Below are 57,671 nucleotides of genomic sequence, written 5' to 3'. Positions count from 1 at the left end.
CTGTCGTCGACGCTGACGGCCCGGAAGTCCTGGTTCGCGCTCGCGGACTGCGTGGTCTGTCTGGGCGCGGGGATCACCGCGCGGGACGGCGTGGCCGTCGAGACCGTCGTCGACAACCGGTGCCTGGGGGAGTACGGCACGGCCGCGCTCACCGTGGACGGCGTGCGGCAGCCCGGCACGCCCGGCCGCCGCACCGCCTTCCGCCGCGCCCGTTGGGCCCATCTCGCGGGGCACGGCGGCTACGTCTTCCCCGGCGGCGCCCGCCTGCACACGCTGCGCGAGGCCCGTACCGGCTCCTGGCACGACATCAACACCACCTCGTCGTCGCAGCCGTTCACCCGGCGGTATGTCACGTTGTGGTGCGATCACGGGATCGATCCGGTCGAGGCCCGTTATGCGTATCTGCTGATGCCGGGGGCCCTCGCGCGGGCCGTCGCGGCGCGGGCCGCCGACCCGCACTGGCTGACGGTGCTTGCCAACGACGCGGGCCGCCAGGCGATCGCCGTCCACCCGCTCGGCGTAACGGCCGCGAACTTCTGGCGGGCGGGGCGTGCGGGGCCGCTGTGCAGCAGTGGTCCGGTGAGCGTGCTGGTACGTGAGGGACCGGGCGGGCGGACCGCCCGGCTGTGTGTCGCGGCCCCCGTGCGGACCGGTGATCCGGTGGAGATCACCTGGTCGAGACCGGTGCGCGCGGTGCTCGACCGGGATCCGGCGATCGAGGTGCGGCAGAGCGGGCGGGGCCTGCGGCTGCGGGTCCGGCCCGGTACGGTCTGCGCCACCCACCGCTGCACCGTGCGGCTGCGCTGACCTGCGCCGGGGCCCGTTCGGCCCGGTTCGCGGGCCACCGGTCACCACAACATCATCCGGCGCCCGTTTGTCGGGCCCATACAGAGCAAGGGCGTCCCGGCCACCCGAACGGGGGTCGGGACGCGGGCCGCGTACAGGACGGTTCTGTACTGCCTGCCCACCAAAACGCATGTGACGTTGTACGAAACCGACATCGGTGTGCGGCGCCCCGCACACGTACCGTCGATACATGACCACTGTCGAAGATCTGCCCGCCGGCGCCAACGACGCCCGCGGGCGCGTCGCCGAGCTGCACGCCATCCGCGAGCAGGTCCGGCGCGGACCCAGTGAGCGGGCGACCGAGGCCCAGCGTGCCAAGGGCAAGCTGACGGCGCGCGAGCGGATCGAGCTGCTGCTGGACGAGGATTCGTTCAACGAGGTCGAGCCGCTGCGCCGGCACCGGGCGACGGGCTTCGGTCTGGAGGCGAAGAAGCCGTACACCGACGGTGTGATCACCGGGTGGGGCACGGTCCACGGCCGCACGGTGTTCGTCTACGCGCACGACTTCCGGATCTTCGGCGGTGCGCTCGGCGAGGCGCACGCCACGAAGATCCACAAGATCATGGACATGGCCATCCAGGCCGGTGCCCCGCTGGTGTCGCTCAACGACGGCGCGGGTGCCCGCATCCAGGAGGGTGTCTCGGCGCTGGCCGGCTACGGCGGCATCTTCCAGCGCAACACCAAGGCCTCCGGGGTCATCCCGCAGATCTCGGTCATGCTCGGCCCGTGCGCGGGCGGCGCGGCCTATTCGCCGGCGCTGACGGACTTCGTGTTCATGGTCCGCGAGACCTCCCAGATGTTCATCACCGGCCCGGACGTGGTGCGTGCGGTGACCGGTGAGGAGATCACCCAGAACGGCCTGGGCGGCGCCGATGTGCACGCCGAGACCTCCGGTGTCTGCCACTTCGCCTACGACGACGAGCAGACCTGCCTGGAGGAGGTCCGCTACCTGCTGTCGCTGCTGCCGGCGAACAACCGGGAGAACCCGCCGGCGGTGCCGTGCGAGGACCCCGCCGACCGCTCCGGTGACGCGCTGCTGGACCTGGTGCCGGCCGACGGCAACCGCCCCTACGACATGCGCAAGGTCATCGAGGAGATCGTCGACGACGGCGAGTTCCTGGAGGTCCACGAGCGCTGGGCGACCAACATCATCTGCGCGCTGAGCCGCTTCGACGGCAAGGTGGTCGGCATCATCGCCAACCAGCCGCAGTCGCTGGCCGGTGTGCTGGACATCGAGGCGTCCGAGAAGGCCGCCCGCTTCGTCCAGATGTGCGACGCCTTCAACATCCCGATCGTCACCCTGCTCGACGTGCCCGGCTTCCTGCCCGGCGTCGACCAGGAGCACGGCGGCATCATCCGGCACGGCGCCAAGCTGCTGTACGCGTACTGCAACGCCACCGTCCCGCGCATCTCCATCGTGCTGCGCAAGGCCTACGGCGGCGCCTACATCGTCATGGACTCCCAGTCGATCGGCGCCGACCTGACCTACGCCTGGCCGACCAACGAGATCGCGGTGATGGGCGCGGAGGGCGCGGCCAACGTCATCTTCCGCAAGCAGATCGCCGAGGCCGACGACTCCGAGGCCATGCGCACCCGCATGGTCAAGGAGTACAAGTCCGAGCTGATGCACCCGTACTACGCGGCCGAGCGCGGTCTGGTCGACGACGTCATCGACCCCGCCGACACCCGTCAGACCCTCATCCGGGCCCTGGACATGCTGCGCACCAAGCACGCCGACCTCCCGGCCCGCAAGCACGGCAACCCGCCCCAGTAATCCATCTGGCACCCGCGATTCACCGACGACGCGACGACGGAGAAGAAGACACCGTGAACCCTGCCCACCGCACCGCCCCGATCCGCGTGGAGAAGGGCCAGGCCAGCGAGGAAGAGCTCGCCGCCCTGACCGCCGTCCTGCTGGCCCGCGCCGCGCACCGCCCGGCCGCCGCCGCGACCGGCCCGCGCGCCACCGCCGCCCGCTGGCGCCGCCTGGAGCGCCAGACCGGCTTCCACGGCGCGACCAGCTGGCAGCGCTGACCGCGCACCTACGCATACGGAAGGGCCCGGCTGCGGGGCCCTTCCCGTTTTTCCGTTCCCGTTTCAACTTACTTGTGAACAAAGCGAGTTGACGTCACATCGGTACCGCTGCGTCCGGGTATTCCGATTCGGCAGCAGGCGTCCGAATCAAGGCGTAGGTTCGCCCCAATCCTGCGGAGCAGAGCTGGTCAAGGGGAGATTCCCGTGCTGGCATGCGCTCGTCATCCCCACTCCTGGTGTTCCCGCGCCGCGGGCCTAGGACGACCGGAAGGAAAGAGCCCATGCTCAGCACGCTCAGTGCTGGTGCCGCAGTGGCATCGTTGCTCCTCGCCGGATCGGCATCCCCCACCACACCAGCTCGGTTCGGCGACGACCCGCCGACCGGCAAGATCACGATAACCGTCGCCACGGTCAACGGATCGGGCTGCAGACCCGGCAGCGCCGCGGTGGCCATCGCCCCCGACAACACCGCCTTCACCGTCACCTACAGCGAGTACCTCGCCCAGGCGGGCGGCAGCAGCAAGCCCACCGACGCCCGCAAGAACTGCCAGATCGCCCTGAACGTCCACGTCCCGCAGGGCTTCACCTACGCCATCGCCCGAGCCGACTACCGCGGCTACGCCTCGCTGGCCCCCGGCGCCAAGGGCCTGGAGCAGGCGAACTACTACTTCCAGGGCCAGCAGCAGACGGCCCGCAAGAGCCACAGCTTCACCGGCCCCTACGACACCAACTGGCAGACCTCGGACGAGACCGACATCGACGCCCTCGTCTACGCGCCCTGCGGCGAGGAACGCTACTTCAACATCAACACCGAGCTGAGGGTGGACGGCAAGTCGGCCGACCCCAAGGCCACCAGCTTCATGGCCATGGACTCCACCGACGGCAGCATCAACACCGTGTACCACTTCGCCTGGAAGCAGTGCCCGGCTCGTAAGTAGCCGCCCGCGGCCGGCGCCCGCACAACGGCCCGCAGAGCTGCCGAAGGCCCCCGCATCACGCGATGTGGGGGCCTTCCGGCGGGTGCGGCGTACGGGCACGGGGAGCCGGTACGCGGCGGCGCTAGCGCAGGCGCGCCATGAGGGCGTGCTCGACGAGCGTGATGAGCGCGCTCTTGGCCTCGCTGCGGTGCCGGGCGTCGGTCGTGATGATCGGGGCGTCCGGGCCGATCTGGAGGGCCTCACGGACCTCGTCGGGCGTGTACGGCTGGTGGCCGTCGAAGCCGTTGAGGGCGATGACGAACGGCAGGCCGCTGTTCTCGAAGTAGTCGACGGCCGGGAAGCAGTCCGCCAGGCGGCGGGTGTCGACCAGGACGACGGCGCCGATGGCACCGCGGACCAGGTCGTCCCACATGAACCAGAAGCGGTCCTGGCCCGGCGTACCGAAGAGGTACAGGATCAGGTCCTGGTCCAGCGTGATCCGGCCGAAGTCCATCGCCACGGTCGTGGTCGTCTTGTCCGGCGCGTGCGTGAGGTCGTCGATCCCCGCGGAGGCGGAGGTCATCACGGCTTCGGTACGCAGCGGATTGATCTCTGAGACGGCCCCGACGAACGTGGTCTTGCCCACGCCGAAGCCGCCCGCCACCACGATCTTCGCGGAGGTGGTGGAGCGGGCTGCACCGCTAGAGCTTGCGAAGTCCACTGAGCACCCTTTCGAGCAGTGTCACATCTGGCTGTCCGCCGGCGGTCTCGTCCCCGCCGGGCTGATGGATGGCGACGAGCCCGGCCTCCGCCAGGTCGGCGACGAGGATTCGGGCGACGCCGAGGGGGATGGAGAGGAGGGCCGAGATCTCGGCCACCGATTTGATCTCGCGGCAGAGGTGGCAGATGCGCTGGTGCTCCGGCAGCTGGCCCTGCAGCTTGGCCGGGTCGGCGGTCGTGCTGACCAGTGCCTCGATGGCGAGCTGGTAGCGCGGCCGGGTCCGGCCACCGGTCATGGCGTACGGGCGCACGAGCGGATTGTTCGCCCCGGTGGGGGCGGGCTCGGGCTTCCGCGGCGGCTGCACCGGCTGGATGCGCGGTGCCTGCGGCTGGTCGTACACCGACGGCTCGTACGGCTGGGAGTCGTACGGCCCCGGCTGCGGCGGCTGGGGCCGCTGCGGCCGGCGGCTGGGCGCAGACGGGAAGTTGAAGCGGTTGTGATGGGTCTCGCCCACAGGTCCGGGCTGCTGCCCGGAACCGTACGGGTATCCGCTGGGGGGCGTTGCCACGTCTCCTCCTCCAACTTGCCTGTCTGACGCCGGTCGCGCCACCGAACCATAAGACGCGGCGGCGGGAAACGCACTGCCTGTTTGCTAGTTGAGAAGACTGCCCTGGAGTTCGGCGCGCAGGTCGGGCGTCAGCACCGTGCCCGCGCGGTCGACCAGCAGGGCCATCTCGTAGCCGACCAGGCCGATGTCGCACTCGGGGTGCGCGAGCACGGCCAGCGACGATCCGTCGGAGACGGACATGATGAAGAGGAAACCGCGTTCCATCTCCACCACGGTCTGGTTCACGCTCCCGCCCTCGAAGATGCGGGACGCGCCGGAGGTCAGCGAGGTCAGCCCGGAGGCCACCGCCGCCAACTGGTCGGCGCGGTCACGGGGGAAGCCTTCGGACATCGCGAGAAGGAGTCCGTCCGCGGAGACCACGACCGTGTGGGACACCCCGGGGGTGTTGTCCACGAAGTTGGTGATCAACCAGTTCAGATTCTGCGCCGCCTGGCTCATCGGGCTCACACTAACGCTCCTGATCGTAGGTGCTGCCGGGGCCGAAGCCCTGTTGGTCATTCTGGGGGACCCCGGAGGGGTCCGTGCCGACGCTGCGTCCCTGCTGGACGCCGCGGCGCAGGTTGCTCAACCTGCCGCGGACGTCCTCCGGGGCGCGGGAGACCTGGGGGCCGCCCTGCGGGGTCTGCTCCGCGGAACCCTCGACCAGGTTGGCCTTGGGCACCCGGCGGGGAAGACCGGAGGCTGTGACTCCGCCCGCCTTCGGCTCGCGCAGCCGCTCCGCCCGCTCCCAGCGCTCGTCGTTGGAGCTGCGCCAGTCGGAGCCGTCCTGGCCGGTCTCCGGCGCGCTCCGCGGCTGCTGAACCGGCTGTGCCTGCTGGTCGCGGCCTCCGCGGCGCGGAAGGCCGGCGTCCGTCAGCGGGTGCGGGTCGCTCGGTGTGGGGCCCGGACGCTCGAATGGTACGCGCTCGGACGCGTCAGCGGGAGCGGCAGTTGCATTCCGGTCAGATTCCGCTTCGGTCCCGAAGTAGCCCTCGAATGCGTGGCGTTCGGACCATTCGTCCGGCTGTGCCGGTTCGTGCGAGACGTATGGCTGCTGGCCGGTGGTCTCCGGGAAGCCCGGATCGCCGAAGGCCTGGCCGCCGTGCGAGCGGTCGTCGTAGAGCGGTTGATCAGCTTCCGGATAGCCCGGGGCGGGGTGGCCCTGGTAGCCGGTGGCGGACGTCGCCGGGTCGCGGAAGAGCGGACTGCTCGCCTCCGGCCCCTCGGCCGGACGCTCGCCTCCGGTGGCCTGCGCCTCCAGCGCGGCCCGGCGCTCCTCGCGCATCAGCGAGCGGCCGACCATGTCCAGCTCCGCGGCGTCCGTGCGGGCGTAGCGGCTGTCGTCGAAGCCCAGCTCGGCGGCGGTGCGCTGGTGGCCCTCGTAGGCGCCCTGCTGGTGCTCGGGGACGATCCGGGACACCGTGAAGTCGTCCTCGAACTGCTCGTCGCCGCCACCGCCGTGGGTGATCGCCTCGGGCAGCATGACCAGGGACGTGGTGCCCGCCTGCTCGCCGGAGGGGCGCAGCTGCACCCGGATCCCGTGCCGGTCGGCCAGCCGGCCGACCACGAACAGGCCCATGCGCTGGGAGATCGCGGCGTCCACGCTCGGCGGGTTCGCCAGCTTGTGGTTGATGTCCGCGAAGTCCTCGGGGGTCAGCCCGATGCCCTTGTCGTGGATCTCGATCATCACCCGGCCGTCGGGCAGCCGGGTCGCGGTCACCCGCACCTTGGTCTGCGGCGAGGAGAAGGTGGTGGCGTTCTCCAGCAGCTCGGAGAGCAGGTGCACGAGGTCGGTCACGGCGGTGCCGTGGATCTCGCTCTCCGGCACTCCGGTGAGGTCTATTCGCTCGTACGACTCGACCTCACTGATCGCCGCCCGCAGGACGTCGACCAGCGGCACCGGCTGGTTCCACCGGCGGCCCGGCTCCTCGCCGGCGAGGATGAGGAGGTTCTCGCCGTTGCGGCGCATGCGGGTGGCCAGGTGGTCGAGCCGGAAGAGGCTCTCCAGCTGGTCCGGGTCCGCCTCGTTGTTCTCCAGGTCGGTGATCAGCTCCAGTTGACGCTCGATCAGGCCCTGATTACGGCTGGAGAGGTTGGTGAAGATCGCGTTGACGTTGCCCCGCAGCAGCGCCTGCTCGGCGGCCAGCCGGACGGCCTCGCGGTGCACCTGGTCGAAGGCCCGGGCGACCTCGCCGATCTCGTCGGTGGTGGCGATCGGGATCGGGGTGACGCGGGTGTCCACCCGGCCCGGGGCGGTCCGGGAGAGCTGGTCGACCAGCATCGGCAGCCGCTGCTCGGCCACCCCGAAGGCGGCGTTGCGCAGCTGGCGCATGTTGCGGCTCATCCGGCGGGCCATCAGACCGGCCACCACGAACGCGATGATCAGTGCGGCGAGCACGATCGCGGAGTCGACGAAGGTGGCCTGCTTGGCGTCCGCGGAGATCTGCGCGGCCTCGTTCACGGCCTTGTCGGCCAGGTCCTTCTCGATGGACCGGTACATGTTGAACTTGCCGGTTGCGGCCGCGAAGTAGCTGTCGGAGGTGACGCCCTTCAGGCTCAGCGTCTCCGGCGCCGCGCCGGTCCCGATCCAGGCGGACATCTGGTCGATCGTCGGCGGGGTGCGGAACGGCCGGTTCGCGGCCTGCGCCTGCTGCTTTGCCTGTGCGATCTTCTGCTGTGCGGCCTGCTTGAGCGCGGCGGCGTCCTTCTTCAGCCGCTCGACGTCCTCGGGGGTGCCGCCGGAGGTGTACTCGCCGATGGCGATGCCCTCCAGGTAGCGGTACGACGCGAAGGCGGTCAGCTGGAGCTTGTGCTCCTTGCCGCCCTGCGGGGTCGCCGGGTCGACCAGCAGGTGGGTGCCGATCGAGCGCTCCAGCGACTCGGCCGCCTTGGCCAGCGCCACGGCGTAGACGGTGCGGCCGTAAGAGGTGATGTTGCCGGTGCCCAGGCCGAGTTCGTTGGCGAACTCCATCAGCGGGTGCTGGACCTCGACGTAGCCCTCCTCGGTCTGCACGCCGTGCAGCTTGGAGGTGTACGCGGCCTGGCGCAGCTGCTGAAGCTTGGGCTCGACCTTCTCGAACGAGGCGAGCCGGCGCTGCAGGCCCGGCTTGTCCGGCATGGCCTTGGCGGCCTTGTGGAAGGCGTCGGCGGCGGCGTCGGTGTTGTCCCGGGCCTGCTGGACGACCGGGTCGTCCTTCTTGCCCTCCAGCAGCGGCGCCGCGGTGCGGTCGCGTTCGTCGATCAGGGCGGTGCTGTAGGACAGCGCGGCACGCACGAGCTTCGCGGTGTTCTCCGCGTCCTGCGCCTCCTGCCAGGTGGCGAACGAGGTGTTCACCCGCAGGCCACCGAGGACCAGCGCGAGCAGCACGGGGATCAGCAGGATGGCGTTCAGCCGGGTGGCCACCCGCCAGTTGCGCGGGGAGTACTTGCTGCCGCTGACCGGAGGCTTCGCGACCGTGTCTTCGGGCGCGTCGGAAGCCGGTACGCCACCTCTCGGTGGCGGGGTGAAGTTGCCCCGCCGCGGTTCCTGCGGCTCGGGGCTCGACGTGCTTCGCCTCACTCGACCAACAACCTCTCGGCGGCCGGCACTACCTGCTGTGCCGTTTCTTCTGGGCTTTCCTACTCCGGAGTTCAGCGAATTTCAGCACGTCAGGGCGGTGCGTTCCAAACACTGAGCAAAGCCGGAGCAGCCCCGGAAGGCCCTCAGATAAAAGGGGCGTTAAGGGTGAGGTGCGGCAAAACGAAGGCGATTCGTGAGCGCAGCGAAGCCGGGCATGCGCGTGCGGTGTCGAAACCGCGGGGATTCACTGTCGAAACGTTATGAAGCGAATTTGTGGGCGTGTCGAAGGACACAGATCCCTTCGCGGATGGCGGGGCGCGGCCCTGGGCAGGGCGGCGCCCCCCAAAAGATTCAACTGCCGGGTTTCCCCCTACAGATGACGAACCGGAGCGGTGACCGGTTCCTACTGCAGCCGGGCCATCAGGGCGTGCTCGACGAGCGTGATGAGCGCGCTCTTGGCCTCGCTGCGGTGCCGGGCGTCGGTCGTGATGATCGGGGTGCCGGGACCGATCTGCAGCGCCTCACGCACTTCGTCGGGCGTGTAGGGCTGGTGCCCCTCGAAGCCGTTGAGGGCGATGACGAACGGCAGGCCGCTGTTCTCGAAGTAGTCGACGGCCGGGAAGCAGTCCGCCAGGCGGCGGGTGTCGACCAGGACGACGGCGCCGATGGCACCGCGGACCAGGTCGTCCCACATGAACCAGAAGCGGTCCTGGCCCGGCGTACCGAAGAGGTACAGGATCAGGTCCTGGTCCAGCGTGATCCGGCCGAAGTCCATCGCCACGGTCGTCGTGGTCTTGTCCTGCACGTGGCTGAGGTCGTCGATCCCCGCCGACGCGGAGGTCATCACGGCCTCCGTGCGCAGCGGGTTGATCTCCGAGACGGCCCCGACGAACGTGGTCTTGCCCACGCCGAAGCCGCCCGCCACCACGATCTTCGCAGACGTGGTGGCGCGGGCCGGGCTCCCGTCGAAGCCGCTGTCAGAGCTTGCGAAGTCCACTGAGCACCCTCTCCAGCAAGGTCACGTCCGGCGTACCGCCGGCCTCGCCGCTGCCACCGGGCTGGTGGATCGCCACCATCCCGGCCTCTGCCAGGTCCGCGACGAGGATCCGCGCCACGCCCAGCGGTATCTGCAGCAGCGCGGAGACCTCGGCGACCGACTTCACCTCACGGCACAGGTGGCAGATCCGCTGGTGCTCGGGCAGCAGCCCGGGCAGCTGGGCGGGGTCGGCGGTCGTGCTGACCAGTGCCTCTATGGCGAGCTGGTAGCGCGGCCGGGTCCGGCCTCCGGTCATGGCGTACGGGCGCACCAGCGGCTGGTCACCTTCGCTCCCGTACGGCGCTTGGCTGTAGGCGCCGTACGGGCCGGAAGTGGCAGGTGGCGGGGTCATGGGGTCCTCCGGACGGGACAGCGCGCGCTGTCGTCGGGTTGGGCCGGTGGGGGGTGCGGCACGAATGGATGGTGTGGTGCTGGACGGGGTGGCGCTGCGGACGCCGTCAGTTCAGCAGGCTGCCCTGGAGTTCGGCGCGCAGGTCGGGCGTCAGCACCGTGCCCGCGCGGTCGACCAGCAGGGCCATCTCGTAGCCGACCAGGCCGATGTCGCACTCGGGGTGCGCGAGCACGGCCAGCGACGATCCGTCGGAGACGGACATGATGAAGAGGAAACCTCGCTCCATCTCCACCACGGTCTGGTTCACGCTCCCGCCCTCGAAGATGCGGGACGCGCCGGAGGTCAGCGAGGTCAGCCCGGAGGCCACCGCCGCCAACTGGTCGGCGCGGTCACGGGGGAAGCCCTCGGACATGGCGAGGAGCAGTCCGTCCGCGGAGACCACCACCGTGTGCGACACCCCGGGGGTGTTGTCCACGAAGTTGGTGATCAACCAGTTCAGGTTCTGCGCCGCCTGGCTCATCGGACTCAACTAACGCTCCTGCTGGTGAGTGGGATCGACAATGCCGTGGTTGCCGGTGGACGACGTCCCGGCCTGCCGGCCCTGCTGGATACCGCGACGGAGATTGGTCAGCCGGCCGCGCACATCGCTGGGCGCGCGGGAGACCTGCGGACCGCTCTGGGGGGCCTGCTGCTGTTGCGCGGTGCCCGCGACGAGGTTGGCGCGCGGCACCCGGCGGGGCAGTCCGGAGGTGGTGACGCCGCCCGAGGCCGGCTGGCGGATCTGCTCCGCCTGCCGCCAGGTCTCGTCGTTCGGCGAGCTGCGCCACTGGGCGGCGGCGTCGGCCCGCTCCGGGTTGCGTACGCCGTTGTCCTGCGGGCCGTCGGACGCAGCCGGGGACGCCGCGGACCCGCGGCGCGGCAGCCGCGGCGCCTCCGGCTCCTCGGCGCCCTGCGGCGGCACACCGGCGGCGGCGGACGCCGGGTGGCTGAACCAGTCGGACTCGATCGTGTCGAAGATCGGCGTACGGCCGTCACCGGGACCGGCATCGGCGCCGCCGAGCACGTCCGGCTCCGGCGCCCGGCCGTTCTGCGCCCCGGCCACCGGGAACTGGCCGGTGCCCTGCGGGTCGTCGGCATACCCGGCCCGGTCCGCGTCCGGCTGCTGCAGCTGACCGACGTCGAGCTGCCCGGTCTCGTACGGGTCGGCCTCGGCGGCGGGCTGCGCGTAGTGGTCCGTCGGGTACTGGCCGGTGTCGTAACGGTCCGCCGGGTACTGGCCCGTGTCGTACCGGTCCGGTTCGCGCTCCGGGGCCTTGGCGGCGGGCGGCGGGGCGTTGAAGTCGGGACGGGCGAAGGCGGTGGTGTCGGCGGGGTCGTCCGCCGGTGCGGGCCGCTCGAAGCTGCCGGTGGTCTCCGGCTCCTCGTGGCCGCGCGGCCGGTCCTGCGCCTCGCGGGGCGCCAGCGGCCAGTCGTCGTCGCCGCGCTCGCGGCGGGCACCCCAGCTCGTACCGCCCTGCTGCTGCCGACCGCCGAACGCGTCCTGGCCACCGCGGCCGCCGGCCGGGGCACCGCCCGGCAGTTCGGCGGCCGGACCGCGGGACGGCAGTTCCGCCCGCTCCTCGCGGCGCGGCGCACCGGTGGGCGGGGCGACGGTCGGCGCGGGGCCGCCCGTGGGGCCGTTCTCCACACCGCGGGTGGGCAGCGCGGGGCGCGCACCGCCGGACCGCGGGGCGGGCGGACGGGCGTCGCCACCCGGGGCCGGGGCGCCGGATGCGCCGCCGGCGGGCGCGGGACGCCCGGGCGGGGAGCCGAAGGCGTTCGGGGCGCCACCGGGACCGCCGCGGCCGGGCAGCGCGGGACGGCCGCCGGCACCCGGGCCGGAGTTGACCTGGCCGCGCGGCTGGAGCCCGGCGAGCCGGCTGGACGGCGCACCGCCGCCCTCGCCGGGGCCGCCCTTGGCGGTGCTCGGTGCCGGCTTCTTGCCGCCCTGGGCCACGTCGACCGGCAGCATGACCAGTGCGGTGGTGCCGCCGGAGTCGGACGGCCGGAGCTGGATGCGGATGCCGTGCCGCAGGGACAGCCGGCCGACCACGAACAGACCCATCCGGCGGGAGACCGAGACGTCCACGGTCGGCGGGCTCGCCAGCCGCTCGTTGATCGCCGAGAGGTCTTCGGGGGACAGGCCGATACCGGTGTCGTGGATCTCGACCAGCACCCGGCCGTCGGGCAGCGCGTGACCGGTGACCTTGACCTTGGTCTGCGGGGAGGAGAACGAGGTGGCGTTCTCCAGCAGCTCGGCGAGCAGGTGCACGAGGTCGTTGACGACCCGGCCGGCGACCTCGGTCTGCGGGACCGCGTTGAGCTCGATGCGCTCGTACTGCTCCACCTCGGAGGCGGCGGCACGGAGCACGTCGACCAGCGGCACCGGGCGGGTCCACCGGCGGCCCGGCTCCTCACCCGCGAGGACCAGGAGGTTCTCGCCGTTACGGCGCATACGGGTCGCGAGGTGGTCGAGCTTGAAGAGCGAGGAGAGCTGGTCCGGGTCGGCCTCGCGGGACTCCAGTTCGGAGATCAGCGAGAGCTGACGCTGGATCAGACCCTGGGAGCGGCGCGAGAGGTTGGTGAACATCGCGTTGACGTTGCCCCGCAGCAGCGCCTGCTCGGAGGCGAGGCGGACCGCCTCGCGGTGCACGTCGTCGAAGGCCGCGGCCACCCGGCCGATCTCGTCCCGGCTGTGCACACCGACCGACTCGACGGAGGTGTCCACGTCCTGCGGGTCGGACTCGGACAGCTGCTTGACCAGCTCGGGCAGCCGGTCCTGGGCGACCTTCTGCGCGGTGTCCTGCAGCCGGCGCAGCGAGCGGACCATGGAGCGGGCCACGACGAACGCGCCGACCAGCGAGACGCCGAGGACGAGCAGGATCACCGCACCGTTGAGGAGCGCGTCCCGGGTGGCCTCGTTGCGCAGCTCGCGGGACTTCTGCTCCATCTCGGACAGCAGCGTGGTCTCGATCCGCGACATCTCGTCGATCTTGACGGTGTCGGAGTCGTACCAGTCGAGGTAGCGGTAGTCCTGGCTGCGGATGCCGGAGCCGCTGGCGAAGGCGCGGTGGGAGAAGGCGGCCGCGGCCTTGATCTCGTCGTTGTTGCCGTCCAGACCGCGGGTGAGCGCGCCGGCGTTGTTGGCGTAGATCTGCGAGAACCGGTCCCGGGCCGCCTTCTCGCTGATCTCGGCGTTGCGGCCGGCCTGCCGGTCGTTGGCGGACAACTCCGGGCCGCCCTTGTGGGCGAGACCGGCACTGATCAGGGCGCGCTGGATCGACGCGTACTCCTTGGCCGACGAGAACGCCGCCAGCGCACGGGTACTGCGGATCATCTCCGGGTTGCTGGTCGCCTGCGCCATGTCCTGGGAGAGCGACAGCAGCGAGTTGATCAGCTGGTTGTAGCTGGTGACGGTCCGCGCGGTGTTGCCGTCGTCCTGGTAGGCGTTGGCGCGGATCTCGTTGAGGGTGTTGAGCTGGCGGCCGATCTCCAGGATGGTCGCCCGGACGCCGGCCATCGTGGCGTCGTCGCCCTGGATGTCGCCGGTGGCCTGGTTGAACGAGAGCTTGGCGCGGTCGGTCGCCTCACGGGGCGCGACGACGTTCGCGTCGTCCTTGGCGTTGCCGCTGCCGGCCAGCGGACCGGCCGACTTGTCCCGCTCGACCTGCAGCGCGTCGGCGAGCTCGGTCGCCTGCCGGGTCATCTCGGTGAGCAGCTGCATCTTGTCGAGCTGGTCGATGTTGTCCAGCTGCGTGGCGATACGCATGCCGCCGAGCGTGGTGGCGGCGACGACGGGCAGCGCGAGCAGGGAGACCAGTCGGGTGCTGATACGCCAGTTGCGCATCGCCATGCGCGAACCGGGCCCGTTCGCGGTCTGCGCACCCTTGGGCGCACCGGAGTCCGCGGCGTCACCGCCCGGCGCCTGGCCGCCGCGGTCGGTCGGCGCGAGGCCGCCCGCCGGGTTGCTGCGGTCGCGCTGGGGCGAGGAGGCGCGGTCGGTCCCGCCGCGCAGCTCCGGGTCCGCCGCAGCGCTGCCATCCCTCTTGAAACGTCCCTGCACTAGCGTCGCAACCTCTGGACCAGGCGTCCCACCTCGGCGGGACGGTGTCGAGTCGTACGGGAGACCGTGAATCCCCCATGGCGGTCGTGAATGACCGGCGGGCTGCCCCCTCTGGCCGAGAGAGCGGCACCACCGCGCGGCGCCACCTTGCGCCCTGCGCGCCGGCTGAAACGTGCGGCGGTCCGTGGAATTCCAGCACAGTGCCGGATCTCCAACAAGAGCGGAGCGGGCGGCTGTGACATGGATGACGCAATGTATGGACCACGTCACGACTTGTAGAGGAACCGGCTGGAGATAACGGACTTTTACCCGCGAGTCGCATGCCCCCGAAGGCTGTCCCAGGTGCGGTGATCGGGAGCGGAACGTTCGCTTCAATCCGCCATTGTCCGATTCGCCCAAGGATGTTGATCAAGAGAAATGCGGCTTTTGTCGCACGGCTCGTGAGCAAACTCACAGGAAGATCGTTGAGTTCCCCATCACTTCGCGGGGAATAGCGCGCATAGCCTGACGCTTTACACAGTTGCCGGAACTGACAAGACAGGTTTCCGCAACGGCTTTTCCACCGGCCGATCACCAGCATTCGACCCACACGAGGCATACCGAAGTGAAGACGACGATGATGTTCCGCAACATAGCCAACCCGCGGCGCACCACCCTGGCCCACCTCAAGGACGCCGACGAACTCGGCACCACCCTCCCCGAGGCACCGGAGCACACCGTCGATCTCCCGGCTCAGACCGCCAACCCCCGGCGCACCGTCCTGATGGACGTCCCCGAGCAGACCGTCACGGCCTGATCACGCGGCCGAGGGGCAGCAGCCGCGTACCGCCCGGGCACCAACAGGTGAGCGCGCGCCCAAAAAGGGGCGATAGCCTGGAGTGTCAACTCCGGTCAATGATCACTGAGGGGCAGCGGCACCCGTGCGCATCGCCAGATTCTCCATCGACGGCAACGTCGGCTTCGGCGTCCTCGAAGGCGACGAACTCGACGTCATCAAGGGTCATCCCTTCGCGGAATTCGAGCGCTCGGGCCAGAAGGTTCCCCTCGACAAGGTCCGGCTGCTGCCCCCCGTCCTGCCCAACAAGGTCGTCTGCGTGGGCCGCAACTACGCCGAACACGCCGCCGAGCTGGGCAATGCCGTCCCCGACGTGCCGGTCACCTTCTTCAAGCCGTCCACCTCGGTGATCGGCCCTGGCGACCCCATCGCCTACCCCTCCTTCTCCCAGGAGGTGCACCACGAGGCGGAGCTCGCCGTCGTCATCGGACGGATGTGCCGCGAGGTGCCCCGCGAACGCGCCAAGGACGTCATCCTCGGCTACACCTGCGCCAACGACGTCACCGCGCGCGACGTCCAGCAGCGCGAGACGCAGTGGGCCCGGGCCAAGGGCTTCGACGGCTCCTGCCCGCTCGGCCCCTGGGTCGAGACCGGCCTGGACCCCGCCGACGTCGCCGCCGGCCTCGCGATCCAGTGCACGGTCAACGGCGAACAGCGCCAGCTCGGCCGCACCAGCGACATGGTCCGCCCGATCGAGGACCTGATCGTCCACATCACCGAGGCGATGACCCTGCTCCCCGGCGACGTCATCCTCACGGGCACCCCGGCCGGGGTCGGCCCCCTCAACGTCGGCGACGAGGTCGCCGTCACCATCGAAGGCATCGGCACTCTCACCAACAAGGTGATCAAGCGTGGCTAACGCGACCCCCGTCCGCGTCCGTTTCTGTCCCTCCCCGACCGGTAACCCCCATGTCGGCCTGATCCGCACCGCCCTGTTCAACTGGGCCTACGCGCGGCACCACAAGGGCACCCTGGTCTTCCGGATCGAGGACACCGACGCGGCCCGCGACTCCGAGGAGTCCTACAACCAGCTGCTGGACTCCTTCCACTGGCTCGGCTTCGACTGGGACGAGGGCCCCGAGGTCGGCGGCCCGCACGCGCCGTACCGCCAGTCCCAGCGGATGGACCTCTACAAGGACATCGCCGAGAAGCTGCTCGCCGCCGGCTACGCGTACCCCTGCTACTGCACCACCGAGGAGCTCGACGAGCGCCGCGAGGCCGCCCGCAAGGCCGGCAAGCCCTCCGGTTACGACGGCACCTGCCGCGAGCTGACCGACGAGCAGAAGGCCGCCTACGAGGCCGAGGGCCGCGCCTCGATCGTCCGCTTCCGGATGCCCGACGAGCCGATCACCTTCACCGACCTGGTCCGCGGCGAGCTGACCTTCACGCCGGACAACGTCCCGGACTACGGCATCGTCCGGGCCAACGGCGCGCCCCTCTACACCCTCGTCAACCCGGTCGACGACGCCCTGATGGGCATCACCCACGTCCTGCGCGGCGAGGACCTGCTCTCCTCCACCCCCCGCCAGATCGCCCTCTACAAGGCGCTGATCGAGCTGGGCATCGCCTCGGCGATCCCCGAGTTCGGCCACCTGCCCTACGTCATGGGCGAGGGCAACAAGAAGCTCTCCAAGCGCGACCCGCAGGCCTCGCTCAACCTCTACCGCGAGCGCGGCTTCCTGCCCGAGGGCCTGCTCAACTACCTCGCGCTGCTCGGCTGGTCGTTCTCCGCCGACCAGGACATCTTCTCGGTGTCCGAACTGATCGAGAAGTTCGAGATCGCGGACGTCAACGCCAACCCGGCCCGCTTCGACCTGAAGAAGGCCGAGGCGATCAACGCCGACCACATCCGGCAGCTGGACGTCGAGGACTTCATCAAGCGGTGCGAGCCCTGGCTGAAGGCCCCGTTCGCCAACTGGGAGCCGGCGGACTTCGACGAGGCGGCCTGGCGCGCGATCGCCCCGCACGCCCAGACCCGCCTCACGGTCCTGTCCGACATCACCGCGAACGTCGACTTCCTGTTCCGCAAGGAGCCGGTGGAGGACGAGGCGTCCTGGACCAAGGCCATGAAGGGCGACCCGGTCGCCCTGCTCACCACCGCCCGGGCCAAGCTCGCCGCCGCCGACTGGAACGCCGGCCCCGAGCCCCTCAAGCAGGCCGTCCTGGCCGCCGGCGAGGAGCACGGCCTCAAGCTCGGCAAGGCCCAGGCCCCGGTCCGGGTCGCGGTCACCGGCCGCACGGTCGGCCTGCCGCTCTTCGAGTCGCTCGAAGTCCTCGGCAAGGAGCGCACCATCGCGCGCATCGACGCCGCGCTGGCCAAGCTGGCCGGCTGACCTCCCCACGGGCGCCCGAGGGCCCGGAAGCCGTCCCGGCTTCCGGGCCCTCGGTATATGCCCCCCCTGGTGCGGCCCAGGAGCGTTAGATTGCCGTCATGCCCCTCCGCGCCGTCCTGTGGGACATCGACGACACCCTCTTCGACTACACCGGCTCGGACCGCGCCGGTGCGCTGCGGCACCTGCGCGCCGAAGGACTGCTGGCCGAGTACGGCGGGGAAGAGGCGGCGCTGACGCGGTGGCGCGCGGCCATGGAGACCGAGTTCGCCCGCTTCCTCGCCGGTGAGCTGGGATTCCTCGAACACCGCAGGGAGCGGGCCAGGACGTTCCTGGGCGTCGCGCTGAGCGACGAGGAGGCGGACGCCTGGTTCGCGCGGTACATCGCGCACTACGAGGCGTCCTGGGTGCTCTTCCCGGACTCCGAGCCCGCGCTGACGGCACTGGCGCCCCTGCTCCGGCAGGCCGTGCTCTCCAATTCCTCCGTCGCCAACCAGGAGCGCAAGCTGACCAGGCTGGGCATCCGCGCCCACTTCGAGGCGGTGCTGTGCGCGGACGAGCTGGGGCACGCCAAGCCCGCGGCACAGGCCTTCCACGGCGCCTGTGCCGCGCTGGGCCTCGGGCCCGAGGAGGTGGTCTACATCGGCGACAAGCTCGACGTCGATGCACTCGGAGCCCGGGACGCCGGGCTGGGCGCCGTCTGGCTGGACCGCACGGGTGCCGGCGGCGAGCCGCCGGCCGGGGTGCGGCGGATCGCGAGCCTGGCGGAGCTGCCCGAGCTGTTGCACGGGGTTATCGGTTTTGGAGCCCCGTCCACGATCAGGTAATGTTCTTCCTGCGCCGCCCGAGAGGGCCGAGAGGCCCGGCCGGGAAGCGTAAGTCAAATACCACCCCCGCAGGGGGTTGTGCTTTGATGGCCTATGGTGTAATTGGCAGCACGACTGATTCTGGTTCAGTTAGTCTAGGTTCGAGTCCTGGTAGGCCAGCTCGCAGAGCTCATCTGCAAAGCCCCCGTTGTGTAGCGGCCTAGCACGCTGCCCTCTCAAGGCAGTAGCGCCGGTTCGAATCCGGTCGGGGGTACGGATCCATCCCGTAGATCACCAGGGTCGCTCCCGGTGGTATTGCGGTGACAACATCCGGCTCCGGCCGGATGGGATCGCTAGGGCCCCCGTTGTGTAGCGGCCTAGCACGCCGCCCTCTCAAGGCGGTAGCGCCGGTTCGAATCCGGTCGGGGGTACTGGTCTAAACCACCATGGGCTATGGTGTAATTGGCAGCACGAGTGATTCTGGTTCATTTAGTCTAGGTTCGAGTCCTGGTAGCCCAGCGCAGCGTGTCCTTGTGGCAGGCTCAACTGCAGGAAATCTCGCCCCCGTTGTGTAGCGGCCTAGCACGCCGCCCTCTCAAGGCGGTAGCGCCGGTTCGAATCCGGTCGGGGGTACACAAGAGGGAAGGCCCCCCGCGTCACGCGGGGGGCCTTTCCGCTGTTCCCGTGCGCCAACGTCTCGTTCCGAAGCGCCGATTGGCCTCTTCGGCCCCGGCCGGCGCAGGTGGGTCTCTTCCTCGTCGCACTCGGGCCCGGGGGAGTGGTGACCCGGCGGCGGCCGGCGGCGGTGCTCGCGTAGTACTGCCGCTTGATCGTCCCGGTGGGTACCCCGCTGCGCTCGCTCTGCCTCGCCGGCTGCATTCCCCTTGCGCGCGTTATTGGGGAGTGGCACTATCTATTTAAGGGATAGCGGCGCTATCCAAGGCTGGCGGCACGACCAAGGGGGCTGTGATGAGCGGAAAGCCGGTGCAGGGGCGGATGACGGCGGACGGCGGCGGCGAGGTGGTGGTCTTCCTCGTCGGGATGCGGATCAACAACTGGCGGGCGGTGCGCAGTTGGCTGCCGGTGTTCCGGGCGATGCCGGGCATGATCAAGGAACTGGCGCGGGACCCGGAGCGGGGGATGCTCGGCTACCGCTTCCTCCCGGGGCTGCGGAACTTCGCGGTCCTGCAGTACTGGGAGTCCAAGGAGAAGCTGCTGGCCTACGCGAGCGACCAGGGCGGTGCGCACCGGCCGGCCTGGGCCGCCTTCAACCGGCGGGCGCGGGCGGGGCGGCGCCACGTCGGCATCTGGCACGAGACCTATGCCGTCCCGGCGGGCTCCTACGAGAGCATCTACGCGAACATGCCGCCCCACGGGCTGGGGGCGGCCCGCGGAGTGGTGCCGGTCGCCCGGCGCGGGGAGCGGGCGGCCGAGCGGCTGGCGGCCTGAGCCGCGGAACGGCCGGCCCGCGACGGTCCCGTACGGATCTCGCCGTACGGGATCCGACGGGGACGTCAGCCGTTGCGGCGCAGGCCCTCGGAGAGCCGGGCGGCCGCGTCGATGACCGCCTGGGCGTGCATCCGGCCCGGGTGGCGGGTCAGCCGCTCGATCGGTCCGGAGACCGAGACGGCGGCCACCACGCGGTTCGAGGGGCCGCGTACGGGTGCGGAGACCGAGGCCACGCCGGGCTCGCGCTCACCGATCGACTGGGCCCAGCCGCGGCGCCGTACGCCCGACAGGGCCGTCGCCGTGAAACGGGCGCCCTGGAGGCCGCGGTGCAGCCGCTCGGGCTCCTCCCAGGCCATCAGGATCTGCGCGGCCGAGCCGGCCTTCATCGGGAGCGTGGAGCCGACCGGGACGGTGTCCCGCAATCCGGACAGCCGCTCGGCCGCCGCCACGCAGATCCGCATGTCGCCCTGCCGGCGATAGAGCTGGGCGCTCTCGCCCGTCACATCGCGCAGGTGGGTCAGTACCGGTCCGGCCGTGGCCAGCAGGCGGTCCTCGCCGGCCGCCGCGGCCAGCTCGGAGAGCCGTGGGCCCAGGATGAACCGGCCCTGCATGTCCCTCGCCACCATCCGGTGGTGTTCCAGAGCCACGGCCAGCCGGTGGGCCGTGGGTCGTGCAAGCCCTGTCGCCGCGACCAGCCCGGCGAGGGTGGCCGGACCGGACTCCAGGGCGCTCAAAACCAGAGCTGCCTTGTCGAGAACGCCGACGCCGCTAGAGTTGTCCATGCAACGATACTCACGTCTCACACTGTGAAACGCAAGTTCAATTTTCCAGGGAAGTCGTCAGTCTGTAGGTGTGGCCCTCGACCAGGGCCCGGCGTAAGGCCCGGCAGGGGGAGTTCTGCGGGCGATCGCGCATGGACGAGCAAGGCCGGCACAGTGGCCGGCCGGAGGGAAAGCGATGGGACGGACACTCGCGGAGAAGGTCTGGGACGACCATGTCGTCCGGCGCGCGGAAGGCGAGCCCGACCTCCTCTTCATTGATCTGCACCTGCTGCACGAGGTCACCAGCCCGCAGGCGTTCGACGGCCTCCGCAAGGCCGGCCGCCAGGTGCGCCGGACGGACCTGACCATCGCCACCGAGGATCACAACACCCCGACCCTCGACATCGACAAGCCGATCGCCGACCCGGTCTCGCGCACCCAGCTGGAGACGCTGCGCAAGAACTGCGCCGAGTTCGGCGTCCGGCTGCACCCGCTCGGCGACGTCGAGCAGGGCGTCGTCCACGTCGTGGGCCCCCAGCTGGGCCTGACCCAGCCGGGCACCACCGTGGTCTGCGGTGACAGCCACACCTCCACCCACGGCGCCTTCGGTGCGCTGGCGTTCGGCATCGGCACCAGCCAGGTCGAGCACGTGCTCGCCACCCAGACGCTGCCGCTGGCCCCGTTCAAGACGATGGCGATCACCGTCGACGGCGAACTGCCGGAAGGCGTGACCGCCAAGGACCTGATCCTGGCGATCATCGCCAAGATCGGCACCGGCGGCGGCCAGGGATACGTCATCGAATACCGCGGCCCGGCCATCGAGAAGCTCTCGATGGAGGCCCGGATGACCATCTGCAACATGTCGATCGAGGCGGGTGCCCGGGCCGGCATGATCGCCCCGGACCAGACCACCTTCGACTACCTCCAGGGCCGCGACCACGCCCCCAAGGGCGCGGACTGGGACGCCGCGGTGGAGTACTGGAAGACGCTGCGCACCGACGACGACGCGGTCTTCGACGCCGAGGTGCACATCGACGCCGCCTCGCTGGCCCCGTTCGTCACCTGGGGCACCAACCCCGGCCAGGGCGCCCCGCTTTCGGCACGCGTCCCCGACCCGGCTTCGTACGAGGACGCCTCGGAGCGGCTGGCCGCCGAAAAGGCCCTGGAGTACATGGGGTTGACGGCGGGTCAGCCGCTGCGCGAGATCACCGTGGACACCGTCTTCGTAGGTTCCTGCACCAACGGCCGCATCGAGGACCTGCGCTCCGCGGCGTCGATCCTGGAGGGCCGCAAGGTCGCCGACGGCGTACGGATGCTGATCGTTCCCGGCTCGGTCCGGGTCTCGCTGGAGGCGGTTGCCGAGGGGCTGGACAAGGTCTTCACCGCGGCCGGGGCCGAATGGCGGCACGCGGGTTGCTCGATGTGCCTGGGTATGAACCCCGACCAGCTGGCGCCCGGTGAGCGCTCGGCGTCCACGTCCAACCGCAACTTCGAGGGGCGGCAGGGCAAGGGCGGCCGTACGCACCTGGTCTCGCCGCAGGTGGCCGCCGCAACGGCGGTTCTCGGCCATCTGGCCTCACCGGCCGACCTGTCCGACGTCGCCACGCCCGCGGGAGTCTGAACCATGGAAGCTTTCACCACCCACACCGGCCGGGCGGTCCCGCTGCGCCGCAGCAACGTGGACACCGACCAGATCATCCCGGCCCACTGGCTGAAGAAGGTCACCCGCGACGGCTTCGAGGACGGGCTGTTCGAGGCCTGGCGCAAGGACCCCGAGTTCGTCCTCAACAAGCCGCAGTACAAAGGCGCCACGGTGCTCGTCGCGGGCCCCGACTTCGGCACCGGTTCCTCGCGCGAGCACGCCGTCTGGGCGCTGCAGAACTACGGCTTCAAGGCCGTCATCTCCTCGCGGTTCGCGGACATCTTCCGCGGCAACTCCCTCAAGAACGGCCTGCTGACGGTGGTCCTGCCGCAGGAGACGGTGGACCGGCTGCAGAAGCTGGTGGAGGCCGACCCGGCCGCCGAGGTGACCGTCGACCTCGTGGACCGGCAGGTCCGGGCGGAGGGCATCAGCGCCGACTTCGAGCTGGACGAGAACGCCCGTTGGCGTCTGCTGGAGGGGCTGGACGATATCAGCCTCACCCTTCGGGAGGAGCGGTCAATCGTGGCGTACGAGGCGAATCGCCCGTCTTTCAAGCCGCGTACGATCGAGGTCTGACCTCGGGTTTTTGGCTCAAAGCGTTATTGCGTACGATGCGCCCCCTGTGCAGTTGGCAGGGGGCGCATCAGCTTGTCGAGACGGCTGTTGAGGCCCCGTGAAGCGACAACTCGCCGCAGATGGCACAATTAGCGCATGGAACGCGACGACCAACTCCAGCTCTACGGCGTCGTCGCCGACCGACTCAAGGACGCACACGCAAGAGTGCGGACACTGCAAGTCCCGGAGGGCGTACGGATGGCGCTGACCCGGAAGCTGCTCGTCATCACGGCCGCGGCTAAACACGATCTTGCGGACGCGGCACGGCGTCTGGAGTGGTTCATGGAAGACCTCGACGAAGGTCGTTATCCCGAAGATGTGCACGCCGACGGAAGTCCGTGAAGGTCGAGTTCGTTGCGGCACAAGGGTGATTAGCCCGTTTCGTGTTTGATTTGCGGTATATATCTGCCTAACGTGCGAAAAAGCTTGGAAACTTTCCTTCCAGCAATGTCTCCGAAGGGGAAGACGTGAACAAGGCGCAGCTCGTAGAAGCCATTGCCGACAAGCTCGGCGGCCGCCAGAACGCCGCGGACGCGGTCGACGCCGTACTGGACGCGATCGTCCGTGCAGTGGTCTCCGGCGACCGCGTTTCGGTCACCGGATTCGGCTCGTTCGAGAAGGTCGACCGCCCGGCGCGTTACGCCCGGAACCCGCAGACGGGTGAGCGGGTGCGGGTCAAGAAGACCTCCGTGCCGCGCTTCCGTGCCGGTCAGGGCTTCAAGGACCTGGTGAGCGGCTCGAAGAAGCTCCCCAAGGGTGGCGAGGTCGCCGTCAAGAAGGCTCCGAAGGGCAGCCTCACGGGCGCCGCGGCGCCCACGGTCAAGAAGGCCGCCGCGAAGAAGGCCGCGGCCAAGAAGGCCACCGCCAAGAAGGCTGCTCCGGCGAAGAAGGCCGCAGCCAAGAAGACCACCCCGGCGAAGAAGGTCACCGCCAAGAAGACGACGGCGAAGAAGGCCCCCGCCAAGGCCGCCGCCAAGAAGGCGGCACCGGCCAAGAAGACCACCGCGAAGAAGGCGACCGCCAAGAAGACCGCGCCCGCGAAGAAGGCGACCGCGAAGAAGGCCCCCGCCAAGAAGGCCACCGCGCGCAAGACCACCGCGAAGAAGACCACCGCCCGCAAGCGGTGACCACAAGCAGCGGCGACGCCATGCGTCGGGCCGGTCTCCCTCCGGGGAGCCCGGCCCGCGGTGCTTCACGGCCCGGGCCGCCGTCTAGGCTCTCTCCCATGCAGGCCACCGCGTACACGTACGACCCCCAGACCCGCTCCGGCAGCGTGCTGCTCGACGACGGCACCCCGCTGCCCTTCGACGCGGCCGCCTTCGACGCCGGCGGGCTGCTGCTGCTCCGGCCCGGTCAGCGGGTGCGCATCGAGGTCACCGGGGAAGACGACGCCCGGCACATCGACCTGATCACGCTCCAGACGCTCTGACCTGCGGCGGCACCGGCCCGGACGACCCGGCCGGGCCCCCGGGCGGCTCGCCGCCGTCCGCCCCCGCCGCCACCCGCGGCGCCTGCCGCGCCGTGTGCGGGCCCACGCCCAGCGCCAGCGCGGCCAGCAGATCCTCGCCGGTGTCCACGTCCCGGCGCACCGACGGCACGTCCGGCGCGGTGATCTCCTGCGCGCCCGACGCCAGATGGCGCGACCGCGAGGCACCACCGAATGCCGGTGCCAATTTCACCCCGGAACTCGCGGTCAGAAGTGTTGTCCCGAAATGCGCCGCATCCGCGAGAAATGCACGGGGAAATAGCGCGGCGGAATGGAGCACCCGGGCCAGCTCGGCCGGACGCAGCGCCGGAAGATCCGCGTTCAGCGCGGCCACCGGCGCGCCCGGACGACCCGCCCGGACCGCCTCCGCGCCGTGCGCCAGCGCCGCGTTCAGCCCGCCCCCCGGAGGGTCGGGCACGATCCGCGCCCCCAGCGCCGCGAGCCGTTCAGCGGCCAGCCGGTCGTCCGTGACAACCACCACATCCCGTACATCTGCGCAGGCCAGCGCGGCTGCCACGGTGTCCTGGGCGAAGGCCAGGGCCAGCCGCGGCCGGAACTCCTCCCCGGCGGCCCGGGAGAGCCTGCTCTTGGCCCGCACCAGCGGCTTCAGCGGCACCACCAGGCTCCAGGCCGCCGCCGCCCCGCCATCCGCTCCGTCTCTTCGCATCCGCGCCATTCTCACCCGCCGCCGACGCCCCGGGGGAGCGCCGGGGTTACGGTGTCCTCGACATAGCGGGTACCTGGGGCGACACTTGTGCGGCTGCCGGCCCGTAGCAGCTACGCAGGTCCCACAAGGAGGGTGTCCCAGTGTCCCGCCGCAGAATCGGCTTCTGGTACCGCTTGGCCGCGGTCATCTGCAAACCGCCGCTCTTGGTTCTGTTCAAGCGGGACTGGCAGGGAATGGAGCACATTCCGGCCGACGGCGGATTTATCACCGCGGTCAACCACAACTCCTATCTCGACCCGCTCTCCTATGCGCACTATCAGTACAACACCGGACGGGTCCCCCGATTCCTCGCCAAGGCCGGACTCTTCAAGAGCGGCTTTGTCGGCCTGATGATGCGCGGCACCGGACAGATCCCCGTCTACCGGGAAACCACCGACGCCGCCAACGCGTTCCGCGCCGCCGTCACCGCCATCCACAAGGGCGAATGCGTCGCCTTCTACCCCGAGGGCACCCTCACCCGGGACCCCGAGCTGTGGCCGATGCAGGGCAAGACCGGTGCCGCGCGGGTCGCCCTGCTGACCAAGGCCCCGGTCATCCCCGTCGCCCAGTGGGGCGCCAACGACGCGATGCCGCCGTACGCCAAGGAGAAGAAGCTCCGGCTCCTCCCGCGCAAGACGCTGCGCGTCAAGGCGGGGCCGCCGGTCGACCTGAGCGCCTACTACGACCAGGAACCGACCGCCGAGGTGCTGCGCGCCGTCACCGACCTCATCATGGGCGCGATTACTGAACAGCTGGCCCAGCTGCGCGGGGAGACCGCGCCGGCCGCACCGTACGACTGGCGCAAGGCCCTCGCCCAGGAACGCCGCGCCGCACGCGAGGCCGCCAAGACCGCCACCGCGGAGCCGGCCGCCGCCACCGAAGGCGCGATCGCCCCCCAGCAGGCCCGAAGCACCCAGCAGGCACAGGAGGATGAAGGCAAGTGACGCGCTGCGCCGTCTACGGCACGGGGTCCTGGGGCACCGCATTCGCGATGGTGCTCGCCGACGCGGGATGCGAGGTGACCCTGTGGGGGCGCCGCGCGGCCCTGGTCGACGCCATCAACAACGGCCGTACGAACCCCGACTACCTGCCGGGCGTCGAGCTCCCCGAGGCCGTACGGGCCACCACCGACCCGGCACGGGCGGCCCGCGACGCGGAGTTCACCGTCCTGGCCGTGCCGTCCCAGACGCTGCGCGGAAACCTCGCCGAATGGGCGCCCCTGCTGCCCGCCGACACGGTCCTGGTCTCCCTGATGAAGGGCGTCGAACTGGGCACGGCCAAGCGCATGAGCGAGGTCATCGAGGAGGTCGCCAAGGCCCCCGCCGAGAGGGTCGCGGTGGTCACCGGCCCCAACCTCGCCAAGGAGGTCGCCGCCCGGCAGCCCGCCGCCGCGGTCGTCGCCTGCGCCGACGAGGCGGTCGCCCGCCGGGTGCAGACCGCCTGCCACACCGCGTACTTCCGCCCGTACACCAACACCGACGTGGTGGGCTGCGAACTGGGCGGCGCAGTGAAGAACGTCATCGCCCTCGCCGTCGGCATCGCCACCGGCATGGGCCTGGGCGACAACGCCAAGGCCTCGCTGATCACCCGCGGGCTCGCCGAGACCACCCGGCTCGGCCTCGCCATGGGCGCCGACGCGCACACCTTCGCCGGCCTGGCCGGCATGGGCGACCTCGTCGCCACCTGCTCCTCGCCGCTGTCCCGCAACAACACCTTCGGCACCAACCTCGGCCGCGGCATGACCCTCCAGGAGACCATCGCGGTCACCAAGCAGACCGCCGAGGGCGTCAAGTCCTGCGAATCGGTACTGGATCTGGCCCGCAGGCACGGCGTCGACATGCCGCTCACCGAGACGGTCGTCTCCATCGTCCACGACGGCAAGCCGCCGCTGGTGGCCCTCAAGGAGCTGATGGCGCGCAGCGCCAAGTCCGAGCGGCACTGAAACGGGGACGAGAGCCGGGCCGTCCGCGGCCGGTGCCGGCGCCACACCACCAACGGCGGCCGCCGCACTGACGCCGCGCCGGTCAGCAGGTACCCTCAACGCGATATGAGCAGCCAGACCTCCTCCCACAAGCCCCGCGTCGCCGTCGTGTTCGGCGGGCGCAGCTCCGAGCACGCCATCTCCGTGGTCACCGCCGGAGCCGTACTGCGCGCCATCGACCGCGAGAAGTACGACGTGCTGCCCATCGGCATCACCACCGACGGCCGCTGGGCGCTGACCGCCGACGACCCCGAGCGGATGGCCATCACGGACCGGCGGCTGCCCACCGTGGCCGAGCTCGCCGAGTCCGCCGAGGGTGGAGTGGTGCTCCCCGTCGACCCGTCCAACCGCGAGGTGGTCTACACCGAGCCGGGTGCGGTGCCCAAGGCGCTCGGCGAGGTCGACGTGGTCTTCCCCGTCCTGCACGGCCCGTACGGCGAGGACGGCACCCTGCAGGGCCTCCTGGAGCTCTCCGGCGTGCCCTACGTCGGCTCGGGCGTGCTCGCCTCCGCGGTCGGCCAGGACAAGGACTACATGAAGCGGGTGTTCACCTCCTTCGGGCTGCCGGTCGGCCCCTACGAGGTCATCCGGCCCCGGGAGTGGGAGAAGGACCCCGCGGCGGCCCGCAAGAAGATCGTGGACTTCGCCGCCGAACACGGCTGGCCGCTCTTCGTGAAGCCCGCCCGGGCCGGCTCGTCCATGGGCATCAGCAAGGTCGACGGCCTCGCGGGCCTGGACGAGGCCATCGAGGAGGCCCGCCGGCACGACCCCAAGATCCTGGTGGAATCGCTGCTGAGCGGCCGCGAGATCGAGTGCGGGGTGCTGGAATTCGAGGACGGGCCGCGGGCCAGCGTGCCGGCCGAGATCCCGCCGGTCACCGCGCACGACTTCTACGACTTCGAGGCCAAGTACATCGACTCGGCCGCCGGCATCGTGCCGGCTCCGCTGACCGCCGAGCAGACCGCGAAGGTCCGGGAACTGGCCGTCGCGGCCTTCGAGGCGGCGTCCTGTGAGGGCCTGGTCCGCGCGGACTTCTTCCTGCAGGACGACGGCGAGTTCGTGATCAACGAGATCAACACGCTCCCCGGCTTCACGCCCATCTCGATGTACCCGCGGATGTGGCAGGAAAGCGGCGTGAGCTACCCGGAGCTGATCGACCGCCTCCTCCAGGCGGCGCTGCAGCGCTCCACCGGCCTGCGCTAGGGCCGCGGCGGGGGCCGCGCCGGAGAAGGGCTACACGCCCGCGGGGATGGTCTTCTTCACCGCGCCCGCGAGGTCGGGGAGCACATCGACCTCGGGGGCGTACTTCCCGGGCACGGTCACCTCGACGTACACCTTGCGCAGCACGGTCGTGAAGCGGTAGCCGTCGTCCTGCTTCTCGAAGAGCCACCGGACACCGTTGACTTCCGCCGCCTCCGGGTTGGGGTTGTAATGTTCACTCCCGTGTCTCAGGACGTCCGGCTTCGGCACCCCGCAGCGCAGTTGCACGGCGGGGTCGCCCCAGACGGCGGTGAAGTCGGAGACGGGCTCGGGGGTGCCCCGCTTCAGTCCGTCGACGGTCCGCGGCAGTTCCCCGTGGAGTGCCCGGCAGTGCCGCGCCGCCTCGCCCCGGGGGGACGGGACGGCCACGTCCTCGGAAGACGAACAGCTCACCGCGGCGAAAGCCACGGTGAGCAGGGGAAGGGCCAGGAACGGGCGGCACCGGCGACGCGAAGAGATCACCCGGCCGAGCATACGGGGGAGCTAGAGATGAACGACCGGGCAGGTCAGGGTGCGGGTGATGCCTTCCACTTGCTGGACCTTCGCCACCACCATGCGGCCCAGCTCATCGACGGTGTCGGCCTGGGCGCGCACGATCACGTCGTAGGGACCGGTGACGTCCTCGGCCTGCAGCACACCAGGGATCTGCGAGATCACCTCCGCGACGGCCGAGGCCTTGCCGACCTCGGTCTGGATCAGGATGTAGGCCTGTACCACGGAACCTCCAGGGCGGCTACGAGGATCATGGGGGAAGAAGGGACGCCACGGTACCGCGTCACCGTGCGGAGCGGGGAGACCCGCGCGGTGAACACGGCAGGTGCGGCGCAACCGTCAGCCACGTACGGGCCGTCCGTACAACGGTCCGTACACAGGAGAAGGGCAACAGCATGAAGGGCACCGTGGGCGAGCTGGGGGAGTTCGGTCTGATCAGGGAGCTCACCTCCCGGCTCACGTCCACTCCGGCGGTACGGATCGGGCCGGGGGACGACGCCGCGGTGGTCACCGCGCCGGACCGCAGGGTGGTCGCCAGCACCGACGTCCTCCTGGAGGGCCGGCACTTCCGCCGCGACTGGTCCACCGCCTACGACGTCGGCCGCAAGGCCGCCGCACAGAACCTCGCCGACATCGCGGCGATGGGCGCGGTGCCCACCGCGATCCTGCTGGGCCTGGTCGTGCCCGCGGAACTCCCCGCGACCTGGCCGACCGAGCTGATGGACGGGCTGCGCGACGAGTGCCAGGTGGCCGGGGCCGCGGTCGTCGGCGGGGACGTGGTCCGCGGCGACACCATCACCGTCGCCATCACTGCACTCGGCGACCTGCGCAACCAGGAGCCGGTCACCCGGGCCGGCGCCCAGCCCGGCGACGTGGTCGCGGTGACCGGCTGGCTCGGCTGGTCCGCCGCCGGCCACGCGGTCCTCTCCCGCGGCTTCCGCTCCCCGCGCGCCTTCGTGGAGGCGCACCGCCGCCCCGAACCGCCGTACCACGCCGGCCCCGCGGCCGCCGGGCTCGGCGCCACCGCCATGACCGACGTCAGCGACGGGCTGGTCGCCGACCTCGGGCACATCGCCGAGGCCAGCAAGGTCCGGATCGACCTGCGGTCCGCCGCGATCGACATCCCCTCGCAGATGTCCGACATCGGCACCGCGGTCGGCGTGGACCCGATGCAGTGGGTGCTCAACGGCGGCGAGGACCACGCGATCGTGGCCACGTTCCCGCCGGACGTGAAGCTGCCCGCCCGGTGGAAGGTCATCGGGGAGGTCCTCCACCCCTCCGCGCTGCCGCAGGTGACGGTGGACGGCGCCCCCTGGGTGAAGGCCGGCTGGGACCACTTCGGGGACAACGCCGACGCCGAGTAGCCCCCGGGCGGCCGGCGGGTAGATTCGCCGGCATGCACATACCTCCACGCGTCCTGACCGTCGCCGGGTCCGACTCCGGCGGCGGCGCGGGCATCCAGGCGGACCTGAAGACGATGCTGGCGCTCGGCACCCACGGCATGAGCGTGCTCACCGCCGTCACCGCACAGAACTCCCTGGGCGTGCAGGGCGCGTGGGACCTGCCCGCCGAGGCCGTACGCGCCCAGTTCCGCAGCGTCGTCGACGACATCGGCGTCCAGGCGGTCAAGACCGGGATGCTCTCCTCGGCCGAACTCGTCGGGACCGTCGCCGAACTGCTCGCCGCACTGGACGTCCCGGTCGTCGTCGACCCCGTGGGGGTCTCCAAACACGGTGACGCACTCCTCGCCGCGAGCGCCCTGGACGCGGTGCGCACCCAGCTGCTGCCCACGGCCACCGTCGCCACCCCCAACCTCGACGAGGTGGCCCAGCTCACCGGCGTGACCGTCCGGGAGGAGGCCGACATGCGCCGGGCGGCCGCCGCCGTCCTGGACTTCGGGCCGCGCTGGGCGCTCATCAAGGGCGGCCACCTCACGGCCGCGGCCGGGGACGGCGGCAGCGCCGTCGACCTGCTCACCGACGGCACCGAGGAGCACTGGCTGCGCGCCCCGCGCCAGGGCAACCGGCACACCCACGGCACCGGCTGCACCCTCGCCAGCGCACTCGCCGCACAACTGGCCAAGGGCGACCCCGTCCCGCAGGCCGCCGCGGCGGCGAAGGACTACGTCACCGGCGCGATCGCGGCCGGCTTCCGGCTGGGCGCCGGCATCGGCCCGGTCGACCACGGCTGGCGGCTGCGCGGCGGCCACTGACGGGCGCGCGGGCCGCGTTCCGCGTCATGCCGGGAGCGGGGGAGTGCCCGTAGGAACGGGGGAGTGCCCGTAGGAACGGCAAAAGCCGGCCCACCCCAGGGGTGGACCGGCTTCCCAGGCAACCGGCCGGCTGCGCTACGACTAAGGCGTCAGCGCGAGACCTTGCCGGCCTTGATGCACGAGGTGCAGGCGTTCAGCTTCTTCGGCGTGCGCCCGATCACTGCACGCACCGTCTGGATGTTGGGGTTCCAACGACGGTTGGTACGGCGATGCGAGTGCGAGACACTCTTGCCGAAGCCCGGCCCCTTGCCGCAGACGTCGCAGTTGGCAGCCACGGGTCACTCCAAAGACTTCAGATGCACTTACGGTGAATCCCGACGGGCCGAGTGCATTGCCCGACCGGCGACCGTCAGGAGAGGAAATGGCCCGATTCTCATCGGGCAACCGGAGCAGCATACAACGACCGCTCCCGTAGAACGAAACTATCACGCACCCCCCGGCCCCCGCCCCGGCCTCCCCACCGGGGCGCGGCTACTGTCGGTGCAGCCCGTGACCCAGGAGGACGATGTGCCGTACCCGCTCGACGCCGCCGCGGTCCGCTCCTGGTGCGGGCTGGCGCTGGAGGCGCTCGGCCGGGAACGCGAGCGGATCGACGCGATCAACGTCTACCCGGTGGCCGACGGCGACACCGGCACCAACCTCTACCTGACGCTGGAATCCGCGGCCCGGGCCGTCGAGGCCGCCTTCGACGGGCACGCCTCCGCGGGCACCGCCCCCGGCCTCGCCGACGCGATCGGCGCGATGGCACACGGCGCCCTGATAGGAGCGCGCGGCAACTCCGGCACCATCCTGGCGCAGCTGCTGCGCGGCATGACCGACGTCCTGGCGGCCGGCGGCGGGACCGACGGCACGGACGCCGCGGCCGGCGACGGTTCGGCCGAGGCGCTGCGCCGGGCCCTGCGCCGGGCCGCCGCCTCCGCCTACGAGGCCGTCGCCCACCCCGTGGAGGGCACCGTCCTGACCGTGGCCACCGCCGCCGCGGCCGCCGCCGAACGCGCCGCCGGCGAGGCCCGGGACGCCGCCGCGGTCGCCCGCGCCGCCCACGAGGGTGCCCGTACGGCCCTGCAGGCGACGCCCGGGCAGCTGGCGGTCCTCGGCCGGGCCGGCGTGGTGGACGCCGGCGGCTGCGGACTGGTCGCCCTGCTGGGCGCGCTCGCCGACGCGCTCTCCGGAGAGGTCACCGCCACCCCCGTCGCCGTACGGGCCGACGCCCCGCTCCCCGAGGCCGCCGGCTGCGACGTCGCGGCACACACGGCGGCCGGCGGCTGCGGCGAGGAAGGCGGGCCCGCCTTCGAGGTGATCTACCTGCTGGAGGCGGCGGACGAGGCCGTGGCCCGGCTGCGCACCCGGCTCGACGGCCTCGGCGACTCCCTGGTCGTGGTCGGCGGGGACGGGCTGTGGCACGTCCACGTCCACGTCGACGACGCTGGCGCCGCCGTGGAGGCCGGCATCGAGGCCGGCCGCCCGTACCGGATCCGCATCACGCACTTCGGCGGCGCCGGCCGCACCAAGGAACCGGCGCTGGCACCGCGGGCCGTGGTCGCGGTGGTGCCGGGCGCCGGGCTCGCCGGCCTCTGCGCCGAGGCCGGCGCGACCGCCGTCACCGTACGCCCCGGGGAGCCCCCGGCCAGCGGCGAACTGGTGCAGGCGATCCGGCAGGCCCGCGCCCGCGAGGTCATGCTGCTGCCCAACGACCCCGAACTCCGGCACACCGCCGCGGCCGCCGCCGAACAGGCCCGCACCGAAGGCGTCCGGGTCGCGGTGATCCCCACCCGCGCCGCCGTCCAGGGCATCGCGGCGCTGGCCGTGCACGAACCGGACCGCAGCTTCGACGAGGACGCGGTCGCCATGACCTCCGCCGCCGGCGCCACCCGCTACGCCGAGCTCGCCCTCGCCGAACGGCAGTCCTGGACCATGGCGGGCGTCTGCCAGGCCGGGGACGTCCTCGGGCTGATCGACGGCGACGTCGCGGTGATCGGCTCCGACCTCACCGTCACCGCCATGACGGTGCTGGACCGGATGCTGTCCGCCGGCGGGGAGATGGTGACGCTGGTCCTCGGCGCCGGGGCGCCCGCCGCCCTCGCCGAGCGTCTGGAACGGCACGTCCGCGAACGGCACCTCGCCGTCGACACCGTCGTCTACGACGGCGGCCAGCGCACCGCCCCGCTGCTCATCGGCGTGGAGTGACGCCGCCCCGGCGGCCCGGACCGGCGCAATTGTCAGAGGCGTGGTGTGCAATAGACGCGTGGCTGCGCTCGACGAACCCCTGAAGAAGATCCTCGGCGGCACCACCGCGAAGGTGCTGGCCGATCATCTCGACCTGCACACGGTCGGCGACCTGCTGCACCACTACCCGCGCCGCTACGCCGAGCGCGGCGAGCTGACCCGCCTCGCCGACCTCCCGCTGGACGAACACGTCACGGTCGTCGCCAGGGTCGCCGACACCCGGGTGCACACCTTCAACGCCGGCCGCGGACAGCGCCTGGAAGTGACGCTCACGGACGGCAGCGGCCGGCTCCAGCTGGTGTTCTTCGGCAAGGGCATCCACAAACCGCACAAGGAACTGCTGCCGGGACGCCGCGCGATGTTCGCCGGCAAGGTGTCGGTCTTCAACCGCAAACTTCAGCTCGCCCACCCCGAATACGCGCTCCTGGACGGTGACACCGACGGCGAGGCCGTGGACGCCTTCGCCAACCAGCTCATCCCGATCTACCCGGCCTGCCAGCAGATGGCCTCCTGGAAGATCACCAAAGCGGTCGACGCGGTGCTGCCCAGCGCGCAGGACGCCGTCGACCCGCTGCCCGAGGCGCTGCGCGAGGGCCGGTCGCTGGTCCCGCTCACCGAGGCACTGCTGAAGATCCACCGGCCGGGCAGCAAGGCCGACATCGCCGACGCCCGGGCCCGGCTGAAGTGGGACGAAGCATTCGTGATGCAGGTCGCGCTGGCCCGCCGGCGCCTTGCCGACACCCAACTCCCCGCCGTACCGCGCCGGTTGGTCAAGGACGGCATCCTCGACGCGTTCGACGCCGAGCTGCCCTTCACGCTCACCGACGGCCAGCAGAAGGTCAGTCGGGAGATCTTCGACGACCTGGCCACCGAACACCCCATGCACCGCCTCCTCCAGGGCGAGGTCGGCTCCGGCAAGGCCCAGCCGCTGGACGCCCTGGTGCTCACCCCGCGCGGCTTCCGGCCCATGGGCGAGATGACCGTCGGCACCGAAGTGGTGGTGCCCAGCGGTGAGCGCGCCGTGGTGGACGGCGTCTTCCCGCAGGGCGAGCGCGAGGTGTGGCGGCTGGTGCTGTCGGACGGCTCCGCCGTCGAGTGCGACGACGAGCACCTGTGGATCGTCGGGTCGCGCGACGGCGGCGAGCGGGTGCTGACCACCCGCGAGCTACGGGCCGGCCTGCTGGACGCCGACGGCCGGCCCCGGTGGTCCATCGCGCCCGCCACCCCGGTCGACCTCGACGACGGCGGGGAGCGGCCGCTCGACCCGTACCGCCTGGGCCGCTCCCTCCCCGGGGACGGTCTGCCGGCCGCCTACCGCAACGCCCCCGTCAAGGACCGCCGGGCCGTGCTGCGCGGCCTGCTGGACGCCGGGGGAGAGCCTTCAGGGACCGGCGAGGTGTTCCGCGCCGCGCCCGGCCCGCTGGCCGCCGACCTCGCCTGGCTGGTGCGCTCCCTGGGCGGGCGGGCGGAGCTGCACGCCGCCGGGGCGGGCGCGTACGACGTCTCCGCGGCGCTGCCGGAGGAAGGGGCCGATGACGATCCCGCATTCCGGCGCACCGTCCGCGCGATCGAGCACGTGGGCCGCAGGCCCGTCCAGTGCATCAGCGTCGCGCACCCCTCGCACGCCTACGTGACCGACCACTTCACCGTCACGCACAACACCATGGTCGCGCTGCGCGCCATGCTCGGAGTCGTCGACGGCGGCGGCCAGGCCGCGATGCTGGCGCCCACCGAGGTGCTCGCCCAGCAGCACCACCGCTCGATCACCGAGATGATGGGGGAGCTGGCCGAGGGCGGCATGCTGGGCGGGGCCGAACGGGGCACGAAGGTGGTGCTGTTGACCGGTTCCATGGGTGCCGCGGCCCGCCGGCAGGCGCTGCTCGACCTGGTCACCGGTGAGGCCGGCATCGTTGTCGGCACCCATGCGCTGATCGAGGACAAGGTGCAGTTCCACGACCTGGGACTGGTGGTCGTCGACGAACAGCACCGCTTCGGCGTCGAGCAGCGCGACGCCCTGCGGGGCAAGGGCACACAGCCGCCGCACCTTCTGGTGATGACCGCGACGCCCATCCCGCGGACGGTCGCGATGACCGTCTTCGGCGATCTGGAGACCTCCGTCCTCGACCAACTCCCCGCCGGACGCTCGCCGATCGCCAGCCATGTGGTGCCCGCGAAGGACAAACCGCACTTCCTCGCGCGCACGTGGGAGCGGGTCCGCGAAGAGGTCGAGGCCGGGCACCAGGCGTATGTGGTCTGCCCGCGGATCGGCGACGAGGAGGACGTGCCCAAGCCGGGGAAGAAGGGCGCTTCCGGCGGCAAGGGAGCGGCGGCCGCGGCGAGTTCGCCGGAGGACATCGCCGAGAAGCGCCCGCCGCTCGCCGTGCTCGACATCGCCGACCAGCTCACCAAGGGCCCGCTCGCCGGTCTGCGGGTGGCGGTACTGCACGGCAGGATGGCGCCGGACGACAAGGACGAGGTGATGCGCTCGTTCGCGGCCGGCGAGCTGGACGTGCTGGTCGCGACGACGGTCATCGAGGTCGGGGTGAACGTCCCCAACGCCACCGTCATGGTGATCATGGACGCGGACCGGTTCGGCGTCTCCCAGCTGCACCAGCTCCGCGGCCGGGTCGGCCGTGGTGCGGCGCCCGGCCTGTGCCTGCTGGTCAGCGAGATGCCCGAGGCCAGCCCGGCGCGGGCCCGGCTCGCCGCCGTGGCCGGCACCCTCGACGGCTTCGAGCTCTCCCGGATCGACCTGGAACAGCGGCGCGAGGGCGACGTCCTCGGCCAGGCGCAGTCCGGCGTCCGCTCCTCGCTGCGGATGCTCACGGTCATCGACGACGAGGAGATCATCGCCGCCGCCCGCGAGGAGGCCACCGCGCTGGTCGGCGACGACCCCGAACTGACCGGCTACCCGGAGCTGCGGATCGCGCTGTCCGCCCTCCTGGACGAGGAACGGGAGCAGTATCTGGACAAGGGCTGAGCGAGCCGCAAGGGCGCCTCCCGCCGTCTGTGCGCCGGCCGCGGCCGGGTGAGAACGATCACGGGCCGGGGTGCCGCCCGGACGCCTCGGGCGGGCGCCCGCCGCCGGACGACGGAATATCGTGGAGGGCGGAGCCCGCACGGGCTCCGCCGACCATCCCTCCACCCCGCACGACGTAAGGACGGGCCCATGACCCGCGTGATCGCCGGCACGGCCGGCGGCCGCCGCCTGGCCGTACCACCCGGCAACGGCACCCGCCCGACCTCCGACCGGGCGCGTGAGGGCATGTTCTCCACCTGGGAGTCGCTGGACGGCCCGCTGGCCGGCGCCCGGGTGCTCGACCTGTACGGCGGCTCCGGGGCGGTCGGCCTGGAGGCGCTCTCCCGCGGCGCGGCCCACGTCCTGCTGGTGGAGGCCGACGCCCGCGCCGTCCGCACCATCCGCGACAACGTCCGCACGGTCGGCCTCCCGGGCGTCGAGGTGCGGCCCGGCAAGGCCGAGCAGACCGCCGCCGCCCCGCCCTCCGGAGAGCCGTACGACATCGTCTTCCTGGACCCGCCCTACGCGGTGAGCGACGCCGAACTGTGCGAGATCCTGCTCACACTCCGTGGTCAGGGGTGGCTGGCGGACGACGCACTCGTCACCGTGGAGCGGAGCACCAGAGGCGGCGCGTTCCCGTGGCCGGACGGTTTCACCGCGATCAAGGCCCGTCGCTACGGCGAGGGGACGCTTTGGTACGGTCGCGCCGCTTCGTCGTCCGCCGAACCGACGTCAGCAAGCGTGTCATGACCGCATCGGAGAGCGAGGAACCCGCGTTGCGCCGCGCCGTCTGTCCGGGGTCGTTCGACCCCATCACCAATGGGCACCTGGACATCATCGCCCGTGCCTCCAAGCTGTACGACGTCGTCCATGTGGCCGTGATGATCAACCAGTCCAAGAAGGGGCTGTTCACGGTCGACGAGCGGATCGACCTGATCCGCCGGGCCACCGCCGAGTACGGCAACGTCCAGGTCGAGTCCTTCCACGGCCTGCTCGTCGACTTCTGCAAGCAGCGCGACATCCCCGCGATCGTCAAGGGCCTGCGCGCGGTCAGCGACTTCGACTACGAGCTGCAGATGGCCCAGATGAACAACGGACTCTCCGGTGTGGAGACCCTGTTCGTCCCCACCAACCCCATCTACAGCTTCCTCTCCTCCAGCCTCGTCAAGGAGGTCGCCGCCTGGGGTGGCGACGTCTCCCACCTGGTCCCGCCGTTCGTGCTCGATGCGCTCACCGAGCGGCTGCGCAAGAAGAGCTGATCACCGCACCCGGCACACCGGCCACGGCACTTCTGACGTACCGTCAGTTGGTGTCGGCTGGGCGGCCGGTGGACGTACAGTCGTCCCGTTCCGTCGTTCCAACCCCTCAGAGAGTGGCGAGTCCAAGGTGGACGTGCAGAAGAAGCTCGACGACATCGTCGCGACCGTCGCCGGCGCCCGGTCCATGCCCATGTCGGCCTCGTGCGTGGTCAACCGCGCCGAGCTGCTCGCCATGCTGGAAGAGGTGCGCGCCGCGCTGCCCGGATCGCTCGCCCAGGCCCAGGAGCTGCTCGGCGGCCGCGAGCAGATGGTCGAGGAGGCGCGCGCCGAGGCGGAGCGGATCATCGAGTCCGCGCACGCCCAGCGCGGTTCGCTCATCTCCGACACCGAGGTCGCCCGGCAGTCGCAGGAGGAGGCGGACCGGATCCTCGCCGAGGCCCGCCAGGAGGCCGCCGAGATCCGCGCCGAGGCCGACGACTACGTCGACTCCAAGCTCGCCAACTTCGAGGTCGTCCTCACCAAGACCATCGGATCCGTCGACCGCGGCCGCGAGAAGCTCCTCGGCCGGGGCCCCGGACTCGACGAGCAGGGTTACGAGGACACTGAGGCCCCCGAGCGCAGCGCCGACCCCGAGACCCTCAGGCAGCGCGCGGACGCCTACGTGGACGCCAAGTTCGGCGCCTTCCAGGCCGTGCTGACCAAGACGCTGGAGGCGGTCGGCCGGGGCCGCGACAAGCTCCAGGGGGCCCAGGCGATCGACGAGCTCGCCGCGCATCTGGCGGCCCAGGGCGACCCGCAGAACGCGCAGCCGCAGGCGGACGCGGACTACCTGGCCGAGCTGGCCGGTATCGGCGCCGACCGCGAACCGCAGGCCCCCGCGGCGCAGGACCAGCCCCAGGAACACCAGCAGCCGCTCCAGCCCCAGCAGCAGGGTTACTACGACCCGGCCGGCTACCCCCAGCAGGACGTCTACGGCTACCAGCAGCCCCAGCAGGCCGCCGCGTACACCCAGCAGCAGGACCCGTACGCCTACGACTGGCAGCAGCAGCCCCAGCAGCCCCAGCAGCCCGGCTACGACCCGAACACCTACCTCCACCCCCAGGTGCCCCAGCAGCCCCAGCACGCCCCGCACGCGGCCGCCCAGCCCGCCGCCCTGGACGAGACCAGCCTCTTCGACACCAGCATGATCAACCTCGACCAACTCCGCCAATACGAGGAGGGCCGCCCGTAGGGCACGCCCACCGGACACCCCGGCCGCCGGCCCAACCCACCACCGGACACCCCGGCCGCCGGCCCAACCCACCACCGGAATATCCCCCGTCCCCACCTGGTTGTGGCCCCGCAGGGGGCCCTTGCATCCCCTAAGGGATCTGTTCGCCTGCCCCTAGGTGAGGTGTTCCCGGAACCAGGTGGTCGGCCAAGGCCCGACGCCGTCCACGCAGCCGGGGGGCGGTAACCGGCAGGCGGTGCCCCGCACCCGGTCGATGCGCGGCCCCGTACGCGGCCGGCCCGTGCGTGACCCGTGAGCGTCCGCCCGTACGCGTCCTTTGCGGGCCCGTTGTGTGGCCGTGCGGGGTGTGTGGCCGTGCGTGGCCGGGGAAGAGGGTGCGGATTGGGCCTATCGGGGGCCTTCCAGTATCCTGGCTCTTCGGTCGCGAGTATTTCCGCGATCTCTGCTGCCCGCATTTCCCAATGAAGGACGGGCGGCGCGAAAACCCCGTAGAAAGCAGGAAGCCATCAACGCCCGCCTCGACCACCGCGCCCCTCTCGTGTTCGACACGCGTGAGCTGGGCCGGCGTCCCGGTGCGCTCAAGAGGGTCTCCCGCTCCGTCGAGGCCCCCCGGGACCTCGGCAACGAGGTCATCGGTGTGCCCGAGGGCGCGCCGATCGAGCTCGACCTCCGCCTCGAATCGGTCATGGACGGAGTGCTCGTCACGGGCACCGCCCGTGCAACGGTCAAGGGGGAGTGCGTAAGGTGTCTGGAGCCGCTGGAGCGAGAGCTCGACAGCGACTTCCAGGAGTTGTTCGCCTACCCCGACGCCGATGCCCGGGTCCATGACAAGGACGCTGGCGACGACGCCGAGGACGAGGAGGACACCCTCTTCATCGAGGACGACCTGTTCGACCTCGAACCCGTGCTGCGCGATGCGGTGGTGCTCGCACTGCCGATGCAGCCGGTGTGCCAGGACGACTGCCCGGGCCTGTGCTCCGATTGCGGAGTGCGGCTCGCGGACGACCCGGACCACCACCACGACGCCGTCGACATCCGTTGGGCGGCACTGCAGGGACTCGCCGAAACCAGCAAGGACGGCGAGAAGGACAACGCACCCCGCGACGGCGGGGATGAACCTCAGGAGAAGTAGCCGTGGCTGTTCCGAAGCGGAAGATGTCGCGCAGCAACACGCGCCACCGCCGGTCGCAGTGGAAGGCTGCGGTCCCCACCCTGGTGGCGTGCGAGCGCTGCCACGAGCCCAAGCAGCAGCACATCGCGTGCCCCGCTTGCGGCACCTACAACAAGCGCCAGGTCCTCGAGGTCTGAGCGGCTGGTGACAGGCACTGTGTCTAGCCCCAAGAAGGCGGAAGACGCCCCTTCGGCATCCCGCAAGCGCGGGGAGGAAACGGCTCCTGCGGACACAGCCTCGTCCCACACGCTTCTGGAAGGGCGGCTCGGGTACCAGCTCGAGTCCGCCCTTCTGGTGCGTGCGCTGACGCACCGCTCGTACGCATACGAGAACGGCGGTCTGCCCACCAACGAGCGGCTGGAGTTCCTCGGGGACTCGGTGCTCGGCCTGGTGGTCACGGACACGCTGTACCGCATCCACCCCGACCTGCCCGAAGGCCAGCTGGCCAAGCTGCGGGCCGCGGTGGTCAACTCGCGTGCGCTCGCCGAGGTGGGGCGCGGCCTCGACCTCGGTGCCTTCATCCGCCTCGGACGCGGTGAAGAGGGCACGGGCGGCCGGGACAAGGCCTCCATCCTCGCCGACACGCTCGAAGCGGTGATCGGTGCGGTCTACCTCGACCAGGGTCTCGACGCGGCCGCCGAGCTGGTGCACCGGCTCTTCGACCCGCTCATCGAGAAGTCCTCCAGCCTGGGCGCGGGCCTGGACTGGAAGACCAGCCTCCAGGAACTCACCGCCACCGAGGGTCTCGGCGTCCCGGAGTACCTGGTCACCGAGACCGGCCCGGACCACGAGAAGACCTTTACTGCTGCCGCCCGCGTCGGTGGTGTCTCGTACGGCACCGGCACCGGCCGCAGCAAGAAGGAAGCCGAGCAGCAGGCGGCGGAGTCCGCGTGGCGCGCCATCCGTGCCGCGGCGGACGAGGCGGCCAAGGCGGCGGCTGCCGGCGACACCGCGTCGCCGTCCCCGGACGGTTCGGCTCCCACCACCGCCGACGACGGCTCGTCGTCGGCACACTGAAGCACCTCTCCTGACCCCGTCCGGGGCGACCGCGCGTCGCCCCGGACGGGGTCAGAAGTCTTTCCCGCCGTCGGAGCCTTTCTGACGAAGCCTCCGCGGTTCCACCCGCCCGTCGTCGTCCCGAGGAGTCCGCCGTGCCCGAGCTGCCCGAGGTCGAGGTCGTTCGCCGTGGCCTTGCGCGCTGGGTCGACGGCCGCACCATCGACGATGTCGAGGTGCGGCACCCGCGCGCGATCCGCCGCCACACGGCCGGGGCGGAGGACTTCGCGGCGCGCCTCACGGGTCTGCGGCTGGGGACCGCGCGGCGCCGCGGCAAGTACCTCTGGATCCCGGTGACCGGTGGCACCCCGGCCGCGCAGACCGCAGCCGAGGGCATCGCGCCGCTCGTCACCCCTGACGTGACCCACGGTCTGGCGGTCCTCGCCCATCTCGGCATGAGCGGCCAACTGCTGGTCCAGCCGCACGACGCACCGGACGAGAAGCACCTGCGCATCCGGTTGCGGTTCGCCGACGACCTGGGGACCGAGCTCCGCTTCGTCGACCAGCGGACCTTCGGGGGCCTGTCGTTGCACGACACCGTTCCCGGCGATCCCGACCACCTGCCCGACGTCATCGCGCACATCGCCCGCGATCCGCTCGATCCGGCCTTCGACGACGCCGCGTTCCACGAGGCGCTGCGCCGTCGCCGGACCACCGTCAAGCGGGCGCTGCTCGACCAGACGCTGATCAGCGGAGTGGGCAACATCTACGCCGACGAGGCGCTCTGGCGCAGCAAGCTGCACTACGACCGGCCGACCGCCACCTTCACCCGCCCGCGCACCGCCGAGCTGCTCGGGCACGTACGGGACGTGATGCGGGCCGCGCTGGCCGTCGGCGGCACCAGCTTCGACAGCCTCTACGTCAACGTCAACGGCGAGTCCGGCTACTTCGAGCGCTCGCTGGACGCCTACGGCCGCGAGGACGAGCCCTGCCGCCGCTGCGGTACGGCCATCCGCCGCCGGCCGTGGATGAACCGTTCCAGCTACTTCTGCCCGCGCTGCCAGCGGCCGCCGCGCGGCTGAACGGGTCCGCGGCGCACCGCGGGAGGACGGCGGTTCAGCGCGCGGCCTGCTCGGCGTCGTAGCGCTCCCGGGCCTGGATCACCTGTGGCATCCGGTCCTCCACCAGGTCGATCAGTTCCCGGAGTTGGCGGGCGACCTGGTGCCCCAGCGGGGTCAGTGCGTAGTCCACCCGCGGGGGGTTGGTCTGCTGTGCCTCGCGGTGCACCAGGCCGTCCCGCTCCAGCGCGTGCAGGGTCTGCGACAGCATCTTCTCGCTCACCCCGTCGACGCGGCGCCGCAGTTCGTTGAACCGGAACGTCCCGTCGAGCAGCGCGCCCAGGGTCAGGCTGCCCCAGCGGTCGGTGATGTGCTTGAGCGCGTCGCGGGAGGGGCAGTTGCGCGCGAACACGTCGTAGGCCAGGTCGTCCGGACAGCCGCCGGTGGCCTCCCCGTTCGCCCGGTCCGCGGTCTTCGTCGTCGCCATCCTCACACCATACTCCTCGTTAGCGCTAACCCATCGAGTGCGCTATCTGTGAGATGGCGCTATCTGTTGGGTTGCACTTTCGAAAAGTTAGTGCTTTCCTCGGTGCAGACGCCCCGACGACCACCGCCCGGGGCCCCGTCCCCAGAGGAGACCCCGTGACCACCCCTGCTCTGCCCGCTCCCGTCGTCTCGATCGCGTACCACTCCGGCTTCGGTCACACCGCCGTCCTGGCCGAGGCCGTCCGGGCCGGCGCCGCCGAGGCGGGCGCCACCGTCCACCTGATCAAGGTCGACGAGATCACCGAGGCCCAGTGGGAGCAGCTCGACGCCTCCGACGCGATCGTCTTCGGCTCGCCGACCTACATGGGGACCGCCTCCGGCGCGTTCCACGTCTTCGCCGAGGCGACCTCCGCACGCTGGGCGACCCGCGCCTGGCAGGACAAGCTCGCGGCGGGCTTCACCAACTCCGCCTCCAAGAGCGGCGACAAGCTGCACACCCTGCAGTTCTTCACGGTGCTCGCCGCTCAGCACGGCATGACCTGGGTCGGCCTCAACCTGCTCCCGGGCTGGAACTCCTCCACCGCGTCCGAGAACGACCTGAACCGGCTGGGCTTCTTCCTGGGTGCCGCCGCGCAGTCGAACAACGACCAGGGCCCCGAGGGCGTCCACAAGGCCGATGTCGCCACCGCCGAACACCTCGGCCGCCGCCTCGCCGAGCAGGCCCGGATCACCCTCGCGGGCCGCGCGGCACTGGCCGCCTGACCGGCACGGACGGGGGCATCGCCGTCGCGCGGGCCCGCCCGTCACGGTGCGTGAACGGCCTGCGCCCGGCACCGGCCCCAGGGCCTCTGACCACAGTCCGGTCAGAGGCCCTGCCCGCTTCCCAGCGCTCTCCGGGGGCCGCGGGCGCAGGTCAGGCGCGGGCCGGGCGCGGGCCGGAGGGCGAAGGCAGGTAGGGCCGGGTATCCCAGGAGTGGACGTCAGCGAGGGGCGTGCGAATTCGTCCAGAGGGAACCCATGCAGCAGGGACGGGCCGAGGCATCTTCGCCGGTGACGGGAGGCAGGCCATGACGGACTCCGGTGGCCTTCGGGAAGCGGTTGCCAGGGCCCTCGACGCCCTCGGCACGGGTGCGTACCTGGCGGACGAACAGGGCTCCATCGTCGCCGTCAACGCGCGCGGCGAACAGCTGCTGGGCCGTTCCGCCGCAAACCTGGTCGGCCAGGACGCCCACGACCTGCTGCACCGCACCAGCGCCGGTGAACCCGTGCCGAGGGCCCAGTGCCGGATAGGGGAGAGCGTCCTCGACGGTCGCACCGAGCAGGGGGGCGACGAGTGGCTTGAGCGTGGCGACGGCACGCTCCTGCCGGTGAAGTGGCTGGCAACCCCCTGCGACGTCGGTATCCACCCGTCGGCCACGCTCGTCCTCTTCCACTCCGCAGGACGCCCCGGACGACCCGCCCAGCGGCCACCGGCCGACGGACGGCTCTCCGAATGGGAACGGCTCGCCCTGCTCGCCGAGACGACCACCCTGCTCACCTCCACCCTGGACATCCACGAGGCGCTGCGCCGCCTGATCAAGCTCGTGGTGCCCCGCCTCGCCGACTGGGCCGTCATCGACCTGATCAGCGAGCAGGACGAAGTGTGGCGCTTCGCCGTCGCCCACGCCGAAGGCGGCACCGTGACGTTCCGGGAGGACCTCCAAGGGCCCATGCCGCCGGTGCCGCAGGAGTCCCCGATGCCCCTGTCCCGCGCCCTGCGCGGCGTGGCGTCCTCCCTCGCCGGCCCGGAGATCTACCAGGGACCGCCCGACTCCGGCATCGCGGTGGAGCAGCGGCGCCTGTTCGACGCGACCGGTATGCACTCGGCGATCGTGGTCCCCCTCCGCAGCCTGCACGACGTGCTGGGCGCCCTCACCCTCGGCCGCGCCGACCAGCCCGAGCGGTTCACCGCGACCGACACCGCCCTGCTGGAGGACATCGCCCGCCGCGCCAGCCTCGCCCTGGAGAACGCCCGCCTCTACCAGCGCCAGCGCAAGGTCGCCGAGACCATGCAGCGCCATCTGCTGCCGAAGCTGCCGCGTACGCCGGGCCTCAGCATGACCGCCCGCTATCTGCCCGCACCGGACGCCTCCCAAGTCGGTGGCGACTGGTACGACGCGTTCACCCTGCCGGACGGCGCCACCGCCCTCGCCGTCGGCGACGTCGTCGGCCACGACCTGGACGCGGCGGCCGGCATGGCCCAGCTGCGCAACATGCTCCGCGCGTACGCCCTGTCCCAGCAGAAGCCGCCGAGCAAGATCGTGGAATGGCTCGACCGGGCGACCCTGGACATCGCGGAGGTCTCCATGGCCACGCTGGTCTTCGCCCGCATGAGTGAGAACGACGCCGGCCGGTGCGAGCTGTCCTGGACCAACGCGGGCCACCCCCCTCCGCTCCTGGTCAGCCACGAGGGCGTGGCCCGCTACCTGACCGACGGCCACGGGGTCCTGCTGGGCGTCGCGCCCGAGCGGGCCCGCCCCGACGCGATGGTGGAGTTTCCGCCCGGGGCGACCCTGGTCCTCTACACGGACGGCCTGATCGAGTCCCCCGGTCACACCCTGGGCGACGGCCTGAACCACCTGCGCCGGCACGCCGCGTCCCTCGCCCACCGCCCCTTGGAATCCTTCACGGACCAGTTGCTGGCACGGGCGCGCCCACCGGACAACGACGACGACGTGGCCCTGCTGGCCGTGCGGTACGGACCGGGCTCGTTGCGACCCCGGCCGCACCTCGGCGGGCCTGCACCCACCTGATGCCGGCGGGTGCGCCCGTCCTCGTGCCGCGCTGTGACCTGTGGCTGTCTCAGAAGCCGAAGTCCTGGGTCCACCAGGGCCCGCCGGGGCCGAAGTGGGCGCCGACGCCGAGAGTCTTGTACTCGCAGTTGAGAATGTTGGCGCGGTGGCCCGGGCTGTGCATCCAGGTGTCCATGACGGCCTGGGCGGTGGCCTGGCCGCGGGCGATGTTCTCGCCGCCGAGGTCGCTGATGCCCTGGGCCTCGGCGCGGTCCCAGGGAGTGTGGCCGTCGGGGTCGGTGTGGTCGAAGAAGCCGCGGCGGGCCATGTCGTCGCTGAACCGCTGGGCGAGGGAGGCCAGTTCCGGGTCGGCGGTCAGCGGGGAGCAGCCGGCCCGGGACCGTTCCTGGTTGACCAGGGCCAGTACCTGGGCCTCGGCCGACGACTCGCTGCCGGTGCCGGCGGAGACGGACGCGGTGGGGTGCGGGGCCGCGGACGCGGAGCCGGACGGGTGGCCGGTGGGTGCGGCGGAGCCGGGCGAATCGGCCTTTCGGGTGGGGGATTTGGCGGGGCGGTGCGGCGCGGGGGAGGTCGTCGGGGTGGTCGGGCCGGTGCTGCCGGGGACCGCGGCGCGGGAGCTGCCGCGGCTGGCCGGGAGGGTGGCGCGATCGGTGGGGGACGCCGAGAGGGCGCCCTGCGGTGCGGTGGTCTCCGGCAGGGCGCGGGCCCGTACCCGCTCGCCGGGCCCGTCGCCCGTACCGCCGTCGAACTGGCCGCCGCCCGGTATCAGTCCGGAGGCGACCGCCACGGCCCCCATCGCCACCGCCGCGGAGGCGCCGAGCAGGCCGGTGCGCACCGGTGCCGCACCGCGGGCGCGCGCCGCCCGGTGCGAACGGTGCCGCGGCGGGCCGTCCGGTGCGGCTGCCGGCATCGCTGCCGTCGGGGCGTCAACAGACCGTGGGCCGGGGGCTGCCGGCGTGGGATTCGCAAGACGACGATGGCGGCCCATCCGGTGTCTTCCTTCCGTCCTCAGCGTCAACTCGCTCACCCGTAAGGGTGAGCTTCGCTGTCGGGGGACTGTACGCCATGACGCAAGGGACCGAAGTGTCCGTTGAGCAATTGGCCGGTTAACGTGCACACATGGAAGAAGAGGTGCGGGTGACCGCATGGGTACGGGGGCGCGTGCAGGGTGTGGGGTTCCGCTGGTTCACCCGTGCGAACGCCCTGCGAATCGGTGAACTCAGCGGATTCGCGAGCAATCTGGAGGACGGCCGCGTCCAGGTGGTCGCCGAGGGCCCGAAGGACCGCTGCGAGCAGTTGCTCGACTGGCTGCGGACCGGGGACACGCCCGGACGAGTGGCCGGAGTCACTGAGATATGGGCCACGCCCCGGGGCGGCTACGACGGCTTCGAGATCCGCTGAAAGGGGCCGCGGAAGCCGGCCGTACGGCCGTTATCCGCGATCTTCGCAGTGCGGCGTCGTCAGCTGCTTACGGGAGATAAGCGCTGGTGGTTGCCAACTCGGCCGACCCGTGCAAGGCTGCCGCTGTACGGATGATCTCCACGCCCCCGCGGGACCTTTCTGGGGAGTCGGCGCAGCGCCCTCGCGGCCGCGCACTCTCAGGTGCCCGAGGATACGGGGCGTGATCGTGTTGACCGTCCAACCGTTTGGTGAGACTCTGGAATCCCCGCGCACCTTAGCTGTTTGGCATTGAGTACACCAGAGAATGACAAGCTGCGGGTGCGAATCCCTCACGACCCAACCGCTTCGGTCGGTCACTCATTGTGGAGGACCATCCATCATGGCAAAGGCGCTTCTCGGTTACGTCGGCGGCTCCGACCCCCGAGTCCTCTCCGAGATGCGACGGCTTCAGCAGCGCGTCCAAGACCTTGAATCCGAGCTTATCCGGATGCAGGCCGAAAACGACATGCTGTCCGCTGCCGCACGTCGCGACGACTCGATGCTCGACATCGACGTACCCCAGGCGGAGCCCGCGCTCACCTGACCCCACAGGGGCCGGTAGGGCTGCTTGCCAGCCGCTTGAGGCACCGCTCTCTACAAGATCTGCAAGGGACGCTTCGGCGTCCCTTCGTCGTTTCCCGGCTCGACGTCCGTCTGCCCGGTCGTCCGGCGCTTCTTGAGTGCCCGGTCGTGTACCCGACACTTCCCGCGATGGTTACCGTCCGCGTGATGGATACCGTCCGCGATCAATGCGGCCCGTGATCGATTACGGCCTCTCCGGCCGGGCCGCCCCTCCCTTACCGCATGATGTGCCCTTCGCTTTCCGCGGTGAAACCGAAAATGAACGGCGCGGTATCCCCCGGTGCCCGTGGCCCGCACCGGGGGCGGGGCCGGCGGCGGAATGTTGGGGCAGTCCGTCAAGGGGCGGCCGGTAGAGTCCAACGGCGTGCACCTCAAAAGTCTGACCCTGCGAGGCTTCAAGTCCTTCGCCTCCGCCACGACACTCCGGTTCGAACCGGGAATCACCTGTGTCGTGGGCCCCAATGGTTCCGGCAAGTCCAATGTCGTGGACGCGCTGTCCTGGGTCATGGGTGAGCAGGGCGCGAAGTCGCTGCGCGGCGGGAAGATGGAGGACGTCATCTTCGCCGGGACGACCGGGCGGCCGCCGCTCGGCCGGGCCGAGGTCTCGCTCACGATCGACAACTCCGACGGTGCACTGCCGATCGAGTACGCCGAAGTCACCCTGACCCGGATCATGTTCCGCAATGGCGGGAGCGAGTACCAGATCAACGGGGACACCTGCCGGCTGCTCGATATCCAGGAATTGCTCTCCGATTCCGGTATCGGCCGGGAGATGCACGTCATCGTCGGACAGGGCCAGCTCGATTCCGTTCTGCACGCCGATCCGATGGGCCGCCGGGCCTTCATCGAAGAGGCGGCCGGCGTTCTCAAGCACCGCAAGCGCAAGGAAAAGGCGCTGCGAAAGCTGGAGGCGATGAAGGCCAATCTCGCCCGCGTCCAGGACCTGACCGACGAGCTGCGGCGGCAGCTCAAACCGCTCGGGCGGCAGGCCGCGGTCGCCCGGCGCGCCGCCGTCATCCAGGCCGATCTGCGGGACGCCCGGCTGCGGCTGCTCGCCGACGATCTCGTCACGCAGCGTGCCGCGCTGCGGGCGGAGATCGCGGACGAGGCGGCGCTCAAGGAGCGCAAGCAGGCCGCCGAGGAGCGGCTGCGCACCGCCCAGCGCCGGGAGGCGGCCCTGGAGGAGGAGGTCCGTACCCTCACCCCGCGGGTCCAGCGCGCCCAGCAGACCTGGTACGAGCTGTCGCAGCTCGCCGAGCGGGTGCGCGGCACGATCTCGCTGGCCGAGGCGCGGGTCAAGAGCGCCACCGCGGCCCCGCCCGAGGAGCGGACCGGGCGCGACCCGGACGACATGGAGCGGGAAGCGGCCCGGATCCGCGAGCAGGAGGCGGAGTTGGCGGCCGCGCTGGAGGCGGCGACCCGGGCGCTGGAGGACACCGTCGAACACCGTGCCGCGCTGGAGCGGCAGTTGGCGGACGAGGAGCGGCGGCTGCGGGACGTGGCCCGGGCCATCGCCGACCGCCGCGAGGGCCTGGCCCGGCTCAGCGGTCAGGTCACCGCGGCCCGCGGCCGGGCCGCTTCGGCCCAGGCGGAGATCGGCCGGCTCGCCGAGGCCAGGGACGACGCCCGGCAGCGGGCGGCCGCGGCCCAGGAGGAGTACGAGCAGCTCAAGGCCGAGGTCGTGGGGCTGGACGCGGACGACGAGGAGAGCACCGCCCGGCACGAGGCGGCCCGCCGGGAGCTGTCCGAGGCGGATGCCGCACTGACCGCCGCCCGGGAGGCGCTGACCACGGCCGAGCGCAAGCGCGCCGCGACCGCCGCCCGGCACGACGCGCTCGCCCTCGGACTGCGCCGCAAGGACGGCACCGGCGCCCTGCTGGCCGCGTCCGAGCAGCTCACCGGGGTGCTCGGACCGGCCGCCGAGCTGCTGACCGTCACCCCCGGCTTCGAGGTCCCGGTGGCCGCCGCGCTCGGTGCGGCGGCGGACGCGGTCGCGGTCAGCGACCCGGCCACCGCCGCCGACGCCATCCGGCTGCTGCGCAAGCAGGACGCCGGGCGGGCGGCGATGGTGCTGGGGACCGGTGGAACGGTCCCCGCGCAGGGCGGGGCCGGGGACGCCGCCGCGGCCGCCGTGCACCGGGTGCCCGGACCGCGCGCGGAGCCCGTACCGGCCGGTCAACTGGTCCAGGGGCCACCGGAGTTGACGGCCGCGGTGGCCCGGCTGCTGCGGGACGTCGTGGTCGTCGGGACGCTGGAGGACGCCGAGGACCTGGTGGCCGGGCGCCCGGAGCTGCTGGCCGTGACCGGTGAGGGCGATCTGCTCGGGGCGCACTTCGCGCACGGCGGCTCGGCCGGTGCGCCGAGCCTGCTGGAGGTGCAGGCCTCCGTCGACGAGGCGGCCGCCGAGCTGGAGGCGCTGGCGGCGCGCTGTGAGCGGCTGGCCGGGGAGCAGCGGGCCGCGGAGGCGCGGCGGGCGGAGTGCGCCGCGCTGGTCGAGGAGCTGGCCGAGCGGCGGCAGGCCGCTGACCGGGAGAAATCCAAGGTCGCCGGGGACCTGGGGCGGCTCGGCGGGCAGGCCCGGGCGGCCGCCGGTGAGGCCGAGCGGGCCACCGCGGCGGCCGCCCGGGCGGAGGAGGCGCTGGTCCGGGCCACCGAGGAGGCCGAGGAGCTGGCCGAGCGGCTGGCGGTGGCCGAGGAGGAGCCGGGCGTCGGCGACGAGGAGCCCGACACCTCCGTACGGGACCGGCTGGCGGCGGACGGGGCCAACGCCCGGCAGACCGAGATGGAAGCCCGGCTCCAGGCGCGTACGCACGAGGAGCGGGTCAAGGCGCTGGCCGGGCGGGCGGACGCGCTGGACCGGGGGGCCCGCGCGGAGCGGGAGGCGCGGGCGCGGGCCGAGCGGCGGCGCGCCCGGCTGCGGCACGAGGCGGCGGTGGCCGGGGCGGTGGCCTCCGGGGCGCGGCAGCTGCTGGCGCACGTCGAGGTGTCGGTGGTCCGGGCCGACGAGGAACGGGCCGCCGCGGAACGGTCCAAGGCCGAGCGTGAACAGGCGCTGGTGGCCGAACGCAACGCGGCCCGGGACCTGAAGTCCGAGCTGGACAAGCTGACCGATTCGGTGCACCGGGGCGAGGTGCTCGGTGCCGAGAAGCGGCTGCGGATCGAGCAGCTGGAGTCCCGGGCGCTGGAGGAGCTGGGGGTGGAGCCGGCCGCGCTGGTGGCCGAGTACGGGCCGGACCAGCCCGTGCCGCCGTCGCCGCCGGCGGAGGGCGAGACGCTGCCGGAGGACCCGGAGCATCCCCGCAACCAGCCGGTGCCCTATGTACGGGCCGAGCAGGAGAAGCGGCTGCGGGCCGCCGAGCGGGCGTATCAGCAGCTCGGGAAGGTGAACCCGCTGGCGCTGGAGGAGTTCGCGGCGCTGGAGGAGCGGCACCGGTTCCTCAGCGAACAGCTTGAAGACTTGAAGAAGACCCGGGCCGACCTGTTGCGGGTGGTCAAGGAGGTCGACGAGCGGGTGGAGCAGGTCTTCACCGAGGCGTACCACGACACCGCCCGGGAGTTCGAGGGCGTCTTCGCGCGGCTCTTCCCCGGGGGCGAGGGGCGGCTGGTGCTCACCGACCCGGACGACATGCTGGCGACCGGCGTGGACGTCGAGGCCCGGCCGCCGGGCAAGAAGGTCAAGCGGCTGTCGCTGCTGTCCGGCGGCGAGCGGTCACTGACCGCGGTCGCGCTGCTGGTGTCCATCTTCAAGGCGCGGCCCAGCCCGTTCTACGTCATGGACGAGGTCGAGGCGGCGCTGGACGACACCAATCTCCAGCGGCTGATCCGGATCATGGAGGAGCTGCAGGAGAGCTCCCAGCTCATCGTGATCACGCACCAGAAGCGCACGATGGAGGTCGCGGACGCCCTGTACGGGGTATCCATGCAAGGGGACGGCGTGTCGAAGGTCATCAGCCAGCGGCTGCATTGATCGCAGCCAGTGTCCGACGCGGCATCAGTTCCTGATCAATTCACAAGTTGAATGAACCGTCCCCCGAACCGCGGGGAAACAAATCCATCTCGGCCTATTGACTTCGAAACTTGAAGGCATAGTCTCTGCAACGTTGCTTTTACCTTCAAGTGGTGGGTACCCCCAACCTATGCACCACTAGAAGTGCCAGCCCCCTACGCCCGGCAGCGCAGCCGGGCCACTGGAGTTCACGTTGACCAGCACCGCGCAGCCGACGGTTCCGGAAGGCCGCAAGGCCCACCCCGACCACCTCGGCCATGTCATCTTCATCACCGCGGCTGCCGCGATGGGCGGCTTTCTCTTCGGATACGACAGCTCCGTGATCAACGGCGCCGTCGAGGCGATCCGCAGCCGCTACGACGTCGGGTCCGCCGTCCTGGCCCAGGTGATCGCCGTTGCCCTGATCGGCTGCGCGGTCGGAGCCGCCACCGCCGGCCGGATCGCCGACCGCATAGGACGCATCCGGGTGATGCAGATCGCCTCGGTGCTGTTCACGGTCAGCGCCGTGGGGTCCGCCCTGCCGTTCGCGCTGTGGGACCTCGCCCTCTGGCGGATCATCGGCGGCTTCGCCATCGGTATGGCCTCGGTCATCGGCCCGGCCTACATCGCCGAGGTCTCGCCGCCCGCCTACCGCGGCCGTCTCGGCTCCTTCCAGCAGGCTGCCATCGTCGTCGGCATCGCCGTCTCCCAGCTCGTCAACTGGGGCATTCTCAACCTCGCCGACGGCAAGCAGCGCGGCACCATCGCCGGCCTGGAAGCCTGGCAGTGGATGCTCGGCGTGATGGTCATCCCGGCCGTCCTCTACGGCCTGCTCTCCTTCGCGATCCCCGAGTCGCCGCGCTACCTGATCTCCATCGGCAAGGTCTCCCGGGCCAAGGAGGTCCTGACCGAGGTCGAGGGCCACACCGTCAACCTCGACACCCGGATCACCGAGATCCAGGACGCGATGCGCCGCGAGCACAAGTCGAGCTTCCGGGACCTGCTCGGCAGCAAGATGGGCTTCCTGCCGATCGTCTGGGTCGGCATCGGCCTCTCGGTCTTCCAGCAGCTGGTCGGCATCAACGTGGCGTTCTACTACTCCTCGACGCTGTGGCAGTCCGTCGGCATCAACCCCGAGAGCTCGTTCTTCTACAGCTTCACCACGTCGATCATCAACATCATCGGCACCGTGATCGCGATGATCTTCGTCGACAAGATCGGCCGCCGCCCGCTGGCACTGATCGGCTCGGTCGGTATGGCCGTCTCGCTCGGCCTGGAGGCCTGGGCCTTCTCCGCCAAGACCGCGGCGGGCACCCTGCCGTCCACCGAAGGCACCGTGGCCCTGATCGCCGCCCACGTCTTCGTGCTCTTCTTCGCCCTCTCCTGGGGCGTGGTGGTCTGGGTCTTCCTCGGCGAGATGTTCCCGAACAAGATCCGCGCCGCCGCGCTGGGCGTCGCCGCCTCCGCCCAGTGGATCGCCAACTGGGCCATCACGGCCAGCTTCCCGAGCCTGTCCGACTGGAACCTCTCGGGTACGTACGTGATCTACATGATCTTCGCCCTGCTCTCGATCCCCTTCGTGCTCAAGTTCGTGAAGGAGACGAAGGGCAAGGCGTTGGAGGAGATGGGCTAACACCCCCGCCAGCCCACTCCTCAGTGCAAGCTGATGCCCCGGACCGACAGGCGGTCCGGGGCATCAGCTTTTCCGTTCCCGGGCGCGGTACGGAACGCCCGCCGGTACGCCGCCGGTGTGGTGTGCAGGGCCTGGGGGAAACGGCGCCGCAGGGAGGTCGCCGAGGACAGGCCCACCCGCACCGCGACCGCCTGGACGGGCAGGGGGCGGTGGGGCATGCAAGGGGGCCTGGGGTCCCGCAGGGGCCCGTAGGGGAAGGTCGAACAGATCCCGTAGGGGGTGCGAGGTCCCCTTGCGGGCCTCAACTCGACGGGCGGGGGAGGCATTCCCGACGCTGCATGACGCGACGTACGGCATGACGCGACATACCGCACACGCAACGTACGGCACGACGCGACGTACTGCGCGACGTTACGTACTGCACGACGCGACGTACGGTCGAACGGCAACGCCCGCCCCCACTGGCCCCTCACCCAACCACCCACGGGAGGGGGCAGACCGGAGGACGAAGTCTGTAGGGCTGTCACCGCACCCGAAAACACCACGCCCGCCGCCAGGCGCCACAGCGATCAACAACCGCGGCGGGACAGCCAGCTACGTACGCGGCCCCGCACAGCGGGAACGGCGAGCAACCCCCAAGGCGCCGCAGCCGAGTACGTGGGCAGATGCGCCTACGGGGTGAGCCGCGTCAGCACCCGCTCCGCGAACAGATGCAGCGACCGCCACCCCTCATCCACCGGCATCCCTCCGCACAGCGGATGCAGGATCAACGAGCCCTCGGCACCGCCGGGTTGGGCCAGGGCGAGGCACTCGTCCGGGGTGACGACCCGATAGACGCCCTCCTTGCGGAGTGCCTCCGCGTCCGTCGCCGACGAACGCACCGCGGACCGGACGCCCGCGGACTGCCAGGACGCGTACGTCCGCGCCTCGTGCAGCAGATGGCCGCCGTACTCGGCCCAGGTGCGGTCCGGGTCCTCGGAGACGTGCAGCAGACAGGTCCGTTCGGGCGGCTGCAGCACCCAGCCCTCGGTGCCGTGGACGGCGCGCTGCTCGTGGTAGTACGCCTCCAGCCCGGGCAGGCGGGCACTGGGGAAGAACGGGAGCCCCAGCCGGGCGGCGCGCCGGGCCGCTGCCCGGGAGCTGCCGCCGACCAGCAGCAGCGGGTGCGGCCGGGTGAACGGCCGCGGGGTGACCCGCACCGTACGCCCCCGGTAGGTGAACGGTTCCCCGGACCAGGCGGACAGCAGGGTGCCGAGCACCTCGTCCTGGAGCGCGCCGCGGCCGGCCCAGTCCTTGCCGTGGGCCGCGTACTCCTCGGGCCGGTAGCCGATGCCCGCGACGGTGACCAGCCGGCCGCCGCTGAGCAGGTCGAGCGAGGCGAGGTCCTCGGCCAGCCGGAGCGGGTCGTGCAGCGGGGTGATCAGCGCGGAGATGGTCACACCGATGCGGCGGGTGGCGCCGAACACGGCGCCCGCGAAGGTGAGCGGGGACGGCATCCAGCCGTTGCCGGTGGCGTGGTGCTCCTCGGTCTGGACCATGGTGATGCCGCGGTCGTCGGCGAAGGCGGCCATCTCGACGGCGGCCCGGTAGCGGGCGGCGAGGGAGGCGGTGGTGGGCGCCGGGTCGACGAGGTTGATGCGCAGGACCGTGACGGGCCGGGCGGGCGGTGCGGTCGGCGCGGGCCGGGCACCGGATGCGGTGTCGGGCGCGGTATCGGATGCGGTACCGGACAGTGCCCCGGACATGGAAACGCCCCCTTCGCCAAGGACGGTTGGCGAAGGGGACGTTAGCTGACGTGGTGTCAGGTGACCAGAGGGCGGGACCGTTCCCGCGGCCCGGCGTCGGGCTCGGGGCTCAGCGCACCTCGACCGGCTGACGGGTCTCGGCCGACGCCTCGGCACCGGCCGCCGGGGCGGACTCCTTCGCCGCCGGAAGGACCGCGAAGACCACCGCGGCGATCGCGATCGTGGCCGCCCAGCCCAGGCCGTTCTCGCCGATCCAGGTCGTGGCCAGCGGGCCGGTGAACCACTGGACCTTGGTGAAGCACAGGCCCGCGACCAGCGCCACCGTCCAGGCGGTCATGGCCTGCCAGCAGAAGCCGCCGGCGTACCAGTAGCGGCTGGTGCGGCCGGTGTCCATCAGGCCGGCGGCGTCGTAGCGCACCGCGAGCTTGCGGCGGCGGAACATGTCGACGCCGTAGACCCCGATCCAGGCGGAGAAGGAGACCGCGAGCAGCGTCAGGAAGGCGATGAACTGCCCGATGAAGTCCTTGGCCACCAGCATCATGAACAGCCCGCCGATCAGGCTGATGGCGGCGTTGATGCTGACCGCCAGGGCGCGGGGCAGCTTGACGCCCATGGTCTGCGCGGTGAAGCCGGCCGAGTACATCGACAGGCTGTTGATCAGCATCATGCCGACCAGCGCGGTGATCAGGTACGGGATCGCGATGGCCCGGGGCAGGACCTGGCCGAGGAAGGACATCGGGTCGGTGTTCTGGCTGGCCAGCTCCGGGTTGGAGACCGCCATCACGCCGCCCATGAGCACCATCGGGACCAGCACCAGTGCCGCGCCGGAGATCGTCGTGCCGACGATCTTCTTGCCGGAGGCGGAGTGCGGGAGGTAGCGGGCGAAGTCCGGACCGGTGGGGACCCAGCTGATGCCGCCGGCGGCGATGGTGCCGATGCCCGCGATCATCAGGGTGGTCGAGCCGGGCGACTTGTGCAGGATCGAGCTCCACGGCGCGGTGGCGACCAGGTAGACCAGCACGACCACACTGATCGCGCTGAACAGGTACGTCGAGTACTTGTTGCACACGTTCAGCGCCTTGCGGCCCATGCCGGACACCAGGAACGTGCAGGCGACGAAGGCCAGCAGGGTCACGACGACGAGGACGTTGTTGGCCTCGATGCCGAACACCAGGTGCAGCACGGTCAGGATCGCGTACGCGCCGGTGACCGCGTTGATCGTCTCCCAGCCGAAGCGGGCGACCCACAGGATCGCGCCCGGGAAGTAGTTGCCGCGCACGCCGAAGGCGGCCCGCGACAGCATGGCGCCCGGGGCACCGCCCCACTTGCCGGAGACCGACAGCAGCCCGACCATGCCGAACGAGACGGCGGAGGCGATCGCGGCGACGATCAACACCTGCCAGAAGTTCAGGCCGTTGGTGATCACCAGCGAGGCCCCCATGGTGAGCAACAACACGCTGATGTTGGCGGCGACCCAGGTCGGGAACAGCTCGCGGACGCGCCCGCGGCGCTCGTGGTCCGGGACGGGTTCGATGCCGCGGGTCTCGACGGCGCCTTCGGATTCGGGACAGGACGTGGACGTGGTGCTGGTGCCCATAGGTGCAGCTATCTCCGTGCGGGGGATCTCGGGGCACCCCCGGGGGAGGAGGTGCAGGCAGCGGCAGTGGTACCTGGCCGGAGTTTGTGATTGCCAGGACTCTACGCGCGTTGCGCGGCCGTCCACCATCGTACTTTGATCCAACTTCTGCCACTCTGCACCGTTGGATCCCTCAACGAGCACGAGTGTGACCCACACTCGTCGAAGGGGCCAGTCGGGCCCCGGCGACCAGGTCCCGGACCGGTCCGGGCCGGAGCCGGGATGCGGCGCGTGCGGCCCCCGCCGACGGGGCGTGGCTGATACTGGAGGGGTTATGGAATACGTCATCCTTGCTGTAGTCATCGCCGTGGTCGTGCTCGGCGCGATCAGCGGGCTCGTCGTCAGCGGCCGCAAGAAGAAGCAGCTGCCGCCGCCCCCGCCGGCCACCCCCCAGCCCACCGTCACCGCGCCCCCCGCCGAACCGCACGTCGGCGAGGAGGCCGAAGCCCCCGGCGACGAAGAACGTCGCACCATCGAGGACGTCACGCTGCCCACCGCCGAGGCCCCCGCGGCCGAGGCACCGGCCGCCGAGCCCGAGGCGCCCGCCGCGCCCGCCGTCGAGGTCCCCGAGCCCACCGCCGGCCGACTGGTCCGGCTGCGCGCCCGGCTCTCCCGGTCCCAGAACACCCTCGGCAAGGGCCTGCTGAACCTGCTCTCCCGCGAGCACCTCGACGAGGAGACCTGGGAGGAGATCGAGGACACCCTCCTCACCGCCGACGTCGGTGTCGCCCCCACCCAGGAGCTCGTCGAGCGGCTGCGTGAGCGGGTCAAGGTCCTCGGCACCCGCACCCCCGACGACCTGCGCGAACTCCTCCGCGAGGAGCTGCTCACGCTGATCGGCCCGGACCTCGACCGGACCGTCCACACCGCCAACGGCATCGGCAACGGCGGCGACGAGATCCCCGGCGTCGTGATGGTCGTCGGCGTCAACGGCACCGGCAAGACCACCACCACCGGCAAGCTCGCCCGCGTCCTGGTCGCCGACGGCAAGTCCGTCGTCCTCGGCGCCGCCGACACCTTCCGCGCCGCCGCCGCCGACCAGCTGCAGACCTGGGGCGAGCGGGTCGGCGCCCGCACGGTCCGCGGCCCCGAGGCCGGCGACCCCGCCTCCGTCGCCTACGACGCGGTCAAGGAAGGCATCGCCGAGTCCGCCGACGTCGTGCTGATCGACACCGCCGGCCGGCTGCACACCAAGACCGGTCTGATGGACGAGCTCGGCAAGGTCAAGCGGGTCGTCGAGAAGCACGGCCCGGTCGGCGAGGTGCTGCTCGTCCTCGACGCCACCACCGGCCAGAACGGCCTGGTCCAGGCCCGGGTCTTCGCCGAGGTCGTGGACATCACCGGCGTGGTCCTCACCAAGCTCGACGGCACCGCCAAGGGCGGCATCATCATCGCCGTCCAGCGCGAACTGGGCGTCCCGGTCAAGCTGGTCGGCCTGGGCGAGGGCGCGGACGACCTGGCGCCGTTCGAGCCGAAGGCGTTCGTGGATGCGCTTATCGGCGACTAGCTGTATTGCCCTGTGAGGTTGGGGACGCGGCTGGCGGGTGGTTGGCCGTTGAGCGCGGTGTGTCCGCGGTGGTGATTGTAGGTGTGCAGCCATTCG

At 71.3% G+C, this 57,671-nt stretch carries 52 protein-coding genes, 5 tRNA genes and 2 pseudogenes (1 of these 59 running past the window's edge); 40 read left to right on the top strand and 19 right to left on the bottom strand.

Features of this window, described 5'->3' with window-relative positions; genetic code table 11:
- The 4 genes from AB0G35_RS30820 to AB0G35_RS30805 form a co-directional block, all read left to right on the top strand.
- A protein-coding gene (locus tag AB0G35_RS30820; RefSeq protein WP_360956282.1) for a polysaccharide lyase 8 family protein crosses the window boundary here: on the top strand, positions 1-807 show its end. Its footprint begins 1,533 nt before the window's first position; only the last 807 of its 2,340 coding nucleotides appear in the window; its start codon lies beyond the left edge, outside the window; it ends in the stop codon at positions 805-807.
- Between the two features lie 229 nt (positions 808-1,036).
- The gene (locus AB0G35_RS30815; RefSeq protein ID WP_360956262.1) at positions 1,037-2,620 is read left to right on the top strand and encodes an acyl-CoA carboxylase subunit beta; all 1,584 of its coding nucleotides are present in this window, start codon (positions 1,037-1,039) and stop codon (positions 2,618-2,620) included.
- A 53-nt stretch (positions 2,621-2,673) separates the two neighbouring features.
- Positions 2,674-2,880, top strand: coding sequence for an acyl-CoA carboxylase epsilon subunit (locus AB0G35_RS30810; RefSeq protein ID WP_360956260.1), 207 nt, complete (start codon positions 2,674-2,676; stop codon positions 2,878-2,880).
- 281 nt (positions 2,881-3,161) lie between these two features.
- A complete protein-coding gene (locus tag AB0G35_RS30805; protein ID WP_360956258.1) occupies positions 3,162-3,818 on the top strand; it encodes a DUF4360 domain-containing protein in 657 nt (218 codons plus the stop codon).
- Positions 3,819-3,939: 121 nt separating this feature from the next.
- Here the strand turns inward: AB0G35_RS30805 and AB0G35_RS30800 are convergent, their stop codons facing one another.
- The 8 genes from AB0G35_RS30800 to AB0G35_RS30765 form a co-directional block, all read right to left on the bottom strand.
- A complete protein-coding gene (locus tag AB0G35_RS30800) occupies positions 3,940-4,518 on the bottom strand; it encodes an ATP/GTP-binding protein (protein ID WP_073447656.1) in 579 nt (192 codons plus the stop codon).
- Entirely contained in the window at positions 4,499-5,086 is a 588-nt protein-coding gene (locus AB0G35_RS30795; RefSeq protein WP_360956256.1) for a DUF742 domain-containing protein, read from the bottom strand. Before AB0G35_RS30795 ends, AB0G35_RS30800 begins: the two co-directional genes overlap by 20 nt.
- An 84-nt stretch (positions 5,087-5,170) precedes the next feature.
- Complete coding sequence (locus AB0G35_RS30790) at positions 5,171-5,584, bottom strand: roadblock/LC7 domain-containing protein (RefSeq protein ID WP_018087204.1); 414 nt, start codon at positions 5,582-5,584, stop codon at positions 5,171-5,173.
- A 10-nt stretch (positions 5,585-5,594) separates the two neighbouring features.
- A complete protein-coding gene (locus AB0G35_RS30785) occupies positions 5,595-8,684 on the bottom strand; it encodes a nitrate- and nitrite sensing domain-containing protein (protein ID WP_360956254.1) in 3,090 nt (1,029 codons plus the stop codon).
- Positions 8,685-9,087: 403 nt separating this feature from the next.
- Positions 9,088-9,681, bottom strand: coding sequence for an ATP/GTP-binding protein (locus AB0G35_RS30780; protein WP_360956252.1), 594 nt, complete (start codon positions 9,679-9,681; stop codon positions 9,088-9,090).
- Entirely contained in the window at positions 9,662-10,072 is a 411-nt protein-coding gene (locus tag AB0G35_RS30775; protein WP_360956250.1) for a DUF742 domain-containing protein, read from the bottom strand. Before AB0G35_RS30775 ends, AB0G35_RS30780 begins: the two co-directional genes overlap by 20 nt.
- A 106-nt stretch (positions 10,073-10,178) precedes the next feature.
- On the bottom strand, positions 10,179-10,592 hold the full coding sequence (locus tag AB0G35_RS30770) for a roadblock/LC7 domain-containing protein (RefSeq protein ID WP_018087204.1): 414 nt from the start codon (positions 10,590-10,592) through the stop codon (positions 10,179-10,181).
- 9 nt (positions 10,593-10,601) lie between these two features.
- Positions 10,602-14,174 (bottom strand): nitrate- and nitrite sensing domain-containing protein, encoded by a 3,573-nt coding sequence (locus tag AB0G35_RS30765; RefSeq protein WP_360956248.1) that lies wholly within the window; start codon positions 14,172-14,174, stop codon positions 10,602-10,604.
- A gap of 604 nt (positions 14,175-14,778) precedes the next feature.
- On the opposite strand from AB0G35_RS30765, the gene AB0G35_RS30760 reads away from it, so the two are divergent.
- The 10 genes from AB0G35_RS30760 to AB0G35_RS30715 all read left to right on the top strand — a co-directional run bounded on the left by AB0G35_RS30760 (position 14,779) and on the right by AB0G35_RS30715 (position 19,594).
- Positions 14,779-14,970 carry a hypothetical protein gene (locus tag AB0G35_RS30760; RefSeq protein ID WP_360956246.1) on the top strand — a complete coding sequence of 64 codons (192 nt, stop codon included), beginning with the start codon at positions 14,779-14,781 and terminating at the stop codon, positions 14,968-14,970.
- A 124-nt stretch (positions 14,971-15,094) separates the two neighbouring features.
- Positions 15,095-15,868, top strand: coding sequence for a fumarylacetoacetate hydrolase family protein (locus tag AB0G35_RS30755; protein ID WP_360956244.1), 774 nt, complete (start codon positions 15,095-15,097; stop codon positions 15,866-15,868).
- Complete coding sequence (gene gltX, locus AB0G35_RS30750) at positions 15,861-17,342, top strand: glutamate--tRNA ligase (RefSeq protein WP_360956242.1); 1,482 nt, start codon at positions 15,861-15,863, stop codon at positions 17,340-17,342. Before AB0G35_RS30755 ends, gltX begins: the two co-directional genes overlap by 8 nt.
- Positions 17,343-17,440: 98 nt before the next feature.
- Positions 17,441-18,166: an HAD family hydrolase gene (locus AB0G35_RS30745; RefSeq protein ID WP_360956240.1), complete on the top strand. Its 726-nt coding sequence runs from the start codon at positions 17,441-17,443 to the stop codon at positions 18,164-18,166.
- Between the two features lie 87 nt (positions 18,167-18,253).
- Positions 18,254-18,325 (top strand) — tRNA-Gln (locus AB0G35_RS30740).
- A 21-nt stretch (positions 18,326-18,346) separates the two neighbouring features.
- Positions 18,347-18,419, top strand: a tRNA-Glu gene (locus AB0G35_RS30735).
- Between the two features lie 84 nt (positions 18,420-18,503).
- Positions 18,504-18,576, top strand: a tRNA-Glu gene (locus AB0G35_RS30730).
- A gap of 16 nt (positions 18,577-18,592) precedes the next feature.
- Positions 18,593-18,664 (top strand) — tRNA-Gln (locus tag AB0G35_RS30725).
- A 41-nt stretch (positions 18,665-18,705) separates the two neighbouring features.
- Positions 18,706-18,778 (top strand) — tRNA-Glu (locus AB0G35_RS30720).
- Positions 18,779-19,114: 336 nt separating this feature from the next.
- Complete coding sequence (locus tag AB0G35_RS30715) at positions 19,115-19,594, top strand: DUF4188 domain-containing protein (RefSeq protein WP_360956238.1); 480 nt, start codon at positions 19,115-19,117, stop codon at positions 19,592-19,594.
- Positions 19,595-19,659: 65 nt separating this feature from the next.
- Here the strand turns inward: AB0G35_RS30715 and ndgR are convergent, their stop codons facing one another.
- Positions 19,660-20,376, bottom strand: coding sequence for an IclR family transcriptional regulator NdgR (gene ndgR, locus AB0G35_RS30710; protein WP_030414225.1), 717 nt, complete (start codon positions 20,374-20,376; stop codon positions 19,660-19,662).
- A gap of 175 nt (positions 20,377-20,551) precedes the next feature.
- Here ndgR and leuC point away from each other — a divergent pair, with 175 nt between their 5' ends.
- From leuC to AB0G35_RS30685, 5 genes are all read left to right on the top strand, one after another.
- Entirely contained in the window at positions 20,552-21,976 is a 1,425-nt protein-coding gene (gene leuC, locus AB0G35_RS30705; protein ID WP_360956236.1) for a 3-isopropylmalate dehydratase large subunit, read from the top strand.
- Between the two features lie 3 nt (positions 21,977-21,979).
- On the top strand, positions 21,980-22,573 hold the full coding sequence (gene leuD, locus AB0G35_RS30700) for a 3-isopropylmalate dehydratase small subunit (RefSeq protein WP_360956234.1): 594 nt from the start codon (positions 21,980-21,982) through the stop codon (positions 22,571-22,573).
- A 135-nt stretch (positions 22,574-22,708) separates the two neighbouring features.
- Positions 22,709-22,954 carry a hypothetical protein gene (locus tag AB0G35_RS30695; protein ID WP_030414222.1) on the top strand — a complete coding sequence of 82 codons (246 nt, stop codon included), beginning with the start codon at positions 22,709-22,711 and terminating at the stop codon, positions 22,952-22,954.
- Positions 22,955-23,079: 125 nt separating this feature from the next.
- Complete coding sequence (locus AB0G35_RS30690) at positions 23,080-23,739, top strand: HU family DNA-binding protein (protein ID WP_360956232.1); 660 nt, start codon at positions 23,080-23,082, stop codon at positions 23,737-23,739.
- Positions 23,740-23,837: 98 nt separating this feature from the next.
- Entirely contained in the window at positions 23,838-24,041 is a 204-nt protein-coding gene (locus AB0G35_RS30685) for a hypothetical protein (protein ID WP_261955478.1), read from the top strand.
- Here AB0G35_RS30685 and cofC read toward each other — a convergent pair.
- On the bottom strand, positions 24,022-24,765 hold the full coding sequence (cofC, locus tag AB0G35_RS30680) for a 2-phospho-L-lactate guanylyltransferase (RefSeq protein WP_360956229.1): 744 nt from the start codon (positions 24,763-24,765) through the stop codon (positions 24,022-24,024). The genes AB0G35_RS30685 and cofC overlap by 20 nt on opposite strands.
- Before the next feature lie 140 nt (positions 24,766-24,905).
- Between cofC and AB0G35_RS30675 the strand changes: the two genes are divergently transcribed.
- From AB0G35_RS30675 to AB0G35_RS30665, 3 genes are all read left to right on the top strand, one after another.
- The gene (locus tag AB0G35_RS30675; protein WP_360956227.1) at positions 24,906-25,748 is read left to right on the top strand and encodes a lysophospholipid acyltransferase family protein; all 843 of its coding nucleotides are present in this window, start codon (positions 24,906-24,908) and stop codon (positions 25,746-25,748) included.
- The gene (locus tag AB0G35_RS30670; protein ID WP_360956225.1) at positions 25,745-26,746 is read left to right on the top strand and encodes an NAD(P)H-dependent glycerol-3-phosphate dehydrogenase; all 1,002 of its coding nucleotides are present in this window, start codon (positions 25,745-25,747) and stop codon (positions 26,744-26,746) included. The genes AB0G35_RS30675 and AB0G35_RS30670 overlap by 4 nt, the downstream gene beginning before the upstream one ends.
- 105 nt (positions 26,747-26,851) lie before the next feature.
- Positions 26,852-27,988 carry a D-alanine--D-alanine ligase family protein gene (locus tag AB0G35_RS30665; RefSeq protein WP_360956223.1) on the top strand — a complete coding sequence of 379 codons (1,137 nt, stop codon included), beginning with the start codon at positions 26,852-26,854 and terminating at the stop codon, positions 27,986-27,988.
- Positions 27,989-28,018: 30 nt separating this feature from the next.
- On the opposite strand, the gene AB0G35_RS30660 is transcribed toward AB0G35_RS30665, so the two are convergent.
- Entirely contained in the window at positions 28,019-28,519 is a 501-nt protein-coding gene (locus tag AB0G35_RS30660) for a DUF3515 domain-containing protein (RefSeq protein WP_360956221.1), read from the bottom strand.
- 9 nt (positions 28,520-28,528) lie between these two features.
- Complete coding sequence (locus AB0G35_RS30655; RefSeq protein ID WP_360956219.1) at positions 28,529-28,762, bottom strand: Lrp/AsnC ligand binding domain-containing protein; 234 nt, start codon at positions 28,760-28,762, stop codon at positions 28,529-28,531.
- A 170-nt stretch (positions 28,763-28,932) separates the two neighbouring features.
- On the opposite strand from AB0G35_RS30655, the gene AB0G35_RS30650 reads away from it, so the two are divergent.
- Positions 28,933-29,901 (top strand): thiamine-phosphate kinase, encoded by a 969-nt coding sequence (locus AB0G35_RS30650; RefSeq protein WP_360956217.1) that lies wholly within the window; start codon positions 28,933-28,935, stop codon positions 29,899-29,901.
- Between the two features lie 32 nt (positions 29,902-29,933).
- A complete protein-coding gene (gene thiD, locus AB0G35_RS30645) occupies positions 29,934-30,749 on the top strand; it encodes a bifunctional hydroxymethylpyrimidine kinase/phosphomethylpyrimidine kinase (protein ID WP_360956215.1) in 816 nt (271 codons plus the stop codon).
- Between the two features lie 149 nt (positions 30,750-30,898).
- Here thiD and rpmB read toward each other — a convergent pair whose 3' ends face one another.
- On the bottom strand, positions 30,899-31,084 hold the full coding sequence (rpmB, locus tag AB0G35_RS30640; RefSeq protein ID WP_006602870.1) for a 50S ribosomal protein L28: 186 nt from the start codon (positions 31,082-31,084) through the stop codon (positions 30,899-30,901).
- A 232-nt stretch (positions 31,085-31,316) separates the two neighbouring features.
- Between rpmB and AB0G35_RS30635 the strand changes: the two genes are divergently transcribed.
- The 9 genes from AB0G35_RS30635 to mutM all read left to right on the top strand — a co-directional run bounded on the left by AB0G35_RS30635 (position 31,317) and on the right by mutM (position 41,793).
- Positions 31,317-32,996 carry a DAK2 domain-containing protein gene (locus AB0G35_RS30635; protein ID WP_360956280.1) on the top strand — a complete coding sequence of 560 codons (1,680 nt, stop codon included), beginning with the start codon at positions 31,317-31,319 and terminating at the stop codon, positions 32,994-32,996.
- 58 nt (positions 32,997-33,054) lie between these two features.
- Positions 33,055-36,015, top strand: coding sequence for a helicase-related protein (locus AB0G35_RS30630; protein ID WP_360956213.1), 2,961 nt, complete (start codon positions 33,055-33,057; stop codon positions 36,013-36,015).
- A gap of 189 nt (positions 36,016-36,204) precedes the next feature.
- The gene (gene rsmD / locus AB0G35_RS30625) at positions 36,205-36,804 is read left to right on the top strand and encodes a 16S rRNA (guanine(966)-N(2))-methyltransferase RsmD (protein ID WP_360956211.1); all 600 of its coding nucleotides are present in this window, start codon (positions 36,205-36,207) and stop codon (positions 36,802-36,804) included.
- 26 nt (positions 36,805-36,830) lie between these two features.
- Complete coding sequence (gene coaD / locus AB0G35_RS30620) at positions 36,831-37,313, top strand: pantetheine-phosphate adenylyltransferase (protein ID WP_360956278.1); 483 nt, start codon at positions 36,831-36,833, stop codon at positions 37,311-37,313.
- Between the two features lie 127 nt (positions 37,314-37,440).
- The gene (locus AB0G35_RS30615) at positions 37,441-38,544 is read left to right on the top strand and encodes an ATP synthase F0 subunit B (protein WP_360956209.1); all 1,104 of its coding nucleotides are present in this window, start codon (positions 37,441-37,443) and stop codon (positions 38,542-38,544) included.
- 538 nt (positions 38,545-39,082) lie between these two features.
- Entirely contained in the window at positions 39,083-39,676 is a 594-nt protein-coding gene (locus AB0G35_RS30610; RefSeq protein WP_360956207.1) for a YceD family protein, read from the top strand.
- Between the two features lie 2 nt (positions 39,677-39,678).
- A complete protein-coding gene (gene rpmF / locus AB0G35_RS30605; protein ID WP_028802425.1) occupies positions 39,679-39,852 on the top strand; it encodes a 50S ribosomal protein L32 in 174 nt (57 codons plus the stop codon).
- A gap of 7 nt (positions 39,853-39,859) precedes the next feature.
- Positions 39,860-40,732, top strand: coding sequence for a ribonuclease III (gene rnc / locus AB0G35_RS30600; protein WP_360956205.1), 873 nt, complete (start codon positions 39,860-39,862; stop codon positions 40,730-40,732).
- Between the two features lie 134 nt (positions 40,733-40,866).
- Positions 40,867-41,793, top strand: a complete 927-nt coding sequence (mutM, locus tag AB0G35_RS30595; protein ID WP_360956203.1) for a bifunctional DNA-formamidopyrimidine glycosylase/DNA-(apurinic or apyrimidinic site) lyase — start codon at positions 40,867-40,869, stop codon at positions 41,791-41,793.
- 34 nt (positions 41,794-41,827) lie between these two features.
- On the opposite strand, the gene AB0G35_RS30590 is transcribed toward mutM, so the two are convergent.
- Positions 41,828-42,256 (bottom strand): helix-turn-helix domain-containing protein, encoded by a 429-nt coding sequence (locus AB0G35_RS30590; RefSeq protein WP_360956201.1) that lies wholly within the window; start codon positions 42,254-42,256, stop codon positions 41,828-41,830.
- Between the two features lie 170 nt (positions 42,257-42,426).
- Between AB0G35_RS30590 and AB0G35_RS30585 the strand changes: the two genes are divergently transcribed.
- Together AB0G35_RS30585 and AB0G35_RS30580 are read left to right on the top strand one after the other, a co-directional pair.
- A complete protein-coding gene (locus tag AB0G35_RS30585) occupies positions 42,427-43,017 on the top strand; it encodes a flavodoxin family protein (RefSeq protein WP_360956276.1) in 591 nt (196 codons plus the stop codon).
- Between the two features lie 305 nt (positions 43,018-43,322).
- Entirely contained in the window at positions 43,323-45,047 is a 1,725-nt protein-coding gene (locus AB0G35_RS30580; protein WP_360956199.1) for a SpoIIE family protein phosphatase, read from the top strand.
- Between the two features lie 49 nt (positions 45,048-45,096).
- On the opposite strand, the gene AB0G35_RS30575 is transcribed toward AB0G35_RS30580, so the two are convergent.
- Positions 45,097-45,957, bottom strand: a complete 861-nt coding sequence (locus AB0G35_RS30575) for a CAP domain-containing protein (protein WP_360956197.1) — start codon at positions 45,955-45,957, stop codon at positions 45,097-45,099.
- 209 nt (positions 45,958-46,166) lie between these two features.
- Between AB0G35_RS30575 and AB0G35_RS30570 the strand changes: the two genes are divergently transcribed.
- The 4 genes from AB0G35_RS30570 (at position 46,167) to AB0G35_RS30555 (ending at position 52,687) form a co-directional block, all read left to right on the top strand.
- On the top strand, positions 46,167-46,448 hold the full coding sequence (locus AB0G35_RS30570) for an acylphosphatase (protein ID WP_360956195.1): 282 nt from the start codon (positions 46,167-46,169) through the stop codon (positions 46,446-46,448).
- 379 nt (positions 46,449-46,827) lie between these two features.
- The gene (locus AB0G35_RS30565; RefSeq protein ID WP_006602857.1) at positions 46,828-47,031 is read left to right on the top strand and encodes a hypothetical protein; all 204 of its coding nucleotides are present in this window, start codon (positions 46,828-46,830) and stop codon (positions 47,029-47,031) included.
- Positions 47,032-47,433: 402 nt separating this feature from the next.
- Positions 47,434-51,036: a chromosome segregation protein SMC gene (gene smc, locus AB0G35_RS30560; protein WP_360956193.1), complete on the top strand. Its 3,603-nt coding sequence runs from the start codon at positions 47,434-47,436 to the stop codon at positions 51,034-51,036.
- 232 nt (positions 51,037-51,268) lie between these two features.
- Complete coding sequence (locus AB0G35_RS30555) at positions 51,269-52,687, top strand: sugar porter family MFS transporter (RefSeq protein WP_360956191.1); 1,419 nt, start codon at positions 51,269-51,271, stop codon at positions 52,685-52,687.
- A gap of 20 nt (positions 52,688-52,707) precedes the next feature.
- Here the strand turns inward: AB0G35_RS30555 and AB0G35_RS30550 are convergent.
- From AB0G35_RS30550 to AB0G35_RS30540, 3 genes and pseudogenes are all read right to left on the bottom strand, one after another.
- Positions 52,708-52,890: pseudogene (locus AB0G35_RS30550) on the bottom strand (hypothetical protein); the annotation flags it as partial.
- 468 nt (positions 52,891-53,358) lie between these two features.
- Entirely contained in the window at positions 53,359-54,432 is a 1,074-nt protein-coding gene (locus tag AB0G35_RS30545) for an LLM class flavin-dependent oxidoreductase (RefSeq protein WP_360956189.1), read from the bottom strand.
- 109 nt (positions 54,433-54,541) lie between these two features.
- A complete protein-coding gene (locus tag AB0G35_RS30540; protein WP_360956187.1) occupies positions 54,542-56,029 on the bottom strand; it encodes a cytosine permease in 1,488 nt (495 codons plus the stop codon).
- 313 nt (positions 56,030-56,342) lie between these two features.
- On the opposite strand from AB0G35_RS30540, the gene ftsY reads away from it, so the two are divergent.
- Positions 56,343-57,575, top strand: coding sequence for a signal recognition particle-docking protein FtsY (gene ftsY, locus AB0G35_RS30535; protein WP_360956185.1), 1,233 nt, complete (start codon positions 56,343-56,345; stop codon positions 57,573-57,575).
- On the opposite strand, the pseudogene AB0G35_RS30530 reads toward ftsY, so the two are convergent.
- Positions 57,572-57,671 (bottom strand): annotated as a pseudogene (locus AB0G35_RS30530) (IS481 family transposase); the annotation flags it as partial. The gene ftsY and the pseudogene AB0G35_RS30530 overlap by 4 nt on opposite strands.

The organism is Streptomyces sp. NPDC021749, from assembly GCF_040640655.1.
Classification (GTDB): domain Bacteria; phylum Actinomycetota; class Actinomycetes; order Streptomycetales; family Streptomycetaceae; genus Streptomyces.
This window is presented reverse-complemented; position numbering and strand designations above follow the sequence as displayed.

Coding starts and splice junctions, on each gene's coding strand:
- AB0G35_RS30815 (WP_360956262.1), top strand. CDS start 1,037: ATGACCACTGTCGAAGATCTGCCCGCCGGCGCCAACGACGCCCGCGGG.
- AB0G35_RS30805 (WP_360956258.1), top strand. CDS start 3,162: ATGCTCAGCACGCTCAGTGCTGGTGCCGCAGTGGCATCGTTGCTCCTC.
- AB0G35_RS30790 (WP_018087204.1), bottom strand. CDS start 5,584: ATGAGCCAGGCGGCGCAGAATCTGAACTGGTTGATCACCAACTTCGTG.
- AB0G35_RS30775 (WP_360956250.1), bottom strand. CDS start 10,072: ATGACCCCGCCACCTGCCACTTCCGGCCCGTACGGCGCCTACAGCCAA.
- AB0G35_RS30770 (WP_018087204.1), bottom strand. CDS start 10,592: ATGAGCCAGGCGGCGCAGAACCTGAACTGGTTGATCACCAACTTCGTG.
- AB0G35_RS30745 (WP_360956240.1), top strand. CDS start 17,441: ATGCCCCTCCGCGCCGTCCTGTGGGACATCGACGACACCCTCTTCGAC.
- AB0G35_RS30715 (WP_360956238.1), top strand. CDS start 19,115: ATGAGCGGAAAGCCGGTGCAGGGGCGGATGACGGCGGACGGCGGCGGC.
- ndgR (WP_030414225.1), bottom strand. CDS start 20,376: ATGGACAACTCTAGCGGCGTCGGCGTTCTCGACAAGGCAGCTCTGGTT.
- leuC (WP_360956236.1), top strand. CDS start 20,552: ATGGGACGGACACTCGCGGAGAAGGTCTGGGACGACCATGTCGTCCGG.
- leuD (WP_360956234.1), top strand. CDS start 21,980: ATGGAAGCTTTCACCACCCACACCGGCCGGGCGGTCCCGCTGCGCCGC.
- AB0G35_RS30695 (WP_030414222.1), top strand. CDS start 22,709: ATGGAACGCGACGACCAACTCCAGCTCTACGGCGTCGTCGCCGACCGA.
- AB0G35_RS30685 (WP_261955478.1), top strand. CDS start 23,838: ATGCAGGCCACCGCGTACACGTACGACCCCCAGACCCGCTCCGGCAGC.
- cofC (WP_360956229.1), bottom strand. CDS start 24,765: ATGCGAAGAGACGGAGCGGATGGCGGGGCGGCGGCGGCCTGGAGCCTG.
- AB0G35_RS30665 (WP_360956223.1), top strand. CDS start 26,852: ATGAGCAGCCAGACCTCCTCCCACAAGCCCCGCGTCGCCGTCGTGTTC.
- AB0G35_RS30660 (WP_360956221.1), bottom strand. CDS start 28,519: ATGCTCGGCCGGGTGATCTCTTCGCGTCGCCGGTGCCGCCCGTTCCTG.
- AB0G35_RS30650 (WP_360956217.1), top strand. CDS start 28,933: ATGAAGGGCACCGTGGGCGAGCTGGGGGAGTTCGGTCTGATCAGGGAG.
- thiD (WP_360956215.1), top strand. CDS start 29,934: ATGCACATACCTCCACGCGTCCTGACCGTCGCCGGGTCCGACTCCGGC.
- rsmD (WP_360956211.1), top strand. CDS start 36,205: ATGACCCGCGTGATCGCCGGCACGGCCGGCGGCCGCCGCCTGGCCGTA.
- AB0G35_RS30590 (WP_360956201.1), bottom strand. CDS start 42,256: ATGGCGACGACGAAGACCGCGGACCGGGCGAACGGGGAGGCCACCGGC.
- AB0G35_RS30580 (WP_360956199.1), top strand. CDS start 43,323: ATGACGGACTCCGGTGGCCTTCGGGAAGCGGTTGCCAGGGCCCTCGAC.
- AB0G35_RS30575 (WP_360956197.1), bottom strand. CDS start 45,957: ATGCCGGCAGCCGCACCGGACGGCCCGCCGCGGCACCGTTCGCACCGG.
- AB0G35_RS30570 (WP_360956195.1), top strand. CDS start 46,167: ATGGAAGAAGAGGTGCGGGTGACCGCATGGGTACGGGGGCGCGTGCAG.
- AB0G35_RS30565 (WP_006602857.1), top strand. CDS start 46,828: ATGGCAAAGGCGCTTCTCGGTTACGTCGGCGGCTCCGACCCCCGAGTC.
- AB0G35_RS30545 (WP_360956189.1), bottom strand. CDS start 54,432: ATGTCCGGGGCACTGTCCGGTACCGCATCCGATACCGCGCCCGACACC.
- AB0G35_RS30540 (WP_360956187.1), bottom strand. CDS start 56,029: ATGGGCACCAGCACCACGTCCACGTCCTGTCCCGAATCCGAAGGCGCC.
- ftsY (WP_360956185.1), top strand. CDS start 56,343: ATGGAATACGTCATCCTTGCTGTAGTCATCGCCGTGGTCGTGCTCGGC.